This window comes from Streptomyces sp. NRRL F-5123 (genome assembly GCF_000721495.1).
Taxonomy (GTDB): domain Bacteria; phylum Actinomycetota; class Actinomycetes; order Streptomycetales; family Streptomycetaceae; genus Actinacidiphila.
The window spans coordinates 1-55,805 of sequence record NZ_JOHY01000044.1 but is presented as its reverse complement, the minus strand read 5'-3'; the positions used below and the strand labels follow the sequence as shown (position 1 = coordinate 55,805).

At 72.6% G+C, this 55,805-nt stretch carries 54 protein-coding genes and 2 pseudogenes (1 of these 56 running past the window's edge); 33 read left to right on the top strand and 23 right to left on the bottom strand.

The genetic code is table 11. The features are described 5' to 3' along the window. Positions 1–1,024, bottom strand: partial view of an ATP-binding SpoIIE family protein phosphatase gene (locus tag IH54_RS0128065; RefSeq protein ID WP_031522059.1) — the 5' portion only. The gene continues 1,034 nt to the left of window position 1, outside the view; only the first 1,024 of its 2,058 coding nucleotides appear in the window; the start codon lies at positions 1,022–1,024; the stop codon falls past the left edge of the window. Between the two features lie 182 nt (positions 1,025–1,206). On the opposite strand from IH54_RS0128065, the gene aspS reads away from it, so the two are divergent. The 3 genes from aspS to IH54_RS0128050 all read left to right on the top strand — a co-directional run bounded on the left by aspS (position 1,207) and on the right by IH54_RS0128050 (position 4,668). Then, entirely contained in the window at positions 1,207–2,961 is a 1,755-nt protein-coding gene (aspS, locus tag IH54_RS0128060) for an aspartate--tRNA ligase (RefSeq protein ID WP_031522056.1), read from the top strand. 442 nt (positions 2,962–3,403) lie between these two features. After that, complete coding sequence (locus IH54_RS0128055; RefSeq protein ID WP_234343949.1) at positions 3,404–3,910, top strand: SigE family RNA polymerase sigma factor; 507 nt, start codon at positions 3,404–3,406, stop codon at positions 3,908–3,910. Beyond that, the gene (locus IH54_RS0128050) at positions 3,907–4,668 is read left to right on the top strand and encodes a hypothetical protein (RefSeq protein WP_031522050.1); all 762 of its coding nucleotides are present in this window, start codon (positions 3,907–3,909) and stop codon (positions 4,666–4,668) included. Before IH54_RS0128055 ends, IH54_RS0128050 begins: the two co-directional genes overlap by 4 nt. A 3-nt stretch (positions 4,669–4,671) precedes the next feature. Here the strand turns inward: IH54_RS0128050 and metG are convergent, their stop codons facing one another. Continuing rightward, entirely contained in the window at positions 4,672–6,393 is a 1,722-nt protein-coding gene (gene metG, locus IH54_RS0128045; protein ID WP_031522048.1) for a methionine--tRNA ligase, read from the bottom strand. A 234-nt stretch (positions 6,394–6,627) separates the two neighbouring features. Between metG and IH54_RS0128040 the strand changes: the two genes are divergently transcribed. Next, positions 6,628–6,870 (top strand): DUF397 domain-containing protein, encoded by a 243-nt coding sequence (locus IH54_RS0128040; protein WP_031522044.1) that lies wholly within the window; start codon positions 6,628–6,630, stop codon positions 6,868–6,870. Between the two features lie 11 nt (positions 6,871–6,881). On the opposite strand, the gene IH54_RS0128035 is transcribed toward IH54_RS0128040, so the two are convergent. After that, a complete protein-coding gene (locus IH54_RS0128035; protein ID WP_031522042.1) occupies positions 6,882–7,370 on the bottom strand; it encodes an ATP-binding protein in 489 nt (162 codons plus the stop codon). Between the two features lie 181 nt (positions 7,371–7,551). On the opposite strand from IH54_RS0128035, the gene IH54_RS0128030 reads away from it, so the two are divergent. The 3 genes from IH54_RS0128030 to IH54_RS0128020 all read left to right on the top strand — a co-directional run bounded on the left by IH54_RS0128030 (position 7,552) and on the right by IH54_RS0128020 (position 10,746). Next, on the top strand, positions 7,552–8,418 hold the full coding sequence (locus IH54_RS0128030) for a helix-turn-helix domain-containing protein (RefSeq protein ID WP_031522040.1): 867 nt from the start codon (positions 7,552–7,554) through the stop codon (positions 8,416–8,418). A 259-nt stretch (positions 8,419–8,677) separates the two neighbouring features. Next, positions 8,678–9,040, top strand: coding sequence for an anti-sigma factor antagonist (locus IH54_RS0128025; protein WP_234343946.1), 363 nt, complete (start codon positions 8,678–8,680; stop codon positions 9,038–9,040). A 218-nt stretch (positions 9,041–9,258) separates the two neighbouring features. After that, positions 9,259–10,746, top strand: coding sequence for an LCP family protein (locus tag IH54_RS0128020; protein WP_031522036.1), 1,488 nt, complete (start codon positions 9,259–9,261; stop codon positions 10,744–10,746). 58 nt (positions 10,747–10,804) lie between these two features. Here IH54_RS0128020 and IH54_RS0128015 read toward each other — a convergent pair whose 3' ends face one another. Then, the gene (locus IH54_RS0128015; RefSeq protein WP_031522033.1) at positions 10,805–12,073 is read right to left on the bottom strand and encodes a helix-turn-helix domain-containing protein; all 1,269 of its coding nucleotides are present in this window, start codon (positions 12,071–12,073) and stop codon (positions 10,805–10,807) included. Between the two features lie 187 nt (positions 12,074–12,260). Here IH54_RS0128015 and IH54_RS0128010 point away from each other — a divergent pair, with 187 nt between their 5' ends. Together IH54_RS0128010 and IH54_RS0128005 are read left to right on the top strand one after the other, a co-directional pair. Continuing rightward, the gene (locus IH54_RS0128010; protein WP_031522031.1) at positions 12,261–12,725 is read left to right on the top strand and encodes a hypothetical protein; all 465 of its coding nucleotides are present in this window, start codon (positions 12,261–12,263) and stop codon (positions 12,723–12,725) included. A gap of 102 nt (positions 12,726–12,827) precedes the next feature. Continuing rightward, a complete protein-coding gene (locus IH54_RS0128005; RefSeq protein ID WP_063762392.1) occupies positions 12,828–13,556 on the top strand; it encodes a class I SAM-dependent methyltransferase in 729 nt (242 codons plus the stop codon). A 79-nt stretch (positions 13,557–13,635) separates the two neighbouring features. Here IH54_RS0128005 and IH54_RS40320 read toward each other — a convergent pair whose 3' ends face one another. After that, positions 13,636–14,244: a hypothetical protein gene (locus IH54_RS40320; RefSeq protein WP_052397950.1), complete on the bottom strand. Its 609-nt coding sequence runs from the start codon at positions 14,242–14,244 to the stop codon at positions 13,636–13,638. A 285-nt stretch (positions 14,245–14,529) separates the two neighbouring features. Here IH54_RS40320 and IH54_RS0127995 point away from each other — a divergent pair, with 285 nt between their 5' ends. The 6 genes from IH54_RS0127995 to IH54_RS0127970 all read left to right on the top strand — a co-directional run bounded on the left by IH54_RS0127995 (position 14,530) and on the right by IH54_RS0127970 (position 21,458). Continuing rightward, positions 14,530–15,870: an efflux RND transporter periplasmic adaptor subunit gene (locus tag IH54_RS0127995; RefSeq protein ID WP_031522024.1), complete on the top strand. Its 1,341-nt coding sequence runs from the start codon at positions 14,530–14,532 to the stop codon at positions 15,868–15,870. Continuing rightward, positions 15,870–16,778, top strand: coding sequence for an ABC transporter ATP-binding protein (locus IH54_RS0127990; RefSeq protein ID WP_078862588.1), 909 nt, complete (start codon positions 15,870–15,872; stop codon positions 16,776–16,778). The genes IH54_RS0127995 and IH54_RS0127990 overlap by 1 nt, the downstream gene beginning before the upstream one ends. Next, positions 16,775–17,995: an ABC transporter permease gene (locus IH54_RS0127985; protein WP_031522020.1), complete on the top strand. Its 1,221-nt coding sequence runs from the start codon at positions 16,775–16,777 to the stop codon at positions 17,993–17,995. The genes IH54_RS0127990 and IH54_RS0127985 overlap by 4 nt, the downstream gene beginning before the upstream one ends. Positions 17,996–18,050: 55 nt before the next feature. After that, the gene (locus tag IH54_RS0127980) at positions 18,051–18,836 is read left to right on the top strand and encodes a hypothetical protein (protein ID WP_052397948.1); all 786 of its coding nucleotides are present in this window, start codon (positions 18,051–18,053) and stop codon (positions 18,834–18,836) included. 377 nt (positions 18,837–19,213) lie between these two features. Next, positions 19,214–19,951, top strand: a complete 738-nt coding sequence (locus tag IH54_RS0127975) for a response regulator transcription factor (RefSeq protein ID WP_031522016.1) — start codon at positions 19,214–19,216, stop codon at positions 19,949–19,951. Position 19,952: 1 nt separating this feature from the next. Next, positions 19,953–21,458, top strand: coding sequence for a sensor histidine kinase (locus IH54_RS0127970; protein ID WP_031522014.1), 1,506 nt, complete (start codon positions 19,953–19,955; stop codon positions 21,456–21,458). On the opposite strand, the gene IH54_RS0127965 is transcribed toward IH54_RS0127970, so the two are convergent. Beyond that, complete coding sequence (locus IH54_RS0127965) at positions 21,433–21,855, bottom strand: RbsD/FucU family protein (RefSeq protein ID WP_031522011.1); 423 nt, start codon at positions 21,853–21,855, stop codon at positions 21,433–21,435. The genes IH54_RS0127970 and IH54_RS0127965 overlap by 26 nt on opposite strands. A 559-nt stretch (positions 21,856–22,414) precedes the next feature. On the opposite strand from IH54_RS0127965, the gene IH54_RS0127960 reads away from it, so the two are divergent. The 3 genes and pseudogenes from IH54_RS0127960 (at position 22,415) to IH54_RS0127955 (ending at position 26,464) form a co-directional block, all read left to right on the top strand. Beyond that, entirely contained in the window at positions 22,415–25,558 is a 3,144-nt protein-coding gene (locus tag IH54_RS0127960; protein WP_031522009.1) for an amidohydrolase family protein, read from the top strand. Positions 25,559–25,646: 88 nt separating this feature from the next. After that, a pseudogene (locus tag IH54_RS47135) lies at positions 25,647–25,763 on the top strand (VOC family protein); the annotation flags it as partial. 161 nt (positions 25,764–25,924) lie between these two features. Beyond that, positions 25,925–26,464, top strand: coding sequence for a GNAT family N-acetyltransferase (locus IH54_RS0127955; RefSeq protein ID WP_031522006.1), 540 nt, complete (start codon positions 25,925–25,927; stop codon positions 26,462–26,464). A gap of 93 nt (positions 26,465–26,557) precedes the next feature. Here the strand turns inward: IH54_RS0127955 and IH54_RS0127950 are convergent, their stop codons facing one another. Beyond that, complete coding sequence (locus tag IH54_RS0127950) at positions 26,558–26,938, bottom strand: DUF4259 domain-containing protein (RefSeq protein ID WP_031522004.1); 381 nt, start codon at positions 26,936–26,938, stop codon at positions 26,558–26,560. Between the two features lie 296 nt (positions 26,939–27,234). Here IH54_RS0127950 and IH54_RS0127945 point away from each other — a divergent pair, with 296 nt between their 5' ends. From IH54_RS0127945 to IH54_RS0127940, 3 genes and pseudogenes are all read left to right on the top strand, one after another. After that, entirely contained in the window at positions 27,235–27,477 is a 243-nt protein-coding gene (locus IH54_RS0127945) for a hypothetical protein (RefSeq protein ID WP_031522001.1), read from the top strand. Between the two features lie 2 nt (positions 27,478–27,479). Then, a pseudogene (locus IH54_RS47130) lies at positions 27,480–27,668 on the top strand (Clp protease N-terminal domain-containing protein); the annotation flags it as partial. After that, positions 27,645–28,025 carry a Clp protease N-terminal domain-containing protein gene (locus IH54_RS0127940; protein ID WP_267965233.1) on the top strand — a complete coding sequence of 127 codons (381 nt, stop codon included), beginning with the start codon at positions 27,645–27,647 and terminating at the stop codon, positions 28,023–28,025. The pseudogene IH54_RS47130 and the gene IH54_RS0127940, both read left to right, overlap by 24 nt. Before the next feature lie 269 nt (positions 28,026–28,294). Here the strand turns inward: IH54_RS0127940 and IH54_RS0127935 are convergent, their stop codons facing one another. Continuing rightward, positions 28,295–29,161 carry a chitosanase gene (locus IH54_RS0127935; RefSeq protein ID WP_031521996.1) on the bottom strand — a complete coding sequence of 289 codons (867 nt, stop codon included), beginning with the start codon at positions 29,159–29,161 and terminating at the stop codon, positions 28,295–28,297. 251 nt (positions 29,162–29,412) lie between these two features. On the opposite strand from IH54_RS0127935, the gene IH54_RS0127930 reads away from it, so the two are divergent. Next, positions 29,413–29,640 (top strand): DUF2277 domain-containing protein, encoded by a 228-nt coding sequence (locus tag IH54_RS0127930; protein ID WP_031521994.1) that lies wholly within the window; start codon positions 29,413–29,415, stop codon positions 29,638–29,640. A gap of 51 nt (positions 29,641–29,691) precedes the next feature. Here the strand turns inward: IH54_RS0127930 and IH54_RS0127925 are convergent, their stop codons facing one another. The 4 genes from IH54_RS0127925 to IH54_RS45730 all read right to left on the bottom strand — a co-directional run bounded on the left by IH54_RS0127925 (position 29,692) and on the right by IH54_RS45730 (position 33,411). Further along, complete coding sequence (locus IH54_RS0127925; RefSeq protein WP_031521993.1) at positions 29,692–30,339, bottom strand: LysE family translocator; 648 nt, start codon at positions 30,337–30,339, stop codon at positions 29,692–29,694. Positions 30,340–30,452: 113 nt separating this feature from the next. After that, on the bottom strand, positions 30,453–31,463 hold the full coding sequence (locus IH54_RS0127920) for an aldo/keto reductase (protein WP_031521990.1): 1,011 nt from the start codon (positions 31,461–31,463) through the stop codon (positions 30,453–30,455). Positions 31,464–31,511: 48 nt separating this feature from the next. Next, complete coding sequence (ribD, locus tag IH54_RS41960) at positions 31,512–32,372, bottom strand: bifunctional diaminohydroxyphosphoribosylaminopyrimidine deaminase/5-amino-6-(5-phosphoribosylamino)uracil reductase RibD (protein ID WP_234343944.1); 861 nt, start codon at positions 32,370–32,372, stop codon at positions 31,512–31,514. 28 nt (positions 32,373–32,400) lie between these two features. After that, positions 32,401–33,411, bottom strand: a complete 1,011-nt coding sequence (locus tag IH54_RS45730; protein ID WP_031521985.1) for a hypothetical protein — start codon at positions 33,409–33,411, stop codon at positions 32,401–32,403. 269 nt (positions 33,412–33,680) lie between these two features. On the opposite strand from IH54_RS45730, the gene IH54_RS45725 reads away from it, so the two are divergent. Further along, positions 33,681–33,854 carry a hypothetical protein gene (locus tag IH54_RS45725; RefSeq protein WP_159012097.1) on the top strand — a complete coding sequence of 58 codons (174 nt, stop codon included), beginning with the start codon at positions 33,681–33,683 and terminating at the stop codon, positions 33,852–33,854. A gap of 385 nt (positions 33,855–34,239) precedes the next feature. After that, positions 34,240–35,037 (top strand): ATP-binding protein, encoded by a 798-nt coding sequence (locus IH54_RS0127900; RefSeq protein ID WP_234343941.1) that lies wholly within the window; start codon positions 34,240–34,242, stop codon positions 35,035–35,037. 60 nt (positions 35,038–35,097) lie between these two features. Here IH54_RS0127900 and IH54_RS0127895 read toward each other — a convergent pair whose 3' ends face one another. The 3 genes from IH54_RS0127895 to IH54_RS0127885 form a co-directional block, all read right to left on the bottom strand. Continuing rightward, positions 35,098–35,499 carry a cytidine deaminase gene (locus IH54_RS0127895; RefSeq protein WP_031521980.1) on the bottom strand — a complete coding sequence of 134 codons (402 nt, stop codon included), beginning with the start codon at positions 35,497–35,499 and terminating at the stop codon, positions 35,098–35,100. A gap of 34 nt (positions 35,500–35,533) precedes the next feature. Further along, positions 35,534–36,049, bottom strand: coding sequence for a deaminase (locus IH54_RS0127890; protein WP_234343939.1), 516 nt, complete (start codon positions 36,047–36,049; stop codon positions 35,534–35,536). Between the two features lie 86 nt (positions 36,050–36,135). After that, positions 36,136–36,954 (bottom strand): hypothetical protein, encoded by an 819-nt coding sequence (locus tag IH54_RS0127885; RefSeq protein ID WP_234343936.1) that lies wholly within the window; start codon positions 36,952–36,954, stop codon positions 36,136–36,138. 279 nt (positions 36,955–37,233) lie between these two features. On the opposite strand from IH54_RS0127885, the gene IH54_RS0127880 reads away from it, so the two are divergent. Continuing rightward, entirely contained in the window at positions 37,234–37,776 is a 543-nt protein-coding gene (locus tag IH54_RS0127880; RefSeq protein ID WP_031521972.1) for a GNAT family N-acetyltransferase, read from the top strand. Here the strand turns inward: IH54_RS0127880 and IH54_RS44780 are convergent. The 3 genes from IH54_RS44780 to IH54_RS45720 form a co-directional block, all read right to left on the bottom strand. Then, positions 37,756–39,345 carry a hypothetical protein gene (locus IH54_RS44780; protein WP_052397945.1) on the bottom strand — a complete coding sequence of 530 codons (1,590 nt, stop codon included), beginning with the start codon at positions 39,343–39,345 and terminating at the stop codon, positions 37,756–37,758. The genes IH54_RS0127880 and IH54_RS44780 overlap by 21 nt on opposite strands. A 63-nt stretch (positions 39,346–39,408) precedes the next feature. Next, positions 39,409–39,534, bottom strand: a complete 126-nt coding sequence (locus tag IH54_RS47780; protein ID WP_267965232.1) for a hypothetical protein — start codon at positions 39,532–39,534, stop codon at positions 39,409–39,411. Positions 39,535–39,661: 127 nt separating this feature from the next. Then, entirely contained in the window at positions 39,662–39,814 is a 153-nt protein-coding gene (locus IH54_RS45720) for a hypothetical protein (RefSeq protein WP_159012095.1), read from the bottom strand. Positions 39,815–39,993: 179 nt separating this feature from the next. Between IH54_RS45720 and IH54_RS45715 the strand changes: the two genes are divergently transcribed. After that, entirely contained in the window at positions 39,994–41,391 is a 1,398-nt protein-coding gene (locus IH54_RS45715; RefSeq protein ID WP_159012093.1) for a helix-turn-helix transcriptional regulator, read from the top strand. A 213-nt stretch (positions 41,392–41,604) separates the two neighbouring features. Here the strand turns inward: IH54_RS45715 and IH54_RS0127855 are convergent, their stop codons facing one another. Further along, positions 41,605–41,961: a hypothetical protein gene (locus tag IH54_RS0127855; RefSeq protein WP_031521966.1), complete on the bottom strand. Its 357-nt coding sequence runs from the start codon at positions 41,959–41,961 to the stop codon at positions 41,605–41,607. A gap of 352 nt (positions 41,962–42,313) precedes the next feature. Here IH54_RS0127855 and IH54_RS0127845 point away from each other — a divergent pair, with 352 nt between their 5' ends. Continuing rightward, a complete protein-coding gene (locus IH54_RS0127845) occupies positions 42,314–43,237 on the top strand; it encodes a GNAT family N-acetyltransferase (protein ID WP_078862591.1) in 924 nt (307 codons plus the stop codon). Positions 43,238–43,276: 39 nt separating this feature from the next. Here the strand turns inward: IH54_RS0127845 and IH54_RS0127840 are convergent, their stop codons facing one another. Further along, entirely contained in the window at positions 43,277–43,687 is a 411-nt protein-coding gene (locus IH54_RS0127840; protein WP_159012091.1) for a hypothetical protein, read from the bottom strand. Between the two features lie 360 nt (positions 43,688–44,047). On the opposite strand from IH54_RS0127840, the gene IH54_RS44770 reads away from it, so the two are divergent. From IH54_RS44770 to IH54_RS0127805, 6 genes are all read left to right on the top strand, one after another. Further along, positions 44,048–44,137, top strand: a complete 90-nt coding sequence (locus IH54_RS44770; RefSeq protein ID WP_043182496.1) for a potassium-transporting ATPase subunit F — start codon at positions 44,048–44,050, stop codon at positions 44,135–44,137. Next, complete coding sequence (gene kdpA / locus IH54_RS0127825; protein WP_031521960.1) at positions 44,138–45,802, top strand: potassium-transporting ATPase subunit KdpA; 1,665 nt, start codon at positions 44,138–44,140, stop codon at positions 45,800–45,802. Then, a complete protein-coding gene (gene kdpB / locus IH54_RS0127820) occupies positions 45,802–47,949 on the top strand; it encodes a potassium-transporting ATPase subunit KdpB (RefSeq protein ID WP_031521956.1) in 2,148 nt (715 codons plus the stop codon). Before kdpA ends, kdpB begins: the two co-directional genes overlap by 1 nt. A 34-nt stretch (positions 47,950–47,983) precedes the next feature. Beyond that, on the top strand, positions 47,984–48,616 hold the full coding sequence (gene kdpC / locus IH54_RS0127815) for a potassium-transporting ATPase subunit KdpC (RefSeq protein WP_031521953.1): 633 nt from the start codon (positions 47,984–47,986) through the stop codon (positions 48,614–48,616). 82 nt (positions 48,617–48,698) lie between these two features. After that, positions 48,699–49,682, top strand: coding sequence for an aldo/keto reductase (locus IH54_RS0127810; protein ID WP_031521951.1), 984 nt, complete (start codon positions 48,699–48,701; stop codon positions 49,680–49,682). Between the two features lie 81 nt (positions 49,683–49,763). Beyond that, the gene (locus IH54_RS0127805; RefSeq protein WP_052397943.1) at positions 49,764–50,228 is read left to right on the top strand and encodes a type II toxin-antitoxin system PemK/MazF family toxin; all 465 of its coding nucleotides are present in this window, start codon (positions 49,764–49,766) and stop codon (positions 50,226–50,228) included. 819 nt (positions 50,229–51,047) lie between these two features. Here IH54_RS0127805 and IH54_RS0127795 read toward each other — a convergent pair. The 3 genes from IH54_RS0127795 to IH54_RS0127785 all read right to left on the bottom strand — a co-directional run bounded on the left by IH54_RS0127795 (position 51,048) and on the right by IH54_RS0127785 (position 55,300). Then, a complete protein-coding gene (locus tag IH54_RS0127795) occupies positions 51,048–53,066 on the bottom strand; it encodes an APC family permease (RefSeq protein WP_031521944.1) in 2,019 nt (672 codons plus the stop codon). 280 nt (positions 53,067–53,346) lie between these two features. Beyond that, on the bottom strand, positions 53,347–54,111 hold the full coding sequence (locus tag IH54_RS47125) for a hypothetical protein (protein ID WP_234343934.1): 765 nt from the start codon (positions 54,109–54,111) through the stop codon (positions 53,347–53,349). 256 nt (positions 54,112–54,367) lie between these two features. After that, positions 54,368–55,300: a lysylphosphatidylglycerol synthase transmembrane domain-containing protein gene (locus IH54_RS0127785; protein WP_031521940.1), complete on the bottom strand. Its 933-nt coding sequence runs from the start codon at positions 55,298–55,300 to the stop codon at positions 54,368–54,370. Positions 55,301–55,805: the final 505 nt, after the last annotated feature.

Genomic DNA, 55,805 nt, shown 5'->3' with positions numbered 1-55,805 from the left:
GCCCCGAGGGCAGGTCGATGACGTCGTACCAGTCGCCGCCGACCTGGAGTCCGCCGCCGGTGGGGACGTAGCGGGCGGCCACCGCCATCCCGGTGACGTCGGGTTTGCGGGCGGGCAGCATCGTGCGCTGCAGGCCGTCGGTGAGGGCCCGCTCCGACTCGTGCTGGCCGGCGCGGGCGAGCGCCTGGCCCAGCATCCGGGCGACCGTGGTGAGCACCGCGCGCTCGTCGGGCGTGAATTCCACCGGGTCGCGGAAGGCCGCCATCCACGCCCCGATCGTCGTCCCGGCCACGGTCAGCGGCAGGTACGACCACGACACGCGCCCGTACGGCCGCACCAGCGGCCAGGTGGCGGGGAAGCGCTCGGCGTACGACCGGGGTGTGGGCAGGTAGACCGCCTGGCCGGTGCGGGCGACGACCGCGGCCGGGTAGTCCGCGGACAGCGGCATGTCCAGGATGCTCGGGTCGATGACCTCCTGCCCGTGGTGGCCGATGGCCGACAGCCGGTCGTTGTCGACGCCGAAGACCGCCAGGCCGTCCGGCGAGAAGCCGGGCATGGACAGCGTCGCGGCCACCCGCAGCACCTCCTCCGTGGAGTCCGCCTCGGCGAGCGCCCGCCCGGCGTCCAGCAGAAAGGCCTCCCGGGCCCGCCGCCAGTCCCGCGGCGGGCGCCCCGACCGGCTCCCGCCGACCGGCACCTCGTGCAGCGTGCCGCGGATCCGCCCCGGCGGGCGCGGCGCGATCCGGGCCCGCAGCGTCCGCCGCACCGACCCGTCCGGCCCGACGACCCGCACCAGCTGCTCGGCGACCGTGCCCTCGGCCGCGGCCAGCTCCACCTCGGCGGACACCGACACGTAGTCCGCGGCGTGCAGGCAGGCGCGGACCGCGGCCGTACGGTACGTCCCCGCGCCGTCCGGCAGCCCGAGCAGGTGCGCGGCCTGGGCGTCCACCGCGATCTCCTCGGTCGCTTGCTCCCACTGCCACACCCCCGACCCCACGGCCGCGAGCACGTCCTCGGTGTGCATTGGGCCAGTTTAGGAGGAGTGCGATGATATGGGCGAATGTGCCCCTCTTCGGGCCCCGCCCGCGGGGGTCCCCGGGCGGCCCCCCGAGGGGGGATGCGGGGATGAGGAGCGCGGCCCGCCGCCGGTAGGCTGTGGGGGTTCCCCCACCATCGCGACGACCTGACGACTTGGACGAACCCACGATGCACCGGTACCGGTCACACACCTGCGGAGAGCTGCGCGCCACCGACGTCGACACCGACGTCCGCCTGTCCGGCTGGCTGCACAATCGCCGTGACCTGGGCGGCATCCTCTTCGTGGACCTGCGCGACCACTACGGCTTCACGCAGCTGGTCGCCCGCCCCGGCTCGCCCGCGTACGAGGCGCTGAGCAGCCAGTCCAAGGAGTCCGTGCTGCGCGTGGACGGCCGGGTCGTCGCCCGTTCGGCGGAGAACGTCAACCCGGAGCTGCCCACCGGCGAGGTCGAGGTCGAGGTGGCCTCCCTGGAGGTGCTCGGCGCCGCCGACCAGCTGCCCTTCCCGGTCTTCCCGGAGGACAGCGCCAATGAGGAGATGCGGCTCACCAACCGCTTCCTCGACCTGCGCCGCCAGCGCATGCACCGCAACATCATGCTGCGCACCCAGGTCATCTCCTTCCTGCGCCGCGAGATGACCGCCCTCGGCTTCAACGAGATGGCCACCCCGATCCTGTCCGCCACCTCCCCCGAGGGCGCGCGCGACTTCCTGGTGCCCTCGCGCGTGCACGCCGGCAAGTTCTACGCCCTGCCGCAGGCGCCGCAGCAGTTCAAGCAGCTGCTGATGATCTCCGGCTTCGACCGCTACTTCCAGATCGCGCCGTGCTTCCGCGACGAGGACTCGCGCGCCGACCGCTCGCCCGGCGAGTTCTACCAGCTCGACGTCGAGATGAGCTTCGTCGAGCAGGAGGACGTCTTCGGCGTCATCGAGAAGGTCATGACCGACCTCTTCACCGAGTTCGGCAACGGCCGCCGCGTCACCTCGCCCTTCCCGCGCATCCCCTTCCGCGAGTCCATGCTCAAGTACGGCAACGACAAGCCGGACCTGCGCACCCCGCTCGAACTCGTCGACGTCTCCCACGTGTTCGCCGGCTCCGGCTTCAAGGCGTTCGCGGGCAAGCACGTCCGCGCCCTGGCCGTCCCGGACACCGCCGACCAGCCCCGCAAGTTCTTCGACCAGCTCGGCGAGTACGCCGTCTCGCTCGGCGCGCAGGGCCTCGCCTGGGTGCGGGTCGGCGAGGGCAACGCCCTCACCGGCCCCATCGCGAAGTTCCTCACCGAGGACGACGTCACCGCGCTCGTCGAGGCGGTCGGCGCCAAGGCCGGCACCGCGGTCTTCTTCGGCGCGGGCGAGTTCGACGAGGTCTCCAAGATCATGGGCCCGGTCCGGGTCGAGGCCGCCAAGCGCACCGGCCAGTTCGAGGAGGACGTCTTCCGCTTCTGCTGGATCGTCGACTTCCCGATGTTCGAGCGCAACGAGGACACCGGCGCGGTCGAGTTCTCCCACAACCCGTTCTCCATGCCGCAGGGCGGCCTGGAGGCCCTGGAGACCAAGGACCCGCTCGACATCCTCGCGTGGCAGTACGACATCGTCTGCAACGGCATCGAGCTCTCCTCCGGCGCGATCCGCAACCACGAGCCCGCGGTCATGTACAAGGCCTTCGAGATCGCCGGGTACGACCGCGAGACGGTCGAGGCGGAGTTCGGCGGCATGCTCCGCGCCTTCCACTTCGGCGCCCCGCCCCACGGCGGCATCGCCCCGGGCGTCGACCGCATGGTCATGCTCCTCGCGGACGAGCCGAACATCCGGGAGACGATCGCCTTCCCGCTCAACCAGCAGGCGCAGGATCTTCTGATGGGGGCGCCGTCGGAGGTCTCGGAGACCCGCCTCCGCGAACTCCACATCCAGCTCCGCCGGAAGTAGGCGCCCCGCCGCGCGGGGTACGCGCCTCTGCCCCGCGCGGGCTGAGCGTTCTGCGCTGCCGCGCGGGGCGAACGTCTTGCGCTGCCGCGCGGGGCACCCGTTCCGGGCTGCGCGTGCCGCGCGGGGCACCCACCAGGGGCGCGTGGGGGTCCCTCCCAGGCGAAGCTCTGGGGGAGAACTGCGCGAGCAACCCACCACCGGCCGGTGGTCCTGGGGGCACCTCCCAGGCGGAGCTCTGGGGGAGGACCGAACTGACCCTTCGGGTCGGTGACGACCCGCGCCCCGGTGGGGGCTGGCCGCGCAGTTCCCCGCGCCCCTGAAAACGTTCGCCCGGCGCGGTAGCGCGGAACGTTCGCCCCGCGCGGTAGCGCGAAATGCTCGTCCCGCAGGGGCAACCCGGGTGGCGGGGCGGGGCGTTAGGAGGGTGTGGGGAGGAAGCGGCGTGGGCGAGGGCGGGTTCGAGCAGTTCGTCGCGGCACGCGGCCAACGACTGCTGCGTGTCGCCTGGCTGCTCACCGGCGACGCCCACCTCGCGGAGGACCTGCTGCAGACCGTCCTGGCGAAGGTATGGCCGAAGTGGCCGCGGATAGCCGACGAGAACCCCGAGGCGTACGTCCGCCAGGCCCTGGTGCACACGCACGCCTCGTGGTGGCGGCGCCGGTGGCGCGGGGAGGTGCCGCACGGCGACGTGCCGGACGGGGCGCCCGCCCCGGACGCGTACGCCGGGGTGGATCTGGAGCAGACGCTCGCCGCGGCCGTACGGGCGCTGCCGGTGCGGCAGCGGGCGGTCGTGGTGCTGCGGTATTTCGAGGACCTGAGCGTGACCGAGACCGCGGAGGCGCTGGGGTGTTCGGAGGGCACGGTCAAGAGCCAGGCCGCCAAGGCGCTGCGGACGCTGCGCGGCCTGCTGCCCGAGGCGGTCGGGGCGGACGGCGGTGAGCGCGGATGAGTGAGCGTACGGAGCCGGAGCGTACGGAGCCGGGTGCGGAGCCGGAGCGTGCGGAGCGGGAGCTGCGCGCGCTGCTGGAGAGGGCGGTGCCGCAACCGCCCGCGCCCGCGCAGCGGCTGGAGCGGGTACGGGAGCGGGTCCGGCGGCGGCGCCGCAGGCGTACGGCCGCGGTGACCGGCGGCGCGGTGCTCGCCGTCGCGGCGGGCCTGGTGGCCGTGCCCGGGCTGGTACGGCCGGACGGCGGGGGCCGCGCGGCCCCCGCGGTGGTGGGCAGCGCGTCCCCGCGGACCGGTGCGGCGGCGCCGACCACGCCGCCGTCCGGCTACCGGCCCGACGGCATGGGCGGCCTGGTGCTCCGGCTGCCCGCGGGCAAGGGCTGGCAGAAGTTCGCGGACCCCGCGACGACGAGCCTCTTCCTCGGCACGCAGCGCATGGTGCTGCCCGCGGGGGGCTGCGCGCACGCCCTCGACGGCTTCTGCACCCCGCTGGCGCTGGCGCTGAAGAAGGACGGGGCGCTGGTGATGTTCCGCCGCCAGCCCTCCAAGATGTCCCTCGGCAAGGCCGCCGCCTACGAGCTCCCCCTCGCGGAGGCGGCCCCGTACCAGGCCTGCCGCACGGTGGGCGGCACCCGCCAGCTGACCCGCACGGCGGTCGCCCCCGACGGCACGGTCGTCTGGGCGGTGGCCTGCCTCGCCACCCCCACCCCGGCCCGCTTCCAGGAGGCCTGGGACCTCCTGTCCTCCGCGGCCTTCGGGTAGGGGCTACGCGGTCGGGTCGCCCCCGAAGCGGGTCACGTACGACGCGAGGTCGTCCTCCGTGATCTTCGCGAAGAGCACCGGCGGGACCGTGAAGGGCGTGCCGGGCGGGACCGCGTCGAGGGCGCGGGCTTCGGACGGGGTGATCCAGCGGGCGTCGTCCGCGGGGAGGGCGAAGGCCGCGCGCATCGCCGCCGCCGAGGCGGGGACGAAGGGCTCGGAGACCACCGCGTAGAGGTGGATGAGGTTCATCGCCGTGCGCAGGGTGAGGGCGGCGCCGTCGGGGTCGGTCTTGACCGCCGTCCAGGGGGCCTTCTCCTCCAGGTAGGAGTTGCCCGCGCTCCACAGCGCGCGCAGCGACTGCGCCGCCTTGCGGAACTGGAGGGTGTCGAGGTGGCCCTCGTACTCGGCGAGCAGGGCCGCGATCTGCTCGCCCAGCTTCGCCTCGGCCTCGCCCGCGGCGGCGCCCGCCGGGACCTCGTCGCCGAAACGCTTGCGGGAGAAGGAGAGCACGCGGTTGACGAAGTTGCCGAGTGTGTCGGCCAGGTCCTTGTTGACGCCCGCCGTGAACAGCTCCCACGTGAAGGAGGAGTCGTCGGACTCGGGCGCGTTCGCCATCAGGAAGTAGCGCCAGTAGTCCGCCGGGAGTACGTCAAGTGCGGTGTCGGTGAAGACGCCGCGGCGCTGGGAGGTGGAGAACTTTCCGCCGTAGTACGTCAGCCAGTTGAACGACTTGACATAGTCCACCGTCTTCCAGGGTTCCCTGGTTCCGATCTGGGTTGCGGGGAACATGACCGTGTGGAAGGGGACGTTGTCCTTGGCCATGAACTGCGTGTAGCGGACATCCGCGGCTTCGTACCACCAGGACTGCCAGTCACGCGTCTCCCCCTGGGGGGCCGCGTCGGACCATTCCTTGGTGGAACCGATGTACTCGATCGGCGCGTCGAACCAGACATAGAAGACTTTGCCCTCTGCGGCCAGCTCCGGCCAGGTGTCGGCGGGGACGGGCACGCCCCAGTCGAGGTCGCGGGTGATGGCGCGGTCGTGCAGGCCCTCGGTGAGCCACTTGCGGGCGATCGAGGACGACAGGGTCGGCCAGTCGGCGCTGTTCGCGTCGAGCCAGGACTCGACCTCGGGGGCGAGCTCGGACTGGAGGAGGAAGAGATGCTTGGTCTCCCTGACCTCCAGCGCGGTGCTCCCGCTGATCGCCGAGCGCGGCTCGATCAGGTCGGTGGGGTCGAGGACGCGGGTGCAGTTCTCGCACTGGTCGCCGCGGGCCTTGTCGTAGCCGCAGTGCGGGCACGTGCCGACGATGTAGCGGTCGGGCAGGAAGCGCCCGTCGGCCAGCGAGTAGACCTGGCGGACGGCGCGCTCCTCGATGAAGCCGTTCTCGTGCAGGCGGCGCGCGAAGCGCTGGGTGATCTCGACGTTCTGCCGCGAGGAGCTGCGGCCGAAGTGGTCGAAGGAGAGCGCGAAGCCGTCGTAGACGGCCTTCTGGGCGTCGTGGGCCTGCGCGCAGAAGACGTCGACCGGGAGCCCGGCCTCCTTCGCGGCCAGTTCCGCCGGGGTGCCGTGCTCGTCGGTGGCGCAGATGTAGAGGACGTCGTGGCCGCGCTGGCGCAGATACCGGGCGTAGACGTCCGCGGGGAGCATGGACCCCACCATGTTGCCCAGGTGCTTGATCCCGTTGATATAGGGGAGGGCTGAGGTGATGAGGTGACGAGCCATTGCAGGCTGCTCCCAATTCGTAGCGTGGAGTGAGAAATTCATCTACGGACCGTCAATCGTATCGGACCGTAGTGGGGGGACTGCCACCGCGTTTCTCATACCGGGCAGGTTCGGGTCAGAGCGGGCGCGTACCTTACACGGCGTGACTGCACGTGCACTTGCACGTGCAGATGCACGTGCGCTCGCTCCGAGTTATCATCTCCTGTACCACACGGCACTATTGGAGAGTGGCTGATGCGCCGGACGCACAATGGAATGCCCGCTGATGACCTCGCGGGTGTGGTCTGGCAGAAGAGCAGGCACAGCAATGCCAATGGCACGTGTGTGGAGTTCGCCGCACTGCCCGACGGCGACGTGGCCGTTCGCAATTCGCGCTTTCCGGACGGGCCGGCGCTGATTTACACCCGCGCCGAGATCGAGTCGATGATCATCGGCGTCAAGGCGGGTGAGTTCGATCACCTCATGCCGGGCCCCTGAGTCCGCGCCCCTCAGGACTGCAGAATCGGGACGGCCGGGGCGGCGAGGAACAGCGCCCAGACCACCTTTCCCGTACCGCCCAGCGGATGCCATCCCCATTTCTCGCTGAACGAGTCCACCAGGTGCAGCCCGCGGCCCGTCTCGGCGACGAAATCCGCCTCCTTGGGCGTGGGCGCCACCTCGCTGGGATCGCGCACCGCGCAGACCACCCGGCTCGTCCAGCGGGCCAGGCTCAGCCGCACCGGGGTGCCCGGGGCGTCCGGCGGCACCGCGTAGCGCAGCGCGTTGGTGACCAGCTCGGAGGCGACCAGTTCCATGGAGTCGCGCAGCGCGGCGAGATCCCAGCGCTGCAGTGTCGTACGCGTGAAGCGGCGCGCCTCGCGCACCGATTCCGGGGTGGCGGGAAGTTCGCACGTGGCGCCGTCACCCGCGGCAAGCCGCTCGGGCGCGAGCACGCCTTGCCATAACGGATACAGCGCCGGTGCGGTCTCCGCGTTCATACCTGCCCCCGGGGTATCTGCACGGTCACCATGCTCATGGATCGGCACCCGAGGATGCAAGGGCGTCTGCACGTGCATCTGCAAGGAATTGATGCACGTGTCGTTGGAGAGTGACGAGACGGGTACTGCCCGCAAGTCATTAGTGGCACACTGCTGATGAACCAAGGGCGGAGCGTGACCTATGAGCGCAGGGCAGCCGGGAGGCGGGTCCATCGTGCGACGAATGCTGCTCGGAGCGCAGCTGCGGAGGCTGCGTGAGTCGCGGGGGATCACCAGGGAGGACGCCGGGTATTCGATCCGGGCCTCGGAGTCGAAGATCAGCCGCATGGAGCTGGGAAGAGTCAGCTTCAAGGAGCGGGATGTCGCCGATCTGCTGACGCTCTACGGCGTCACCGAGGAGGGTGAGCGGCTCGCCATGCTGGGACTCGTGAGGGAGGCGAACGCGGCCGGCTGGTGGCACGGCTACGGCGAGGTGATGCCGACGTGGTTCCAGACGTACGTGGGCCTGGAGGAGTCCGCCGCGCTGATCCGCACCTTCGAGGTGCAGTTCGTGCACGGTCTTCTGCAGACGGAGGACTACATAAGGCAGGTGATCCGGCTTGGTCACCCTGACGCAGCCGACGCCTGGGTGGAAAGACGAGTCGGGCTGCGCCTGGAGCGGCAGAAGCTGCTCGTCTCCGAGCGGGCCCCGCATTTCGTCGCGGTGATGGACGAGGGCGCGCTGCGCCGCCCGTTCGGCACCCGGCAGGGCATGCGCGACCAGATCGCGCACATCCTGGAGGCCGCGGACGCGCCCAACGTCGAGGTGCGCGTGCTGCCGTTCGCCATCGGCGGGCACGCCGCCGGCGGTGGCGCCTTCACGCTGCTGAGCTTCCCGGAGTCCGACCTTCCGGACCTGGTGTACCTGGAGCAGCTCACGGGCGCGCTCTACATCGACAAGCACGACGAGGTCGTGGAGTACGACAAGGCCATGACCACACTGGGCCGCATCGCGCTCAGCCCCGCCGACTCGCTGGACTGGCTCGCCGAACTCCAGCGGGAGCTGTGATCCCGCGAGCGGTGCCGCCGGGGGCCGTGCCGCCGGGGCCGTCCCGCCGGGAGCCGCGGCCCCGGGGGCTGTGACGCCGCGGGGCCTGTGACGCCGGGGCCGCCGCGGAGGCCGTGACCCCGGGGTGGGAATCGGTCGTTTTGCCTGTTGCTCATTCTTCCGGGTGAACAACGGGCGCGCGCGCCCCGTGCGCCCTCCCCGGCCGTGCCGCGGCGCCGTTACGGTGGCGCGAGTCACGCCCAGGGGACGGGGGACTCCGGTGAACGAAGAAGGGCTGCCGCCGCCCACCGTGCACGCGCGCTCGTACCGGCTCGCGCGGGCCACCGTCGTGGAGCTGGCCGGGGAGATCGACCTCGGCAGCGCCCACGGGGTGCACCCGCACCTGGACGCCGCCGCCCTCGCGGGCACCCCGCCGCTCGTCGTCTTCGACCTCGGGCCGCTCGAGTTCATCGACTGCTACGGGCTCACGCTGCTCGTCCGCGCCCGCCGACGGGTGCTCGACCGCGGCGGCCGCACCGCCATGGTGTGCGCCCACCCGCAGACCCTGCGGCTGCTCGCGCTCACCGGCCTCGACGCCGTCTTCCACCCCGTCCGCACCCTCGACGAGGCACTGCCGCACTGAGGCCGGCCGGCGCCGCCCGAGCTTCGCCGCAAGTCCGCCCGGTTACTCCACGCTTTTCACACGTCACCCAAATGTTGACGCCGTACAGTGTCTCGCTGGGCAAACGCCCTCCCGGCGGCCTGTGACCCGGGTCATACGGCCAAGCCGGATCAACTGGTAGAAGTTGGGGCTTCGTCGTGATGTGTGCGGGTGCCACCGGACCGAAGGTGTAAAGGCAGATGGGCGTTCGTGGGCGGAAGCGGGAACGGAAGAACAACCGCAAACGCTGGATCATCGCGATAGTCGTGTCGTTCGTGGTGCTGGTCGTCGGTGGCGCGGGTGCGATCTATCTCAAACTCAACGCGAACATCGACACCTTCGACTCCGCGGGCATCAGCAAGGACCGCCCGGCGGAGACGAAAGCGGACGCCAACGGCGACAAGGCCGTCAACGTCCTCCTCATAGGCTCCGACACCCGCTCCGGTGAGAACGGCGCGCTCGGCGGCTCCGGTTCCGGCGACATAGGCCGCTCCGACACCACGATCCTGCTGCACGTCTACCCCGACCACAAACACGCGGTCGGCATATCCATACCCCGCGACTCGCTCGTCGAGATACCGCCCTGCCTGCTCCCGGACGGCAAGTGGTCCAAGGACCAGAAGGCCGCGATGTTCAACTCGGCCTTCTCCATGGGCAGCACGGCCAAGGGCAACCCCGCGTGCACCCAGAACACCATAGAGAAGCTGTCCGGGATGCGGGTCGACCACACCATGGTCGTCGACTTCGCCGGCTTCGCGTCCATGACCTCCGCCGTCCACGGCGTCGAGGTCTGCGTCCCGAACAACATCTACCAGGGGGACCTCAACCCCAACCTCGGCCACAAGGGCAAGGTCGTCCTCAAGGCCGGCATGCAGAACCTCTCCGGCCAGGACGCCCTGGACTACGTCCGCGTCCGGCACGGTGTCGGTGACAACTCCGACGTCGGCCGCATGCTGCGGCAGCAGGCCTTCCTCTCCGCCCTGATCAAGAAGGTCAAGGGCCAGGGCATGAACCCCACGACGCTGCTGCCGCTCGCCAACGCCGCGACCAAGTCCCTCACCGTCGACCCCGGCCTCGGCAGCGCCGCCAAGCTGATGTCCTTCGGGATGTCGCTCAAGGGCATCGACCTGAACAACATCCAGTTCATCACCGCCCCGTGGAAGTACGCCGGCGCGCGGATCGACCTGGTCCACCCGGACGTCGACGACCTCTTCGCCGCCCTGCGCGCCGACCAGACCCTCGACGGCGTCAACGCCTCCGGCAAGACGACGCCCAGCGCGTCCGCCACACCGAGCCCCGGCGCCACGGTCGACGGCAGCGGCATCGACGTCTCCGTCTACAACGGCACCCTCACCACCGGCCTCGCCGGCAAGGGCGGCGACCTGCTGAAGTCCCACGGCTTCACGGTGCTCGACACCACCAACGCGAAGTCCCGCGACCACGCCGTCACCCGCATCGAGTACGGCACGGCGGACGAGGCCCAGGCGAAGACCGTCGCCAAGCTCTTCCCCGGCGCCCAGCTCGTCCCCCTGAACACGACCGGCATCAACGTCGTCCTCGGCTCGGACTACGCCGCCGTCGCCGCCAAGACCCCCGCCTCCTCGACCCCGACACCCCTCCCGACGAACATCAGCAAGGGGGCCCGCTCCGCGGACGCGGACCCCTGCAGCAAGCTCTCGTACGGCTGACGGGGCCGGGCCATGGCCCGGCGGAGCAGGGTCCGCCGCGGCTGGAGGCCGGCGGACGTCAGGTGGTGGTCAGCCGCGTCAGCTCCCGTACGCCGATGGCATGCGGGTGTCTGTGCCGGAGTTCGGTGATGATCCGCCGGATGGCAGGCCGGTCGCGGATCTCGGCCGGAGAGATGCGCGCCGCGTCCAGTAGCGCGGCTGCGGTTTGCTCGGGTCGGCCCCACTGCCACCAGGCGCGGGCCATGTCGGTGTGGAAGCGCCCCCGCCGCTCAACCGTGGTGAACTGCTGCGCGAACAGCCGGCTGCCGATGTCGACTGCGGTACCGGCGTCGCCGAGTGCCCAGTGGACGCCTATGGCGTACGCGTCGACCGATGCGGGCGTCACCGGGAAGAGCTGGCCCTGTGGTGCCACGGCCGGGAGAACGCGGGCAGCCCCTGCTGCTTCCCGGATCATCGTCAGCGCTTCCACCCGGTCCCCGGACTGCGCCGCGGTGTACGCGGTGGTGCACAGCATCTGGGCGTAGGCCGCTCGCTGGGTGTCGGTGGTCAGCCCGGTGGCTTCCACGGACACCGCTGCGTCCGTGACGAGTTTCTGTGCCGCGTGTGCTTTGCCCTCGTGCCGCAGGACGATCGCTGTCTGGCGGGCGGCCTCGGCTGCGGCGACAACCGAGCCGGACAGGTCCGCGTAGACCGTGGCGCGGTCGGCGGCGACCCTGGCCCGGCCGTAGCTCTCGATCTTCGTCAGGACATCCACGGCGAAGGCGTAGCACGTGGACAGCTGGCCGAAGCCCGCCTCGGTGCGGGTTCGGGCGGCCTGGTGGGCGTCGGCGAGGAGGCCGGGGAGCCCCTTGAGGACCTGTGTGTACTGGCCGGAGTCGAACGTACTCCGGGCCCGGGCCATCTGGGCTCGGAGCACGACGGGTGCCGCGGTAGGTGCGGGCACGGCGGCCAGGGCGTCATCGACGCCCGCAAGGAGCTGCGGGGCGACCAGGCCGGCGGCGAGCACGGATCGGCGGCGCATCAGGTCCTCCTCGTCACGGCTGCCTGCCACAGTATCGGCGGCCGCACGGGACAGGCCCAGTGCCGCGCTGAGAACGCTGTTCGGTACGCCCACCTCACGGGCTGCCCGTTGGAGGAGACGTAGGTCCCCTGCAGGGCCGCGTTCCAGCCGGGAAACCGTCGAAGCCGAGCAGCCGATCCGATGTCCTAACTCGGCCTGCCGCCAGCCCCGCTGGTGACGCCCCAGGCGAATCAGGCCACCGGGCCGACGGCGTTCCACATGCTGGCGCGCTACTTGGCTGCTCCACAGCGGATCGACGTCGAGCATCGCGTCTCCACGGGCCGATGGGGCCAGGCTACTGACGGTAGCAGCGGCTGCACATTGTGTCCACGTCGTGTGCAGGATCTGCAAACGCCGTGCACAGTCCGGCAATCGACCACCGCCAGGTCCGCAACGGCGGCGTACTGGCACCAGAGCCTCCGAACCCCCGGGGACCTCGCGAAGGGAGCACCTGGTGACCACCACTCTGGAAAGCCCCACCCCGACCGGCGCACTCGCGCCGGTCCGTGACCCGCGCACCTTCATCGCGCCGGACCACTGGGCGAAGTTGGTCGGCCTGCTCATGCGGGACCACCCCTTCGACAGCGTGATGGCCGAACGCGTCCTCGGCCAGGCCGTCGCCTACCTCATCACCGCCATGGAGACCCGCGGCCAGGGCCTCGGCCTGGCGCCGGGCAAGATCGTGGACATCGGCGTCCACACGATGATCCTCGACACCGTCGCCTACGCCGAGTTCTGCCAGAAGTACAACGACGGCCACTTCCTGCACCATGTTCCCCTCGTCGACGTGAAGCTCGACGGCAGCGTCCCGCGGACCGCGGAGCAGATCACCCTTCACGGTTTCCCCGTCGACGAGCCCCTGTGGGCCGCCGACGCCAACGACTGCGGGCCCTGCCACCCCGGCAACGACAGCCACTGACACACCGCTCCTCGGCCCCCGACTCCCATTGGGAGGCGGGGGCCGACACCGTTGGAGTGGATCGGGGAGGACCGGCCACGCGCGGCCCGCTGAGCCGCCAGGATGTGGCGGGTGACTTTCCCCCGGACGCATGCCGCCGATCCCTGGAACGCCTACGGCCGCAGCCGCATCTCCGACGACCGGACGCGTGGAACCGCCGGCCGCCTGTACTGGGACTGGTACCAGCGCATCGGGCCCGGCGCCGACATCCTCGGCGACGTCGCCGGTCGTACGGTCGCCGACCTCGGCTCCGGGAGCGGACGACAGGCCGCGCACATCGCCGACGTCCTCGGTGCGGCCCGCGTGCTGGCCATCGACACCTCCTGGACGCAGATCGCCCGCGGCCGCGACCTCTACGGCCACCTGCCCACCCTGGAATTCATCCACGGCGACGCCGCCACGGCTCTCCGGGATGCCCCCGGCTCCCTCGACGTCGCCTACTCCTACTTCGGCGCGGTCGATTTCACCGATCCCCGCAACCTGCTGCCCGCCGTCTCGGCAGCTCTGCGGCCGGGCGGGACCGTCGTCATCGCGACCCTCGCCCACTACAGGAGCGGCCGCGCCGCCGAGACCGACGTCCGGCCGGGCACGATCCGGATGCGCCACGACGACGGCACCAGCAGCACCATGGACCGTTGGGTCCTGGACACGCCTGTGTGGGAGAAGCTCCTCACCGAGGCCGGCTTCACGGACCTCACCGCCGACGTCCTGCCCGACCCCGGGGATGACGGACAGCCGCCGATGGCCACCACCCTGATCCGGGCGACCCGGTCAGGCCGGCCGGGCGCGTAGGGCGGTCTCCGGGCCCTGGCGGCAGCTCCCGCAGTCGGGCCGCGACGCGCAGGCGTCTGAGGGGCCCGGAGTGCCGAACTCAGGTCGCCGAAGGCGTCGGGCGGGAGGGGAGGAGGGCCTTGCAGGTGGTGTAGGCCTTGGCGGTCTTCGGGTCGGACGTGTTGAGGCCGCCCAACATGCCGCCGCGGCGGCCGTTCGCGCCGGGGGAGGCGGAGGACGTCGGGAGGGTCACGCCGTGGTCCTTCAGGCAGCTCGTGAAGGCGGCGAAGGCGCTGGAGTCGGCGCCGCCCGCGCCGCGGTTGAACTGGGGACGCAGGGACTCGCAGGCCTGCATCGCCTTCTGGGTCTTGGGGTCGGCGGACGCGCCGCCGAAGCCGGGGAAGCCGCCGCGGAAGCCCTTGCCGTCGGTGGGGCGGCCGGAGGGCATGCCGCTCGGGCGGCCGGAGGGGCGGCCCGCCCCCGGGGAGAAGCTGGGGAGCTGGACGCCGTTCTTCGCGAGGCAGTCGCGGTACGCGGCCATGTCCGCGGCCCCCGAGGCTGTCGAGGACGCCGACGCGGACGTCGTGCCCTTCGCGTCGGACGAGCCCGAGCCGCCCGAGGAGGAGCACGCGGCGAGCAGCAGCGCTCCCGAGGCGAGGACGGCGACCGAGGCGCCGGCCCGCAGTGCGGTGGTGGGGGTCCAGGTCATGGCCGGGGTCTCCTCAAAGGGCGGGAACGGATGCTGCCGCCCCGCACGTGCGCGCGGGGAAAGGAGCGTGCGCAGGGCGGCAGCCCATGACTGAACCGCACGCACGTAGGCGCTACCCGACCGCCGCCTGTGAGTTTCCGGGGAGCAGAACGGCCCGGAGGGGACGAGGCGGACACGTCTGCCGGAGGGATGCGGCGTAACGGCGTACAAGCGGCTTATGTCCTCCCAGGGAACTCCCAGGCTCCTCCCAGGGCATCAAAGGAGTGGCCCGCCAGGATGCGGGCCATGAAGGTGCTTCCACGGCGGCGCAGGGCCGCCCTGATCAACTCGGTGCTCGGCGTGGTCGTCCTCGCGGGCGCCGGCGGCGCCTACGCGGCCGTCCACGACGACGGCGCCCAGTCCACCGGCAGCGGCACCGCGAGGGTGGCGACCGTCGCCAAGGGCTCGGTCTCCGCCACGGTGTCCGGCTCCGGCTCCCTGGTCTCGCCCAGCGACGCGGGCCTGAACTTCACCACCGGCGGCACGCTCACCGAGGTCAAGGTCAAGCCGGGCGACAAGGTCAAGAAGGGCCAGGTGCTGGCCAAGGTCGACGCGACGGACGCGAAGGCGACGCTCAAGCAGGACCAGGCGTCCCTCGACGCCGCCGAGGCCAACCTCACGAAGGTCGAGGCCGGCGAGCTGCCCGCCTCCTCCTCCAACGGCAGCTCCAGCTCCGGCAGCAGCCGCGGCGGCGCGCAGGCCTCGCCCTCCCCGTCGCCCACCCCGACCGTCGACGCCGCGCAGCTCGCGCAGGCGCAGGCCCAGGTCACGCAGGCGCAGAACCAGGTCGACGCCGACGAGCGCGCGGTCGACGGCACCACGCTCAAGGCGCCGGTGGCCGGTACGGTCGCCTCGGTCGACGGCGAGAAGGGCGACACCGTCTCCGGCACGTCCGGCAGTGGCTCCGGCAGCGGAGGCAGCGGGGGCAGCGGCGGCGGCTCCAGCACGTCGAGCAGCTCGTCCTCCGGCTCGCTCAGCGGCTTCATCGTGCTGACGAACCCCGCGGGAATGCAGGTCACCGCGAACTTCTCGGAGGCCGACTCGCTCAAGATCAAGGCGGGCCAGACCGCGACCGTCACCCTCAACGCGGAGTCCGGCACCGTGCTGGACGCCAAGGTGCTGTCCATCAGCTCGCTCCCGGCGAGCAGCAGCTCGGGCTCCGGCGCGGGCTCGTCCGGCAGCGCCGTGCAATATCCGGCGGTGCTCCAGATCACCAGCGACACGTCCAACCTGCGGACCGGCCTGAGCGCCAGCATCCAGGTCACGACGGCCACCGCGGCCGACACCCTGACCGTGCCGACCGCGGCGGTGTCCGGCACGGGCGCCAACCGCTCGGTGCTGGTCGTCAACAAGGACGGCTCCACCACCCGCACACCCGTGACCGTCGGCGTCGAGGGCGACTCGACCGACCAGATCACCTCCGGCCTGACGGAGGGCCAGCAGGTGCAGATCCCGAAGGTCGCCTCGTCCGGCAGCAACGGCTTCCCGAGCGGCGCCTTCCCCGGCGGCCTCGGCAACCTGGGGGGCGGCAACCGCTTCGGTGCCGCGGGCGGCGGCGGCTTCCGGCAGGGCGCGGGTGGCCGCTGATGAGGTTCGGCCTGGGCGGCGGCGCCCACCGCGGAGGGGGCGCCGCGCCACCCGCGGAGACGGAGACGGAGACGGAGGCGGAGAGCCCGTGGGGCCCGCCGCCGGTCATCGAGGTGCGGTCGCTGCGCAAGACGTACGGCAGCGGTGACGCGACCGTCCGCGCGCTGGGCGGCCCGCCCGACGAGCTGACCGGCGAGGAGTCCGGTGTCGACCTGGTCGTCGAGCAGGGCGACATGGTCGCGGTCATGGGCAGCTCCGGCTCCGGCAAGTCCACGCTCATGAACATCCTGGGCTGCCTGGACGTGCCGACCTCCGGCCGCTACCTGCTGGACGGCATCGACGTCGGCGGCCTCGACGAACACCAGCTGTCGCTGGTCCGCAACCGCAAGATCGGCTTCGTCTTCCAGTCGTTCAACCTGGTCCCGCGCACCCCCGCGCTCGCCCAGGTCGAACTCCCGCTCGCCTACGCCGGGGTGAAGACCTCCGAGCGGCGCCGCCGGGCGATGGCGGCACTGGAGCTGGTCGGCCTGGCAGACCGGATGGACCACCGCCCCAACGAGCTGTCCGGCGGCCAGCAGCAGCGCGTGGCCGTGGCCCGCGCGCTGGTCACCGCACCGGCGATGCTGCTGGCCGACGAGCCGACCGGCAACCTGGACAGCCACAGCACGGAGGAAGTGCTCTCGATCGTGGACCGGCTCAACGCGTCGGGGCGCACCGTCGTCCTGATCACCCACGAGGACGAGGTCGCCCGGCACGCCAAGCGCGTCGTGCGGCTGGTGGACGGGCAGATCGTCGCCGACGTCCGGCAGGCCCCGGCCGAGGGCCCGCCGCCCGCGCTGCGCGACGCGGCGCTCTTCGCGAGCAGCGCGCCCCAGGCGATCGCCGGACCGGCGGGGGGTTCGCGGTGAACCCCCTGGAGACGCTGCGCTTCGCGGTCGGCGGCCTGGCCGCCAACAAGGTCCGCTCGGCGCTGACGATGCTGGGCGTGCTGATCGGTGTGGCCGCCGTGATCATCCTGCTGGCGGTCGGCAACGGCTCGTCGCAGTCGGTCAAGGACTCCATCGAGAAGCTCGGCACCAACTCGCTGACCGTCAGCTCCGGCGGCGGCTTCGGTGGCGGCCGCGGATCGTCCTCCTCGGCCGGCACCAAGCCGCTGACCGTGGACGACGCACGGGCGATCGCCGACACCACGGCCGCGCCGCACGTCAAGGCGGTCGCGCCCGAGGTCACGACGTCCCAGACCGCGGTGTACGACGGCACGTCGCACACCGTCGGCCAGGTCGTCGGCACCTACCCGGCGTACTTCGAGGCGTCCAACAGCAAGGTGGACAAGGGCGACTACTTCTCCGCCGACGACGTCCTCAACACCCGCAAGGTCGCGGTCATCGGCTCGACGACCGCCACCGACCTGTTCGGGACGGCGAACCCGGTGGGCAGGAAGGTCGTCATCGGCGGCACCCCCTTCACCGTGGTCGGCGTGCTGGCCACCAAGGGCGGCACCGGCTTCCAGGACCCGGACGACGTGGTCGTCGCACCGCTGCCGACCGTGCAGAACGCCTTCACCGGCTTCGGCTCGGTCAACCAGATCCTGGTCGAGGCGACCTCGTCGGGCGCCACCACGGACGCGCAGAGCGAGATCACGACCGTGCTGATGTCCCAGCACGGGCTGAAGGACCCCAACGCGCTCGACTTCTCCGTCAGCAGCCAGCAGTCGCTGCTGGACACCCAGTCCGACACCAACAAGACCTTCACGGTGCTGCTCGGCGCGGTGGCCGCGATCTCGCTGCTGGTCGGCGGGATCGGGATCACCAACATCATGCTGGTGACGGTGACCGAGCGGACCCGGGAGATCGGCATCCGCAAGGCGATCGGCGCGCCCCGCGGGGTGATCCTCGGGCAGTTCCTGGCCGAGTCCACGCTGCTGTCGCTGATCGGCGGCGGGCTCGGCGTCGTGGGCGGGCTGATCGGCTCGCACTTCACGATCGTCGGGATCAAACCGGTGATCATCCCGGAGTCGGTGTGGGGTGCCTTCGCCATCGCCGTGGCCATCGGGCTGTTCTTCGGCGGCTACCCCGCCAACCGGGCCGCGGGCCTGCGGCCCATCGAAGCACTGCGGCACGAGTGACCGGGCGACACGACTCATGACGATCAGACACGAGGAACGAGAGGAAGGGGCCGCCATGGCGCGACGCCGCTCCGAGCTGGTCAAGGCGGACGACCCCGGCACGGACCTGCTGCCGCTCGTCCCGGAGGAGCACACCGGTGCCGTGGTGGTCCAGCGCGGCGCCGAGGTGATCGAGGGCGGCGGGCTGCCCGCCGTACGGCCCGAGGACATCCTGGCCGAGCCGCCGGACGCCCGCGACATCTCGGCGGAGCTGGCCGCCCCGCCGCGCCGCGCGCTGCCGTGGCTGACGCTCACCCTGTCGGCGTGCATCGTCGCGGCGGGCGCCTTCATCGGCGGGGTGTACGTCGAGAAGCACCACGGGAACAACGCCGCCTCCAACCCCTTCGCGGCCCTCGCCAACGCCCGCGGCAACGGCCAGGGCGCGGCCGGCGGCACTGGTACGGGCAGCGGCCGCGGCTTCGGCGGCACTGGTACGGGCACCGGCCGCGGCTTCGGCGGCACGGGCGCGGGCACAGGTACGGCTGCGGGCGGCGGGCTGACCGTCGGCACGGTCAAGCTCGTCGACGGCGACACGATCTACGTCACCGACGCCCAGGGCAACACCGTCAAGGTCACCACCAGCACGTCGACGAAGGTCACCGAGTCCAAGGACGGCAAGGTCTCCGACCTCAAGGCCGGCCAGACGGTGACCATCCGCGGCACCACCGGCTCCTCCGGCGACGTCACCGCGACCACCGTGACCCAGGGCGAGACCGCGCCGACCGGCTTCGGCGGCGGCTTCGACTTCGGGGCCGGGGCCGGGGGGTCGGGCGGTCCCGGCGGCACGGGCGGCGGCAACTGACCCTCGACGGGCGCGGCGCAGGCGCGAAGGCCACCCGGCAGCGGCCGGGCGGCCTCGCGCGCTTGGCTCACAGGTCCGCGACGTACGGTGGCCCGCCGGGCCTGCGGCAGTGGGACCAGCGGCGGCGCCGCTTCCGGCGGTGGCGGTCCGGCGCTCCGGCAGCGGCTCGTCCGCCGTCCGGCGGCACGCCGTGCGGTACGCGTCCGGCTCCGGCGGTGGCGCGCCCAGCGCCGGGACGCACCGCGGCGGGTCCGGCGCCCGGCGCATCCGGCCCGCGGCGGTCGCGGGCCCGGCGGCAGCCGCCCGTCACCGCGGCGGGCGCGGCAACGCAACCGCACCCTCGCACGACCGGACCGGCAGGTCCAGGAGGCAGCACCATGGAGACGCCCGAAGCCAGGCTCCTCGTCGTCGACGACGAGCCGAACATCCGGGAGCTGCTGTCCGCGTCGCTGCGCTTCGTCGGCTTCCACGTCGACTCGGCGGCGACCGGCGCGGAGGCGCTCGCGGCCGTCGCGCGGCAGCGGCCCGACCTCGTCGTCCTCGACGTGATGCTGCCCGACATGGACGGCTTCGCCGTGGTCGGGCGGCTGCGCGAGGAGGCCGGGCGGCACGGCAGGGCGGCCGCCGACGACCACATACCCGTGCTCTTCCTGACCGCGCGGGACGGCGTCTCGGACAAGATCAGCGGCCTGACCGCGGGCGGCGACGACTACGTCACCAAGCCCTTCAGCCTGGAGGAGCTGATCGCCCGCATCCGCGCCGTCCTGCGCCGCACCGGCGGCCCCACCGACGACGGCCGGCTCGTCGCGGGCGACCTGGAGCTGGACACCGTCGGTCACCAGGTCACCCGCGCGGGCCGCCCGGTGTCGCTGTCGCCGACGGAGTTCAAGCTGCTGGCGTATCTGATGGCGAACGCCGACCGGGTCGTCTCCAAGATCCAGATCCTCGACCACGTGTGGGCGTACGACTTCGGCGGCGACCTCAGCATCGTCGAGTCGTACATCTCCTACGTGCGGCGCAAGGTCGACTCGGGCGCGGGCGGCGCGGCCAAGCTCATCCACACCGTGCGCGGTGTCGGCTACGTGCTGCGCCGCCCGCCGCAGGCGCGGCACTGACATGGGCGGCCCCTTGCGCAGATGGCGCCCCTCGGCGCTGTCGCTGCGCTCCCGGCTGGTGCTGCTGTCGCTCGTGCTCGTGCTGCTCGGCCTCGCGGTGAGCGACACCGTGGTGCTCGGCTCGGTGCGCGGCCGGCTGGTGCAGCGCGTCGACCAGCAGCTGGAGCGGTACGGCGGGCCGCTCGCGCAGCGGCTCGGCACCGAGGGCGTCCCGGAGCCGAGCCGTGTCCGGCCCGGCAACCGGCCCTGGCTGCCGAGCCAGTTCGTGGTCGCCTTCGCGTCCGCGGACGGGCGGATCTCCGACCAGTTCCGGCTGCCCGTCGCCGCGGGCGACCCGCGCCCGCTGTGGCCGCGGCTGGACGCCGACGCGCTGGCCGGGCGGCTCGGCAAGCCCTTCGACGTGGCGAGCGACCACGGCGGCGGGCGCTGGCGCGTGCTCATCGTGCCGGTGACCGCCACGGCGTCCCCGGCGGGCGGCACCTCGCCCGCCGGGGTGGTCGTGGCGGCCTCACTGGACGACGTGTCGTCCACGACCTCCCGGCTGAGCACGGCCTTCTGGCTCATCGGCGCGGTGGTCGCGGCGCTGCTCGGGGCGGCGGCCTGGTTCGCGGTAGGGGCCGGACTGCGGCCGCTGCGGCGGATCGAGGCGACCGCGGTGGAGATCGCCGAGGGCCGCCCGCTGTCGCACCGGATGCCCGCGGCCTCCCCGCACACCGAGGCGGGCCGACTCGCGTCCGCCCTCAACGGCATGCTCGCGCAGATCGAGTCGGCCTTCGCCGCGCGCGCGGAGTCCGAGGAGCAGATGCGCCGCTTCGTCGCCGACGCCGGCCATGAGCTGCGCACCCCGCTCGCGGGCATCCGCGGCTTCGCCGAGCTCCACCGGATGGGCGCGCTGCCCGGTGAGGCGGACGTCCGGCGGACCATGGCCCGTATCGAGAGCGAGGCCGTACGCCTCGGCGGGCTCGTCGAGGACCTGCTCACCCTGGTGCGCACCGAGGAACTGCGCCCCGTGCAGCTCGCCCCGATGGACCTGCGCACCCTCGCGGTGGACGCGCTGCACGACACCACCGCGCTGGACCCGACCCGCGAGGTCGCCCTGACCGGCCCCGGCGGCGACGGCCCGCCCGCGGCCGCGCCCGTACTCGGCGACGAGGCCCGGCTGCGCCAGGTCGTCGCCAACCTCGTCGGCAACGCCGTGGCCCACACCCCGCCGGGCACGCCCGTCCGGATCGGCGTCGGCGCGCAGGGCGGCCACGGCGTGCTGGAGGTCGCCGACGAGGGGCCCGGTCTGACGCAGGCGCAGGCCGCGCGGGTCTTCGAGCGCTTCTACCGCACGGACGCCTCCCGCACCCGGGCGGGCGGCGGCGGCGCGGGCCTCGGCCTGTCCATCGTGGCCGCGCTGGTCGCCGCGCACTCCGGCCACGTCGAGCTGGACACCGCGCCGGGCCGCGGCGCGACCTTCCGCGTCCGGCTGCCGCTCGTCACCCCTCCCGGACGCCCAGGGTGAGCAGCAGGTTCGCGTACGTGCGGCGGTCGCCGGTGGCGATGACGAGGGCCGTGTCGGGGCCGCGGGCGGCGTCGTAGAAGGCGAAGCGGTCGAGCGTGCCGAGCGCCGGGAGGCGGGGGAGCGCGGCGCGGAACTCCGCGAAGACCTCGGGCTCGGGGGTGCCTTCGGGCGGCGTCATGACGGTCGCCGCCTCGATGGGGGCGGCGTCGGCGAGGGCGGCCAGCACCTCGGTGACCAGCAGCCGGTCGGGCGCGAGGTTGAGGTAGACCCGCTCGGCGGCGGGGTGGGCGCCGGTGGTGTGCGGGTAGTGGCCGTCGCTGACCAGGATCCGTGAGCCGTGGCCCGCGGACGCCAGGGCGGCCAGAATCGTCGGGTGGGTGAGCTGGTAGCGCAGCATGCGGGGCCTTTCCGGGTGGGCGGACGGGGCCGTTCGCGGTTGCGAGCGGTGGACGCGGGGCGGGGTGCGGGTCCGGGACCGGCGGGGGAGCCGGGAGCCTGGGACGGGGAGACATCGGACCTCTCCCGTCGCCCCCGCGACCTTAGCCGCGCCGGAAAACGATCAGCAAGACCCGCTCAAGAGGTGTGTGCCACCCTCCAGCGGCGTGCGGTGCCCTCGCCGGGCGGTTCGCCGGCGGGTGCGGCCGGGCGCGCGTCGTGCCCGGCCGACGGACGCGGCGGTCGGCGCCCGTACGCGGCGGTCGGCGCCGGGCGTACGCGTGCGGCGGCCGGACGAACGGACGCGGCGGCCGGACGAACGGACCCGGCGGGTGGATGCGCCGGGTGGCGCCGGGGCGTACGCGTGCGGCGGCCGGACGAACGGACGCGGCGGGTGGCGGGCACGTACGGCGAGCGGCACGGCAACGAGCGGCATCCAGATCGGCGCCGTCCGAGGAACGCGCGGCCACCGGGCCGGCGGTGTCCGGACGGGCGCCCTCCGACGAACAGGGGGCACATCCGTGGAGATCTCCCGGAGATCACTCATCCGGCAGGGCGGCACCGCCGCGGCCGGCGCCGGCGCGGTCTGGCTGGGCGGCCCGCTCGCCGGGCTCGCCCCCGAAGCGGCGGCGGACGCCCCGGGGGACCTGCCCGGCGTCCCCCGCCCGGTCACCGTCACCTCCGCCACCAACGCCTCCGCGGTGCTCACCCCCGACGGCCGTACCGTCGTCCTCGACCTGCTCAACATGCTGTGGACGCTCCCCGCGGCCGGCGGCGAGGCCACCCGCCTCACCGGCATCGACACCGAGGCGAGCGAGCCCGACGTCTCCCCGGACGGCCGCCACCTGGTCTACCAGTCCTACGCCGGGGCCAACTTCCAGCTCTGGCTCGCCCGCATCGACGGCACCGGCGCCCGCCGCCTCACCGAGGGTGCCCTCGACCACCGCGAGCCGCGCTTCTCCCCGGACGGCACCCGCGTCGCGTACACCGCCGAGACGGACGGCCACTACGTCGTCCACGTCCTCGACCTGCACACCGGCGAGGCCCGCCGCTGGACCTCCGGCACCGACGTCACCGTGCAGGAGGCGCAGCCCTCCTGGCGCCCGGACGGCCAGGCCCTCGTCTTCACCGCGGGCACCGCCGACACCCCGCGGTCCGTCGTCCAGGTCGACGCGGCCGGCACCCGTACCACGCTCGTGACCGTCACGGAGGGCCAGGTCGCGGGCCCGTCGTTCTCCCCGGACGGCACGAAGCTCGCGTACGTCCACCTCACCTCCTCCGCCGCCCGGCTCGTCGTGGACGGCGCGGCGGTCTCCGGCGAGGGGGAGGAGGTCTTCCCCTTCGCCGCGCGCTGGACCGGCGCGGACGAGGTCCTCTACACCGCGGACGGCCGGATCCGCCGCCGCACACTCGGCGCCGCCGCCTTCCGCGAGGTGCCCTTCGCCGCCCACCTCACCGTGCCGCGCGTCCCCGAGCGGCCCTCGCCGCGGGACTTCGACTCGACGGCCGCGCGCCCGGTCAAGGGCGTCATCGGCCCGTGCCTGTCGCCGGACGGCGGCCGTATCGCCTTCGCCGCGCTCGGCGACATCTGGGTCGGCCGGATCGGCTCGGCGCCCAGGGCCGTCGTCTCGGACGGCGCGGTCAACACCGACCCCGCCTGGCACCCGGACGGCACCCGCCTCGTCCACGTCAGCGACCGCGGCGGCAACGCGGCCGACCTGTGGCTGCACGACCTGACCACCGGCGAGGACCGCCGGCTCACCGACCTCCAGGGGTATCTGTCCGCCCCCGTCTTCAGCCCGGACGGCACCGCGGTCGCCTTCCTCTACTGGTCGAGCATCCTGATGACGGTGGACGTCGCGACCGGCGCCGTCCGCGGCGTCACCGGCCCGCTCAGCGGATTCGGCAAGCCCACGTACACCGCGGACGGCCGCAGGCTGTCGGTCGTCTCGCTCGTGCCCGCGACCGCGCGCTACCGCGAGGGCGCCAACCGTGTCCTGACCGTCGACCTCGCGAGCGGCGAGGTCGTCTACGACGACCCGGTGCCCGGCAAGTGCCTGTCCAACCGGATCGACGCCGGGCCCGTCCACTCCCCGGACGGCACCCGTACGGCGTACGTCGTCGGCGGCACCCTGCACGTCAGCGCCCTCGACGCCGCCGGGCGCCCGACCGGCCCCGCGCGCGAGCTGAACGGCGAGACCGCGGACGCGCCCGGCTGGAGCGCCGACTCCCGCTCCCTCGTCTACCTCCGCGACGGCGCGATCCGCCTCGCCGACGCGCGGACCGGCCGGGCCACGACCGTCCCGACGAAGCTGACGTGGCGCCGGGCCCGCCCGTCCGGCCGCACGGTCGTGCAGGTCGGGGCGCTGTGGGACGGCACGTCGGAGTCGCTGCGGCACGACGTGGACGTCGTCGTCGACGGCAACCGCGTCGCCGAGGTCGTCCGGCGCGGCGCCGTCACCGGCCACCGCACGGTCGACGCGCGCGAGCTGACCGCGATGCCCGGCCTCGTCGCGCTGCACGAGCACGCACCCTGGCAGCGCGCCGAGACCCTGAAGCTGTGGCTGGCCTTCGGCGTCACGACGCTGCGCTCCCCCGGCGGCGCGCACTACGTCTCCGTCGAGACCAAGGAGGCCGTCGACTCCGGCCGGCGTGTCGGGCCGCGCCTGTTCGCCGCGGGCGACGCCCTCGAAGGCAACCGCCTCTACTACGGCGTCGGCCGCCCGACGACCAGCGAGGCCGAGGTCGAGCGCGAGGTCGCCAAGGCCGAGGCCCTCGGCCACGACCTGCTCAAGGCCTACGTCCGGCTGCCGTACGCGCTGCACCGCGCCGCCGTGCGCTCCGTCCACCGCATCGGCCTGACCGCCACCTCCCACTACCTCTTCGGCCCGCTCACCTTCGGCGCGGACGGCGCCGAGCACCTCGGCGGCACCAGCCGCTACGGCCGCCGCCAGAAGGAGACCTTCCTCGGCCACACCCACGAGGACGTCACCGAGCCGCTGGTCGCCTCCGGCATGTCCTTCACCCCGACGATGGGCCTGTCCGGCGCGGGCATGGCCACCACCCGCGCGGCCCTCTTCCGCCACGCCGAATGGGCCGTCGGCGACCCGCGTCTGACGTCCCTGATGAACACCCTCGAATACGCCGACTTCAGCGGCGCCGTGGCCGCGGCGCAGGCGACCGAGCCCGTCGACGAGACCGCCTTCACGTCCCGCCACGCCGCCACCGTCGCCGCCCTGCTGGCCCGCGGCGCCCAGGTCGGCGTCGGCACGGACAGCCCCCTCGTCCCCGCGGCCGTCTACTACCACCTCAACCTCCAGACGATGGTCCGCTACGGCGCCACCCCCTACCAGTCGCTGCGCGCCGCCACCGTCACCGCCGCCCGCACCCTCGGCATGACCCCCCACCTCGGCACGGTCGAGCCCGGCAAACTCGCCGACCTCTCCCTGGTCGCCGGCGACCCCCTGGCCGACATCCACGCCGCGGCCGCCGTCCACCACGTCATGACGGCGGGCGTCCTCCACTCCGTCGACTCCCTCGTGATGTCGGCCCCACCCCGCCCCGCGCCTTCCTCCCCGCTCCGTGCCGAGGACGTCCCCCAGGGCCCGGCGCGCGACGCGTACTGGTGGCACCGGCCGGAGCACCGGGGCGAGGGGTGCTGCTGAGATTCGCGGCCCCGGAGCCCTGGCCCGGCGGCAGGTCCGCCGACCCCCGCCGGGCCACGGAACCCGGCGGGGGCGTGCCCGGCGGCGGCTGGTCGCGGACCGCCGCGCGGCGGACGGGACGGGGTGGGCCGTGCTGGCGGACCCGGAGGGCAACGAGTTCTGCGTGCTGCGCAGCGCGTCGGACCGGGCGGCCGCCGGGTCGTGACGCGCGGCGCCGGCCACTGTCCGAGCGGGTTCCGGCTGCGACCGTAGAGGTTCGCCGGGTTGGCGAGGTTGCGTTCACCCTCGGCGCGAACCGTGCTTCCGGGGTGCCGCCCGGAGAAAATGAGATTGCCTCGGGACCGCCGCCGTTGTTGGCCAGGCACCATGGCTGAACTGCGTACCGATCGCCTCGTCCTGCGCCGGTGGCGAGAATCCGACCTGGAACCGTGGGCGGCGATGAACGCCGACCCCGAAGTCCGGGAGCATCTGGGCGATCTGCTCACCCGCGAGCAGAGCGCTGCCTCCGTGGCGCGGTTCCAGGCCGAGTTCGACCAGCGGGGGTACGGGTGGTGGGCGGTCGAGGTGGAGGCCGCCGGCGAGTTCATCGGCTTCGCGGGCCTGGACGAAGTGGACGACTACATGCCGTTCACCGGAGTGGAGATCGGCTGGCGGCTCGCCCGCTCGGCCTGGGGCCTGGGCTACGCCACCGAGGCAGCGCTGGCGGTCCTCGCCCACGGCTTCGACACCCTCGAACTTCCTGAGATCCTCGCTGTCACCACAGCCACCAACCTTCGTTCGCAGGCGGTGATGCGTCGGATCGGCATGACCCGGGACCCGGCCGAGGACTTCGACGACCCCACCGAGCCCGAAGGGCCGCTGCGTCGGAACGTGCTGTACCGCATCGCCCGGAACGCGAAGGTCTGACGTCCTTCGCCGAGGCCGTTCGACCAAGCTGCGGGGACGGGGGCGTCCGCCCTCAGCGGACGCCTTTCCCGCCCCGCGTCCGGGCTGTGGCCTCTAGCCCACAGCCGACTCCGACTCCGCCGCCTGCGCCAGCCGCTCGAACGTCCCGGTGAGCACGGCCCGGCGCTCGTCCTTGTACGCGGGCTTCGGCCCCAGCCCGTCGATCGACCCCTCCCACACCGCCAGGAACGTGTCCCGCCAGGCCCGTATCGTCTCGGCGGGCGGAAGCGTCACGCCCACCCAGTCCTGCCGCTTCAGCAGGAGCAGCAACTCCAGGTTGCACGGCACGGCGACCCCCCAGTACTCGTCCGGCTCCAGCTCCACCGGATCGCCGTCCATCGCCTCCGCGACCTCGGCCACCAGCCGCCCGACCAGCTCCCCGAGATGATCCGCCGCGGTGTCACTGTCGAAATTCCCCGCGCCCCACGTGCCCACGTCCCCCGCCTCCGCTCGGTGCTTTGCCGCCTCTGGGGGCCATCACAGCAGAGAGGGCTGACATTGAGCCTTTTCCCTCGTTGGTCTGAGCCGCCGGCGCTTCTGTAGCCCTTGTCGGCCCAGCACGTGACGGGCCTGTCGGGCGGCGTTCAGCCGTCGCCGGCGGGAGCTGATCGCACGGCGATGCCGCCGCTGCACAGCCCCAAGAGCAGGTTGGAAAAGGCTCAGTGAGTGGTCCAGCCAGCCCTTGTCAGGTTTTCTTGACATCCCCCTTCTGTCAGGGAATCCTGACACTCATGGGAGCTGAGGACACACCGGCCCTGCTGGCCGGACAGGTCACCAACAAGGACCCCGCTGTGGGACTGCAGGCCGTCGTCGCACTGCGCCGTCTCCTGGAAGAACTCGAGCGGGTTCACGTCGACAACGCCCGCGACCAGGGCTGGTCATGGCAGAGCATCGCCACGTCGCTGAACGTCAGCAGACAGACGGTGCACGAGAAGCATGCAAGCAGGCGCAAGGCCACAGGCAAGGAGGAGTAGAGGTGTTCGAGTTCTTCACCGACCGCGCCAAGAGCGCTGTGGTGCTGTCCCAGGACGAGGCGATCGCCCTCGGACATGACTTCATCGGTACCGAGCACATCCTGCTCGGCCTGATCGGCACCGACCAGAGCACGGCCGGGGACGTGTTGCGCGAGCAGGGTGTCGAGCTGGCGCGGGCCAGGACAGAGACCGTACGGATCCTGAAGGCCGCCGGAATCGTCGCCGCCGGCGGACAGCCCGCCAAGGACGCCCTGTCGTCCATCGGCATCGACGTCGAGGAGATCCAGCGCCGGGCAGACGACACCTTCGGCCCCGGCGCCTTCCAGTACCCAAGGCCCGCCTACACCCAGGACGCGAAGAAGGCCCTCGAACACACCCTGCACGAGGCCCGCGCACTGGGCCACGAGAAGTTCGGCACCGAACACATCCTGCTCGGCTTGCTGGCAACGGGACAAGGTCGCGGCCTCGAAGTACTGGCAGCTCTGGAGGTGGACCCCGCCAGCCTGCGCCAAGCGGTCCTTACCCGGGTGACGAGGGAGACCTCATAGCGACGACCGGGATATGCGGGCGCCGCCCAGCCGGAAAGGCCGGGTGGCGCCCACGCCGCTCATCCTCTGACAAAACTCCGTGCCGACGACCAGTGCTCACGCACTGAGCCCTTTCCAACCTGCCGAGGTGGGTGTGCAGTTGGGGTGCCAACATGGCGAAGCCCCTGGCAGATGGGTTTTCGACCAAGAAATCCGTCTCCACCAGAGCGCGGCCCGGGCGCTGGATGGCGGGAGCGTCCGGGCCGCGGGCTCGCGGGGGTGCTACGGGGTCACGGGAGGGTCAGGATCTGGTAGGAGTCGCCGTAGGTCTTCCAGTGCAGGGGCGGGTCCAGGGTGAGGTTGCCGGCTTGGAGGAAGGGGCGCTGCTCGGTGTCGACGCGGCTGGTGTCGTCGTGGGCGTCCTCCGTCTTCATCGCCGCCTTGCGGGCGTCGAGGAAGGCGTTGAGGTAGGTGGTCTCGTCGCCGCCCTGCGCCGGGGTCTTGGCTTTCTTCATCGCGGTCTTGCGGATGCCGCCGAAGCTGACGGGGTCGTCGCCGGGGCCGTGCATCACGATCGCGTCGTAGTAGATGAACTGGCCGAGCGTGCCGATGCCGTCCGCCTTGCCCTGGCTGACGGCCGGGTTGAAGTAGACGTCGTCGCGCTCGTCGTTCTGGGCCTGCTGGAAGACGGTGTCCTTGGCCGCGGTCTTCCACGCGCTCACGAAGGCCGAGCCGAGGCCCGCGTGGGAGTCCGAGCCGTTGACGTCCTCCAGGGCGGGCAGGTACTTGGCCAGGACGTTGTTCGGCTTCATGTCCGTGTAGTGCTGGACGAGTTCGAGCATGTCGCCGGTGCCGGAGCAGAAGCCGATGATGCCGGCGGTGTAGCCGCGGCCGTCGCCGATGTCCTCGATGTACTTGTACTGGGACTTCCAGTCCAGGGTGGAGTTCTCGGCGGAGGAGACCAGCTCCATCGCCATCTCCTTCTTGTGCGGGTCGGCGAGCCCGGCGCCGGTCGCCGCGGGCCGGACCTGCTGGTGGGCGGCGGGGGTGGCGGCGGCGCCGGTGCCGGCCAGCGCGAGGGAGGCGCCGCCGGCCGTGAGGAGGGCGGTCGCGGCGAGCAGGGCGACCCGGCGGGTCGCGTGGGGGGACTTGTGCACGTGCGTCTCCGTTTCCGGCCGCGGCGGCACCGCGAGGGTGCGGTGGGGGCGGCCTCGGGCGGGGGTGGTGCGTGCGTGGGTGCGCGCGGGTGCGCGCGGGTAGATGGTTAGGAAAGCTTCCTAACCACTGCATGGCATTGAAGCACCGGGGCGCCTGCGCGCCAAGGGGGCCGGAGCGAAACCGTTTGCGGTACGCGGGGCGGGGCGCCGTACGCGGCCCCGTTGTCGTACCCCCGCGGCACACTGGAGACATGTGCCGAAGCATCAAGACCCTGCGTCCCCCGATGACGCCCGAGGTCCACGACGAGGACGTCCGGGCCGCCGCGCTCCAGTACGTCCGCAAGATCTCCGGCTTCCGCGCGCCCGCGAAGCACAACCGCGAGGCGTTCGACGCGGCGGTCGAGGCGGTCGCGGCGGCCACCGCGACGCTGCTGGACGAGCTGGAGATACGGGGGTCCGCCGCGAAGGCGGCGAGCTGACGGTTCCGCGGCCCGTACGGGGCTGCCCCGCGCCCGCGCCCCGCGGAGGGCTCAGCTCTCGACGGCCATGCGCACCCCGAGCAGCAGCAGGACGCCGCCCGAGACCTGTTCGAGGCGGCGGCGGACGGCCGCGCGGGAGATCACGTGCTGGAGCCGGCCGACGAACCACACGTACATGCCGTAGTAGCCGACCTCGAAGACGGCCCAGAGCGCGGCGAGCCCGATCATCGTGGGCAGTTGCGGTGCGCCCGAGGGCACGAACTGCGGCAGGAAGGACATCGCGAAGACCGCGGCCTTCGGGTTGGCCAGGTTGAGCAGCAGGCCCGAGCGGTACGAGGCGAAGCCCGAGCGGGCGAGGGGCTGCGCCGCCTTGCCCTCGTCCGTGCCGTCCGTGCTGTTCGTGCCCCCGGGCGCGCCCCGCCGCGCCTCCAGCAGCGTGCGCACCCCGAAGCCGATGAGGGTCACCGCGCCCACCACCCGCATGACGTCGTACGCCACCTGCGACGCGGCGAGCAGCGCGGTCAGCCCGAAGGCGGCGACCGTGCCCCAGACGAAGACGCCCGTCTCGTTGCCCAGTACGGTGAGGAAACCGGCGCGGCGGCTGCGCAGTGACTGCCGGATGATCAGCAGCGTGCTCGGCCCGGGGGAGGCGGCTATCAGCGTGCAGGCGCCGAGGAAGGGCAGCAGGGTGTGCAGCATGCGGCGAGCGTACGGCGCGGCGCGGGCGCGGGGCCGCCGGTTTTCCGCCGGGCGGCCCCTGCCACCCGGCGGCCGATTCCGCCCGGCGGCCCCGGCCCTCCGTCCCCGGGCGCCTACCAGGCGAAGGCCTCCGGCGACGGCCCCGGACCGGGGAAGATCGCGTCCAGCTCGGCGAGGAATTCGGCGCCGAGGTCGAGGTCCAGCGCGCGCAGGGCCGAGTCGAGCTGCCCGGCGGTGCGCGGGCCGACGATCGGGCCGGTCACGCCCGGCCGGGTGAGCAGCCACGCGAGGGCGACCTCGCCGGGCTCCAGCCCGTCCCGCGCGCACAGCTCCTCGTAGCGGCGGACCTGCTCCCGTACGGCCGGATCGGCGAGGCCCGCCGCGGACCGGCCCATCGACGTCCGCGAACCGCCGCCCTCCTGCTCCTTGCGCAGCGCGCCGCCCAGCAGCCCCTGGTTGAGGGGCGACCACGGGATGACCCCGAGCCCGTACGCCTGCGCCGCCGGGATGACGTCCATCTCGGCGGTGCGCTGCGCGAGGTTGTAGAAGCACTGCTCGCTGACCAGCCCGTACGACCCGCGGGCCCGTGCGGTCTCGTTGGCCTGCGCGATGTGCCAGCCCGCGACGTTGCTGGACCCGACGTAGAGGATCTTCCCCTGCGCCACCAGCACGTCCATGGCCTGCCAGATCTCCTCCCACGGCGTGGCCCGGTCGACGTGGTGGATCTGGTAGACGTCGATGTGGTCCGTACCGAGCCGCGCGAGGCTGGCGTCCACCGCGCGGCGGATGTTGAGCGCGGAGAGCCGGTCGTGGTTGGGCCACGACTGCACGCTCCACGGCGTGCCGTCGTTGGTCATGTTCCCGTACAGCTTGGTGGCCAGCACGACCTTGTCCCGCCGCCCGCCGCCCTGCGCGAACCACCGCCCGAGGATCTCCTCGGTGAGCCCCTTGCGCTCCTCGACCCCGTAGATGTTGGCGGTGTCGAAGAAGTTCACGCCCGCGTCGAGAGCGGCGTCCATGAGCGCGTGCGAGGCCGCCTCGTCCGTCTGCCCCCCGAAGTTCATGGTCCCCAGCACGAGCCGCCCGACCCGTAGCCCCGTCCGCCCCAGCTGCGTGTATCTCATGCGCCTCAGCCAACACCTTGGAGTGCGCTTGAGGGCAAGCCCGTTCTTTCACCCCCGGGTGCCGGTCACCCGGACGCCGTTGCCTGCGGGCGCGACACTCGTGACGCGATAGCCGTCGGGCAGGACCCCGACGGGCCCGGCCTCCGGGGACGGAGCCCAGGATTCAGCCGTGCCGGGCACGTGGACGATCACCTCGTCCGGCAGGCAGGCGGCCAGCAGCGCGGCTGCCCCCGGGGAGTGCCCAGCGACCAGCACCGACCGCGCGCCCGCCGCGAAGAGAGCCTCCGGCGAGCCGGGGACGGCATCGCCGCGGAGTACGGCGAAGACGTCCCGCCCGTGGCTCCCCGGGCGCCCTTCGTCGAACGCCCCGCCAGCCGTCACCACGAGGTCATAGGCACCGCGAAGGGCGGCCACCTCATTGCGCACGGCTTCGCCCTCGCCGACCGGCGAGCCGTCCAGAGCCGCCTGGTACACCCATGTGACGTGCGGACGGCCCGTCTTCGTCGCAGACAGCCACGGCCCGAGCACCACCAGCGCCTCGTCCGCGAGGACGTCCTGTTCGACCTCCACCCCGGCCTGCCGCAGCACCGCAGCACCGCCCGCGCCGCGGGAAGTCGGGTCCATCACCGCGATCAGCACCCGCGCCACCCGCGCCGCGAGCAGTGCCTCCCGGCAGGGCGGGGTCCGCCCGTAGTGGTTGCACGGCTCCAGCGTGACGACCGCGGTCCCACCCTCCGCCGATCTCCCCGCGGCGGCAAGTGCGTTCACCTCGGCATGGGGCTCGCCCTTCCGCAGGTGGTACCCCTCGCCGACGGTCCGGCCTCGCACGTCGAGGACGACGCACCCGACAGGAGGATTCGGGCTGGTGGAGCCCAGCCCCTGGGCGGAAATGGCAATGGCCCTGCGCATGGCCCGGACTTCGTGCGCACTCGGCATCTCAGAACTCCGGCTCATCGCTGATGCTGTCGAACAGCATGGTCACCGCGGGGGAGGTGTGGGCGGCACCGAGCACGTTCACGGCGGCCACCGTCTCGTGCATGGTGCGCAACGATCCCGAACTGCGGGCTGTCGCAAGGGCGGACGCCGCACTCTCGGCAGATTCCTCGTAACGCCCGGTTTCCGCGTACGCCTTAGACAGCCGGGCCTGCGCGAATCCCTTGTCGCGCTGGTATGCGTCCGGGATGTGGTCCAGCGTCCGCTCGAAGACCGGAACCGCGAGATCCGGTCGGCGCAGCGCGAGCCAGCAGTTCGCACGCTGGATCTCGATGTATCCCGGCGTGCAGAAGTCGCCGTGCCCGGAACGCGCGTCACCCTTCGTCTCCGTTGACGCGGCAAAGCTGTGCGCCTCGTCCAGCAGACTGTGGCAAGCGCGCTCGTCCCCGTCCAACGCGTGGCCGTGAGCCGCCTGTTGCAGGGCCGAAGCTCTCATGGAGGGAGTGAGCACCGGTTCGTTCCGCAGCACCGCCTGCGCGAGGCTGACGCTCTGGGCGGCGTTTCCCCGTGTCGTCGCCTGCTGGCTCTTGCGGAAGAGCGTCCAGGCCACCATGGCCTGGTCACCCGACTCGGTCGCCCACTCCATCGCTCGCCCCGTCCATGCCGAGGCGTTCGGCAGATCGGCAGAGTCCTCGTGGAGCCAAGCCGCAGACTCGGCGTACCGGGCGGCGAGACGCAGGAGTTCGACTCGCTGCTCGCCCCCCGCCTGTCCGAGGAGGTGGTCGAGAAGGTGAAGTTGCTGCCGCACCGCCGCCAAGGCGTGCCGTGGACCGAAGAGGTTGTCGGCCCGCACGAGCGAGTGCCACATCTCGCGAAGATGCTCCGTCGCCGCTTCCACGTGCGCGCCGTCGGACGGCGCGGCCGGGCGCGGAGGGGCTGGTGGAGGGGGCACCGCCTGCGCCAGGACTCCCCTCGCGTCGCCCGTCGACAGCGCGGCCCCGGCGAGGGCAGCCATCAGTTCCCGTGTCCACGGATACCACCTGCCTTCTGCCGTCGAGCAGCACGGGAACGAAGAGTGATTCCGACGAACCGGACGCGACATGCGAATCCGTGTTTTGGGCCTCCGGCCCGGAAGCAACGTACTGAGCCAATTCCTGGACCGGTTGCCGCTCCGGGGAGCCCTCCCAGGGGCGCGGGGCAACGCCCAGCAATTCACCGGGGATTCCGAATCCGTCGGCGACACGCTCGATCACTTCGCGCCCTCGAATGCCGCGGACGCCCCGGATGATGTCGCTGACGCGGGTGCTGGTCATCTTCCCCACCGCAGCCGCGATCACCGTGTGGCTGGAGCCCGTTCGCCTGTTGACCAGCCGGAAGATCTCCTGGAAGTTCCGCGCGGCACAGGCCTGTTGCATGGCCTCGCTCTGCAACAGCGCCTCGGGGATTGTGAGCGGATAGCCGGTGCGCCGGGTTTCGCGTTCGTCCATGGGTCACCTTGCGGGAAGGCCAGTGATCCATTCCAGCGTAGCTCCCGGACAGGGATCGGGGTTCCCCAAAAAGACATCAACGGGGTACCCCGCTGGGGCTTGCGGGGTTGCCCGCTCGCTGTTCCTTCGGCGGCCCTGCCGCTCGAAGCTCGTGGACACGGCGTCCGTGCCGTGCAGACCGGACCCCGGCGCCGCTTGCGACGGCCCGGGGCGCGGACCACTCGAACGGAGCGAGCAGTCATGAGCAGTATCCATGAGGAGCCCGGAGGCACCACTCCGGCAGTACCGCGTCCATGCGACCCACCGCGGATCGGACGCGTCCGCTCTGCCGGGGCCGGGGCGGAGGTGACGCGGTGATGCGCTTGCTGCCCTGGCCCGGCGACGGCGGACGTCCCTCCTATCTGCGCACCGACCGGGCCGACTCGTTCATGTCGGGCCTGGCGGACGGCTTGGAGTCGACGCAGCTCGCCATGGCCGAGAGGACGTTGCGCGACGCGGACTCGGCGTGGACGGGCAGGACCCCGGACGCGGACCTGGCCGGGATGGTCCCGCTCCTGCTCCACGCGCTGCGCGACGCGGTAAGGGTGGCGGGTGGCTTGCGCGAGCGTCTTCTTGCGTCCAGCGCCGCAAGCCCCGGGCCCTCGGCCGAGGCGGGCACCGCACTGGCCCGGGAGATCACCTTTGACGGTGCCGGGGGCACACCGCTCTTCCGGGGCCTCCCCGTGACCGTCTCCGAGAGCCCGCGCGAGGTGGTGTACCGGTGGCCCGGTGAGCCCGTGTACGTCGGTACGGCCAGGCGGTTGCTGCGGCGCCATCTGGCGCGGCGGGGGATGACCGGGCTGGCCGACACCGCCGAACTGATTCTTTCCGAGCTGCTGACGAACGCGCTGCGGCACGCCTCCACCGGCGAAGACAGCCTCGTCGAGACCCGGTTCATCTGCCTCCTGGACGGCTCGCTCCGTATCGAGGTCCACGACGCCGACCCCACCAGGCCCGAACTCCGCGTGTCAGGAGCCGAGGCCGACTCCGGCCGCGGGCTGGCCCTCGTCGACGCGCTCACCGGCGGTCGGTGGGGCGCCGGGGACCGGGCGGGGATCGGCAAAATCGTCTGGGCCGAGTGCGCCCCCGAAAGCCCCTCGCAGCTGCCCGGATGACCGCCGTTCCGCCCGCGCGCCCCTGTCGGGGCGTACGGGCGGAACGCTCCGTGGTGCGTGCTACTCCGCGTCGAGCTGGTGGTCCGCCCAGACGTACGTCTCCGGCAGCAGCTCGGCGATCGGGACCGCCCTCAGCGCGTCGCCGCTGCCGACGATGACGCGGACGCCCGGGAAGTAGTCCAGCATCACCTGGCGGCACCGCCCGCACGGCGGGATGACGCCGCGCTCGCGATCCCCCACGGCGACGACCGTCTCCAGCTCGAATACCCCCTGCGCGGCCGCCGCCCCGATCAACACCAACTCGGCGCAGGGGCCGCCGGTGAAGTGGTAGGCGTTCACGGCCGTGACGATCCGCCCGTCCGTTCCGCGTCCGGCGGCGGCGACGGTGTGGTTGTCGCCCCGGCACCGCTCGCGGGCGACGCGCGTAGCGGCCTCGATCAGCTCCCGGTCGATGTCGCCCATGTGCCGCGCCTCCGTCCGTGGGTGGGTCACCACGCTAGAGGTCCAGATGCGCATTGACCGCGCGGGCCGCCGCCGCCAGGTCGGGGAGTTCGACGACCTCGATGCCCGCGGCCGCCATCTGCTCGACGCCCTGGCAGTCGGCGACCAGGAGCGAAGGTTCGCGCCAGGCGATGACGACGCGGGGGATGCGCGCGTTGACGATCAGGCGCGCGCACGGGACGGGGTGGGAAGCGCGCTCGGAGCAGGGTTCGAGGGTGCTGTAGATCGTCGCGGACAGCAGGCGGGAGTCGTCCGGGGCGAGCTTGGCGAGGGCGGACTCCTCGGCGTGGACGTGCGGGTCACCGCCCTCGCGGCTGTAGCCGGTGCTGATCTCGTGGCCCTCGGCGTCGACGACGACCGCGCCGACGTTGAAGCGGTTCGCCACCGGCGGGCACGACCGGGAGAGCTCGATGGCGCGGGCCATCCAGCGGTGGTCGGCGTCGGGGGTGTGGGCCAGTTCGGATCTTCTCAGAGCCGGTACGAGCACAGGTCGTTCGGGTCTGCTGGGCACCCGTGCCCATCAGTGGCGTGGTGCGGGTGCCCAGCGGGGGCGGTCGGTCCGCCGCCAGGAAGGGCACGACGCCGTACTGGGCCTTGTCAGAGCCCGCGGTGTGCGGCCCATTTCCGTGCGCTGGCCGCCATCGCCTTGAGCCAGTCGGCCTCGGGTCTGCGGACCGCGAAGGCCTCATGCATGCGGACGTTGGCCCGTGCGAAGGCGTCGATCGCGCAGGGGTCCGCCCGCGTCCAGGCCGGACAGTGTGCCGCCCACGCCTCCGCTTCGGCGGGCTCGTGCCCGGCTGCGACGAGCTGGATGACCAGGCAGGCAGGGTCGATGAAGGCCGCGCCCCGGGTGGGCCAGGCCCAGTCGACGGCCCATGTCGTGCCGTCCCCGATCATCAGGTTGCTCGGGTTGATGTCCGTGTAGAGGAGCGCGTCGCCGCGAAACAGCGCGGCTTCCTGGCTGTCGACGGCGAACCGGTCCCACCGGGTCTCCGTCCACTCCCGGGCGACCTCGGGCAACCCGATCTCCCCGATCCGCGCCACGGCTGCGACGACCGCCGGGAGATCGGGCGATCCCGGCAGGAAGCCCGACGACCGACCCTCGACCGCCTCGAACCCCAGCACGAGCCACTCCTCGCTCTCCGCCTCCCACACCAGCGCGGGCGCCACCGCGCGCACGAACGGATTGACCAGCCCCTCACGGACGAGGGAGTCCCGCCTGCCGCCGGGACGGTTCCACATGGCCTTGACGAAGAACGCCCCCTTCTCGCCGTCGACCAGCACCGTGACGTCGGAACTGAACCCGCGCGCCGTAGGCCGTACGCCCGTCCAGGGGCCCGTGAACGGACGGACCAGCGCCTCGATCTCACGCGCGGCGGTCGCGGGTTCAGAAGAGGTGCTGATGACGAACTCCAAGGGTGGGAGCGGACGTCGAGGCGAGCGTCGGGACCGGCTCGGTGGCCGTCTGCCGCCGAAAGTCTGAACCTGGGTGGGAAGGCGGACGGGGTCCGCGGCGATGCCGCAGCCAATTGCGCAGAAGATGTCCCCACTGCCGTTGCACGTACCGCAGATCCTGCCCGTCCTCGGGTCGGCGCCCGTCCCACCACATGCAGGGCAGGCACCCTCGGCGTCCGGCGGAATCCGCGGATCGCGGGCTACGCTGGCGGCCGTCGGGCTGATCGAAGGGACGCTGCGATGTTCGTGATCCGTCGGGCGACGGCTGCTGACCGGGAGGCGGTTGAGCGGCTCACGCTGGCGCGCGCCGACTGGATGGCCGAGCGGGGGGTGCGGGGAGCCCGCGGCTGGGAGGGGTTCGCGCAGGAGTCCGGGCGCCAGGCGGCCGATCCCGACCTGCCCGTGTGGGTGATCGCCACTGACGCGGGCCGGGTCGTCGGCCGGACCACGCTCGGAGAACAGACACCGCTGTGGGGTTGGACGGAGGAGGAGCAGGCAGAGCCCGCGTACTTCCTCAACACCACCGTTACGGATCCCGAGTTCGCCGGCCGCCGGATCGGGTCGCTGCTCGCCTGGTGGGCGGTGGACCGGGCCGCCAGAACTGGCCGGCGATGGGTCCGCCGGGCAGTCGGCCCGGACCCGGGCCTGCTGCGGTACTACTGCGACGTCCAGGGCTGGCGGATCATCCACCGGACCGAGCGCCACGGGGAGGACGCGTACATGCTGGGCCGTGCGGCCGAACCGCTTCCCGATCTCGCGCATTCACTCATTACCTCGGCTTGAGGGGCCGCGCAGCCCGATCTCCGTCGAGGCGATCTGGAAGAGGGTGCGGTCCATTTCGTCGTCCGGGCCTTTCCGCGATTCCGTGACGACCGTTTGCGCGAGCCCGGCCCCGTCCACGAACCCCGAGTCGATCAGCACACCGCCGTCCCGCACCATGGTGTGCAGAAACGGAACGACATGGCGGCGCATGGCCGCGTTCATCGCGTGCACGAAGTTTTCCGGAATCGGAGCGTGGACGGTCTCCGGAGAGAATCCCATTCGTGCCAGCCGCAGCCTGTGAAGAGCCTTGTGCTCTCTCCAGGGGCGCGGCAGCCACTCTGCGAAGCGGATGAGATCCGGGTCGGCAAGTGGCGAGACAGGCCACAGCCCGTTCCGCATGAACTGCGGGCTGCGGCACGCGAACGCCAGGAGGGTGCTGTCGTGGAGGACGGGGGACGGTGCGATCCCCTCGTTGATCCCGTCGACCGCGGCCAGCGTGCGAGGACCCGTCCACGGGCCCGGTTCGTGTACCGCACCGCCCGGCGGCCGTTCGTCGTCCCGCAACGAGGTGAGCTCGTCACCTCCGGTGCCGCCGAACGACCACTGGACGCCCGCGGCCGCCACGGAGTCCATCATGACCTCTTCGGCCTCGGTCCAGGGGTCGTCGTAGGGGCTGACCACGTCGCCGCGCGCCCTCCTACCTGCCGGGTTGAGCGGCAGGTGGGCCATCACGTCGGTGCTCAGGTCCTGGGCGAACCCCAGGGACCGGATCAGCTCCCGCCGCCGTCGGATCTGCTGTACCCGCGCCTGTCCGCCGAGGAGCATGGCGCAAGCCGCGACTCCCTCGCCGCCGTCCAGGGTTGCCAGTCCGGCGGCGACGTTGGCCGAATCCATTCCGCCCGACAGTTCCACGGCTGAGGCCTCCAGTCGGAGGCGGCGTCTGGTGAGGGCGCGTCCGAGAAGCTCCTCGTAGGCGTCGAGCACGTCCGCACCGGGCCGCAGGGCGCGCGGCCGGGTGTGCGCGGCGTCCGGCGGGTAGCGCAGGGCCAAGCTGCCCGCCTCCCACGATGCCGTGGAGCGCTCGGTGAGCCGGTGGACGCCTTGCCAGGGCGTGTCGTGGCCGTAGCGGTGCTGCAGGCGCAGCAACCGGGCGATCTCCCGGTCCACCAGCGCGTCGGTGATGCACGAGCGGCGCAGATCGGCCAGGTCCCACGAAGCGTGCAGCCACTCACCGTCGGCGGCGAGGTACAAGGGCGCCACGGCCCAGTGTCCGGCGCTGATGGCGGCCGATGCGTTCCGCAGTTCGATGACGACCCAGTCCAGCGGACTGCGACGGACCTCCGCCAACCGTTCCCGGTAGGTCCTGCCGTCCAACCGCGCGGGGGCCGAGCTGCGCTGCCGGTGGTCATCGGCGCCCCGCTCGGCGGAGACCACGGCGACGACGGCGCCGTCGGTGATCATCTCGTGGACCAGCGCCGGATGGTCGTACGGCTCTATGGACGATTCCCCGCAACGCCATTCGCGGCCCGACCACGTCCAGCATTGGCTGTCGCCGAGGTCCGGGGTTTCTCGAACGCTGAATTTCAGCAACGCTGTGCTCCTTCGGAAGAGACGGCCCGCCGTCCCGAGGGGGGCGGGCCGTCAAGGTGCGGGTTATTCGTGCTCGTCCCGCTCCGTGTTGGTGTCGCTGTTGCCGGAGAACTTCTTCGTTTCCAGTCGTTCACGCAGGGTTGGCACGGTGAACACCGGCGTTCCCGAGAACACGTCGTCGAGATTCATGCAAGGTCCCTCCCTTCTTGCTGTCGCAGGCCTACGGGGCAACCCATCAGCCCTTTCGACGGCCGCCCACGGATCGGTGGCCCGTTCGCGCCTCGACGGCACCCCTGGGCAGGAGGCGCGGACGGGCTCACGCGCGGGCCCCGTAAGAGGAGCAGCGGGCCCGCCACGCATCCGCGAGCTGCCGGCCCTGCGCCCCTGGCTGGTCGGCGAACTCCGTGCAGGGCTCCTCGGCGCCACGTCCGGCCTGCGGCGCCCGGCAGACGGTGTCTTCGGTCGGCATCAGGGGATCTCCTGCGGGAAACCATGACGGTCACCCGGTCGTTGCAGCGTGTACTGGGTACGGAACGTCGTGCAACCATTCAGCCCCGCGCCGATGCGCCGCCGGAAGGCCGCCAAGCGGACAGCGGCGCCCGTCCGCGTCGTCCGCTTCGTCCGCATCCACGCACGGAGGGAGGGCATGTGCCGCAGCGACCCAAGCGGCTGGAGCCGGAGAGGTCCGACCGCCATTGGTTTGGGGCGGAGTTGCGCCACTGGCGGCTGGAGCGTCGGCTCTCGCAGCCGCAGTTGGGCGCGAAGGTGCACGTCAGCGGTGACCTGATCGGCAAGATCGAGAAGGCGGAGCGGACGTGTGCACCGGAGCTGGCGCGGACCCTGGACAAGGTGCTGGACACCGGCGGTGTCCTGACCCGCGCTCTGCCCCGTAAGGCCGACGATACGGACAACTCCCGGCCTGATGCGGACAGCTCGGCGCCGGGCACCGGTTCCGGCCCCGCGTCCGCCGCGCCGCCCGCCACCCTTGCGGCAGAGGGAACGGCCTCCGCGGAGGGCCCGCGGGTGCCGTGCCGTACCGCCGAGGGAAGGATCATCTTCGTGACGATTCCCGGGCCCCGCTCCTGTGCGCCGCTGGTCGCCGTGCCCACGCCTGCCGTGCCGTCGGCGCCGTCGGTACGGGACTTCCTCGCCATGGACGGCCACCCGGCTGATCGGCTGCGGGAACTGCGCCGGATGCTGGTCCGGTGCGACAACGTCCTCGGTGCGGGACACGTCTACGACACGGCCAGGGAGCACCTGCGGCTGATCGACCGGCTGGTACGGCAGGCCGCGGGTGCGGACCGCCGGGCGCTGCTCCACGTACAGGCGGAATACGCCGAGTTGTGCGGGTGGCTCTGCCAGGACGGCGGCGACGAGCGGACCGCGCGGCTCTGGACCGACCGGGCCTTGGAGTGGTCCCACACTGCGGGACAACGTGAAGCCGTCGCGTATGTGATGGTCCGCAAGGCGCAGTTGGCCGCCGACCGCGGCGATCCGGTGGACACTGCCGACCTCGCCGAGGCAGCGTTCGAACTCGCCCCAGCGTGCAGCCGGTTCGCCGTCATGGGTGCGCTGTCCACTGCTTACGCTCACGCGCTGGGCCATGAAGCCACTGCGTGCCATCGCGCGTTCGACAAGGTGCTCGGCATGCTCGGCCGGGTGGCCGACGAGCCGCCCGCGCGGCGCGGCAACTGGCTGGACTCTCCGCACGTCCAGGCCGAGCGGGCCCATGCGCTGTCCCTGCTGGGCGAACACCGGTCGGCCGCGGACGGGTTCACCCGCGCCCTGCGCACGCTGCCGTCCGTGTACCGCCGCGACCGCGGCTACATCCTCGCCCGGTCCGCGCTCGCCCACCTGCGTGCCGACGAGCCCGAACTGGCCGCCCTCGCCGGACTGCAGGCGCTACCGATCGCCGCGGCCACCAACTCGGCCCGCACTTTCCGCAGCCTGTCGGCCCTCGACGGTCTCCTCCCGGCCGCTACGGCCGAGCCCCACGTTCGCGACTACCGTGAGGCGTTCGACGCGGCTGTCCTCCACGAGGCGTGACGCCTACGAGGTTCCGCACGGACGACCTCGTAAGCGACCGCGGCCGGCCCGATCCCCGGGCATGCAACCGGGCGGCAGCGGGAACGCCCACGCTCCTCCGCTACGCCCGCGGGCCGCACACCGATCCCGAGGATTCCCGCGCTTGACGTGCGTCCCTACGGCACGCCCGATGGGACGCGCGTGATCGCCGCGCGTGGGGTCCGGGCGGGCGGTTCACGGGGCGCCGGCGGGGTGCTCGCACGCCGCATCCTGGGCCGCCGCGAAACCGCGGTCCTCGGCCACCGGGAAAGCGCGCTCCGTGGTGTCGATCCAGGCGTCGATCTCGGCGTGGGAGGACCGGACGGCGCGTATCAGCGCCTCGACCACGGCCAACTTCGGGCTGCTGAGGTTGCGCCTGAGCTCGTCCGTCGAGACCTCCTGGTAGGGCATGCCCAGCTGCCACCAGAAGCGCATCAGGAAGCGGCAGTCCTGCTGCTCGCGGTCGTCCGCGAGACGGTCGTGGATGACCCGGCGGACGCGCCGCTGCTGTTCCGCGTCGCGGAAGCCGGTGTGGAGATCGGTCAGGGACACGTTCGGACCCTCCTGGTCGTCACCACGCGGGGGCGCGGGTCCTGGCGCTCGGTCGAGGGACCGGTCGGCGCCGTCGAGTATGGGCGCGCAGGGTGGGGCGGTGGCAATCGAATTCCCTGGGGCCAACCCCGCCCGGGGCGAGGGGGAGGCGGCTCCGGACGGGCGGAGCGCGTTGCAGCGGGAGGTGTCGGCTACCACACGTGGGGCGGTGTCACCCGGGACGGGGCGCGCAGCGCGGTGGTGTACACGAGCAGCGACGGCGGCCCCGGCACCCAGGCGGCCATGAGTGCGCTGGTGGACCGGGAACTCTGCGAGGGTCGCTGATCGTCAACCGGGGGTGAACGATCTCACCTTGCGCGCCATCAGCGGGGCCGACGAACTCGGCCTCTTCTCCCGGCTGCCCTACGTCCTCAACCGCGAGCTGGCCGACGACCTCGCCGCCGGGCGGCGGCGGCCGGAGTGGATGTGGGTCGTCCTGCGGGACGGGGAGCTGGTCGCCCGGCTGGCCTGGTGGGCGCGGGCGGCGGGGGACGCGCCGATGTTCCTGGACATCCTGGACCTCGCCGAGGGGGAGGACGCCGGGACCGGGGTGCGGCTGCTGGAGACGGCCGGGGCGGCCGTGCTGCCGGAGGGGACGCGGCGCCCCGGGTACACGCGCTTCGTGCCGCCGGACTGGCGGGAGGACGCGGCGGTCCGGCCGGGCGTCGAGGACCGGATGGGCATCGTCGAGCGTACCGGCGGGCGGCTCTTCGTCGAACGGCTGCGGCTGGAGTGGCGGCGCGGGACGCCCGTCCCGGAGCCGAGCGGGCGGCTCGCCTTCCGCGAGGTGCGGGACCGGGCCGAACTCGTCGGCCTCATGACGCAGGTGCTCGACGGGACGCTGGACGCGCACAGCCGCGACGACCTGACGCGGATGACGGCGGCGCAGGCCGCGGAGCAGCAGTACGACGACGAGCTGGAGCGGTACGCGTCACCGCGCGCGTGGTGGCGGGTGGCGACGCTGCCGGACAGCGGCGAGCCGGTCGGGTTCGTCATCCCGGCCCGCAACGCGTACAACCCGATCATCGCGTACATCGCCGTGCTGCCCGCCCACCGCGGCAAGGGCTACATCGACGAGGTCCTCGCCGAGGGCACCCGCGTCCTGGCCGATCAGGACGAGCAGGACGTCCCGCGGATCCGCGCGTCCACGGACCTCGGCAACGTCCCCATGGCGAAGGCCTTCGAGCGCGCCGGATACGTCAATTTCGAACGCCAGATCGACATGACCTGGGCCTGAGGCCCTGAGCCCCACGGGCCTGAGCCCCGCGGACGGGGGCTACGCGGTCTGCGGCGCCACGTGTGTCCCGTCCACCACGTAGACCAGGGCCACCCGCTGCCCCGCCGTGAGCGTGCCCGCGAGTGCGGGCGGCGGGATGTGGGCGCGCAGCAGGAAGTCGTGCGAGTCGAGCAGCGTCATCCCGGGGATCGCCCGCAGCAGCGCCGACACGGGCACGGACGCGGCGTCCTCGTCGCCGGAGGCGGCCCGGCGTAGTACGCGGAACAGCCCCACCGCCCCCTCGGCGGAGACCTCGCTGAGCACCAGCGCCTGCCGGTGAGCGGCCTCCGGGTCGGCGGCGGGATCCACGGGGACGGGGCCCGCGGCAGCGGCATCCTCCGCGCCGGGCCCCCCGTACCCCTCGTCCAGCGGGTCCCGTACCGGTCCGCGCCGACCTCCGAATGGCGTCATCGCCGCACCTCCGCCCGTGCGCATATGCCCGGTTAGCGACACTTTGGTCGCACTACGAGGGTACGCCGGGCCCGAGGACCCGCAAACCCCCTCCCGCGCCCCCACCCGGCGCGCGAAGCGTCAAGAGCACGTCAATGGCGCCGCCGCCCGCGCAAGGGAAGCGTCAACGAACGGCTTCGCGCCCGGCGGCGGGGCGACCGTATGGGCGGGGCCCCGGCCGGGGCCCCTGTGCCGTCCTCGGCCGTCATCACGACTGCCACCACCTGGGGTGCCGCGGAAAATGTCCGATCTCGTATTCATCGCCGTGACGATCGCGGTCTTCGCCGTGCTCGCGCTTGTCGCCAAGGGGGTCGGGCGGCTGTGAGCGCAGACAACGTCATCGGGCTCGTCGTCGCCTGCGCCGTGCTCGGCTACCTCGTGCTGGCCCTGGTCTTTCCGGAGAAGTTCTAGATGAACGACACCCTTGCGGGCTGGCTCCAGATCACCGTCCTGATCGCGGCCCTCGCCCTCACCTACCGTCCGCTGGGCGACTACATGGCCCGCCTCCTCACCACGGGCAAGCACCTCGCGGTCGAGAAGGGCCTGTACCGCCTCGGCGGCGTGGACCCCGAGGCGGACCAGCAGTGGGGCGCGTACCTGCGCAGCGTGCTCGCCTTCTCGGCGGTCTCGCTGCTCCTCCTCTACGGGATGCAGCGGCTGCAGAACCACCTGCTGCTGTCGCTGGGCTTCCCGCCGGTCAAGGCCGACCAGGCGTTCAACACCGCGGCCTCCTTCGTCACCAACACCAACTGGCAGTCGTACAGCGGCGAGGTCACGATGGGCCACCTGGTCCAGATGGCCGGGCTCGCGGTGCAGAACTTCGTGTCCGCGGCCGTCGGCATCGCCGTGGTGGCCGCGCTCATCCGCGGCTTCACCCGCAAGCGCACCGACCGGATCGGGAACTTCTGGGTGGACCTCACCCGGATCGTCGTACGGCTGCTGGTGCCGATGGCGTTCGTCTTCGCGATCGTGCTGGTCGCGCTGGGCGCGGTGCAGAACTTCCACGGCATCCACGAGATCGGCACGCTGGTCGGCGACAAGCAGTCGCTCACCGGCGGGCCGGTGGCCTCGCAGGAGGTCATCAAGGAGCTGGGCACCAACGGCGGCGGCTTCTACAACGCCAACGCCGCCCACCCCTTCGAGAACCCCGACGGGACCAGCAACATCCTGGAGATCTACCTCCTGCTGGTGATCTCCTTCTCGCTGCCGCGCACCTTCGGCAGGATGGTCGGCGACAACCGGCAGGGCTACGCCGTCCTCGCCGTCATGGGCCTGATCTGGGCCACCTCCGTCGCCCTCATCACCGTCAACGAGCTGCACAGCGTCAGCAGCACCGCGGGCCACACCGCGGGCGGGATGCTGGAGGGCAAGGAGCAGCGGTTCGGGATCTGGGCCTCGGCCCTCTTCGCCGCCTCCACCACGCTGACCTCGACCGGCGCGGTGAACTCCTTCCACGACTCCTTCTCGCCCGGCGGCGGCGGGATGACGATCTTCAACATGATGCTGGGCGAGATCGCGCCCGGCGGCACCGGCTCGGGCCTGTACGGCATCCTCGTCCTCGCGATCGTCGCGGTCTTCGTGGCCGGGCTGATGGTCGGCCGGACCCCGGAGTACCTGGGCAAGAAGCTCGGGGCCCGCGAGATGAAGTTCGCCTCCCTCTACATCCTGGCGACCCCGGCGATCGTCCTGATCGGCACCGGCGCGGCGATGTCGCTCAAGGGCGAGCGGGCCTCGATGCTCAACACGGGCCCGCACGGCTTCTCCGAGGTGCTGTACGCGTTCACGTCCGCGGCCAACAACAACGGCTCGGCCTTCGCGGGCATCGGCGTGAACACGCACTGGTACAACACCGCGCTGGGCCTGGCGATGCTCTTCGGCCGCTTCCTGCCGATGATCTTCGTCCTCGCGCTGGCCGGCTCGCTGGCGAAACAGCAGCCGGTCCCCGTCACCGCGGGCACGCTGCCCACCCACCGGCCGCAGTTCGTCGGCCTGCTCACCGGCGTCATCGTGATCGTCGTGGGCCTCACCTACTTCCCGGCGCTCGCGCTGGGTCCGCTCGCGGAAGGTCTGCACTGATGTCCCTGTCCACCGACCGGCAGCAGCCGGTCCCGTCCGGCGGCTCGCCGAAGCCGTCAGCCCCGCCGGAGTCCCACCGCATATCGGGCGGGCTGCTGGACCCCGGGCAGCTGCTGGTGTCGCTGCCCGACGCGGCCCGCAAGCTCGACCCGCGGGTCATGGTGAAGAACCCCGTCATGTTCGTCGTCGAGGTCGGCGCGGTGCTGACCACCTACTCGGCGATCAAGGACCCGGGCGTCTTCGCGTGGGTGATCACCGTGTGGCTGTGGCTGACGGTGATCTTCGCCAACCTCGCCGAGGCCGTCGCAGAGGGCCGCGGCAAGGCGCAGGCCGAGACGCTGCGCAAGACCAGGACCGAGACGGTCGCCCGCCGGCTGACCGGCTGGCGGCACGGCGCCACCTCCCTGGAGGAGGAGGGCGTCCCGGCGGCGAACCTGCGCCTGGGCGACCACGTGGTCGTCGAGGCGGGGCAGATCGTCCCCGGTGACGGCGACGTCGTCGAGGGCATCGCCTCGGTCGACGAGTCGGCGATCACCGGCGAGTCCGCGCCCGTCATCCGCGAGTCCGGCGGCGACCGGTCCGCGGTCACCGGCGGGACGAAGGTGCTCTCGGACCGGATCGTCGTGAAGATCACCTCCAAGCCCGGCGAGACGTTCATCGACCGGATGATCGCCCTGGTGGAGGGCGCCGCCCGGCAGAAGACGCCGAACGAGATCGCGCTGAACATCCTGCTCGCCTCGCTCACCGTGGTCTTCCTGCTGGCCGTCGTCACCCTCCAGCCGATGGCGATCTACGCCGGGGCGGAGCAGTCGCTCGTGGTGCTGGTCGCGCTGGTCGTGGCGCTCATCCCGACGACGATCGGCGCGCTGCTGTCCGCGATCGGCATCGCCGGCATGGACCGGCTGGTGCAGCGCAACGTCCTCGCGATGTCGGGGCGCGCGGTCGAGGCGGCCGGCGACGTCAACACGCTGCTGCTCGACAAGACCGGCACCATCACGCTCGGCAACCGCCAGGCGGCGGAATTCCTGCCGGTCGGCGGGGTCTCTGCCGAGGAGCTCGCGGACGCCGCGCAGCTCGCCTCGCTGTCCGACGAGACGCCCGAGGGCCGCTCCATCGTCGTGCTGGCCAAGGACAAGCACGGGCTGCGCGGCCGCGAGCTGGGCAGCCGGGCCGAGTTCGTGCCCTTCACCGCGCAGAGCCGGATGAGCGGCGTCAACCTCGTCGAGGACGGCGACCGGCGCGAGCTGCGCAAGGGCGCGGCCGGCGCCGTCATGCACTGGATCCGGGAGAACGGCGGCCACCCGACCGACCAGGTCGGCCCGATGACCGACGCGATCTCGGCGAGCGGCGGCACCCCGCTGGTCGTCGGCGAGGTCGTCCACCACACCGGTGGCGGCACCAGCGCGGTCGTGCTGGGCGTCGTCCACCTCAAGGACGTCGTCAAGGCGGGCATGCGCGAGCGCTTCGACGAGCTGCGGGCGATGGGCATCCGCACGGTGATGATCACGGGCGACAACCCGCTGACGGCCAAGGCCATCGCCGAGGAGGCGGGCGTCGACGACTTCCTCGCCGAGGCCACGCCCGAGGACAAGATGGCCCTCATCCGCCGCGAGCAGGCGGGCGGCAAGCTCGTCGCGATGACCGGCGACGGTACGAACGACGCGCCCGCGCTCGCCCAGGCCGACGTCGGCGTGGCCATGAACACCGGCACCTCGGCCGCCAAGGAGGCCGGGAACATGGTGGACCTGGACTCCAACCCCACCAAGCTCATCGAGATCGTGGAGATCGGCAAGCAGCTGCTCATCACCCGCGGCGCGCTCACGACCTTCTCGATCGCCAACGACGTGGCCAAATACTTCGCGATCATCCCCGCGATGTTCGCGATCGCCTACCCGGGCCTGGACACGCTCAACATCATGCGGCTGCACAGCCCGACGTCGGCGATCGCCTCCGCGATCATCTTCAACGCGCTGATCATCATCGCGCTGATCCCGCTCGCGCTGCGCGGCGTGCGCTACCGCCCGTCGTCGGCAGGGGCGCTGCTGGGCCGCAACATCCGGATCTACGGGCTCGGCGGACTCGTCCTGCCCTTCGTCGGCATCAAGGTCATCGACCTGGTCGTCCAGTTCGTCCCCGGACTGCGCTGACCGGCGGACCCCGCACGGAAAGGAGACACACACCATGGCCAACCACCTCCCCGCCCCCGTCCGCCGGCACCTCGCCGCGCTGCGGATGCTGCTGGTGCTCACCGTGATCACCGGCGTGATCTACCCGCTCGCCGTCACCGGCGTCGCACAGGCCGCCTTCCACCACCAGGCCAACGGCTCGGTCGTGCGGCAGGACGGGAAGACCGTCGGGTCCAGCCTGCTGGGCCAGACCTTCGACCTGCCCAAGAAGAACCCGGACGACCCGAACGAGGCCCCGCGCCCCGACCCGGAGTTCTTCCAGCCGCGCCCCTCGGCCGGCTCGTACGACCCGCTGGCGTCGGGCGCGTCGAACCTCGGGCCCAACGACCCCGGCCTGGTCAAGGCGATCGAGCAGCGCCGCAAGGACGTCGCGGCCTTCGACGGGGTCGACCCGAAGGACGTTCCCGCGGACGCCCTGACCGCCTCCGGCTCCGGCCTCGACCCGGACATCTCGCCCGCGTACGCGTACGAGCAGGCCGACCGGGTCGCGAAGGCCCGCGGCCTGGCCCCGGCAGTGGTGCACGACCTGGTCGCCGACCATGTGCACGGCCGCGACCTCGGCTTCCTCGGTGTGCCGCGCGTCAACGTCCTGGACCTGAACAGGGCGCTGGCCTCGCTCCCGCGCTGAGGACCCGCCCCCCGGCGCCGCCTGCCGCACGGGCGGGCGGGGCCGGGGGGCGCGGCGCGGGCGGCGACGTAGCATCGCTGGCATGGAACAGCGTGTACTGGGCAGGACCGGCCGACCCGTCTCCGTCGTCGGCCTCGGGACGTGGCAGCTCGGCGCCGACTGGGGCGACGTCAAGGAGGCCGACGCCCTCGCGGTGCTGGACGCCGCCGTCGAGTCGGGCGTCACCTTCTTCGACACCGCCGACGTCTACGGCGACGGCCGCAGCGAGCAGCTCATCGGCCGCTACCTCAAGGAGCGCCCGGACGCCGGGATCTTCGTCGCGACGAAGATGGGCCGCCGCCTCGACCAGCTCCCGGAGAACTACAGCCTCGCCAACTTCCGCGCCTGGAACGACCGCTCGCGCGCCAACCTCGGCGTCGACACCCTCGACCTGGTGCAGCTGCACTGCCCGCCCACCGCCGTCTACACCTCCGACGCCCTCTACGACGCGCTCGACACGCTCGTCGAGGAGCAGCGCATCGCCGCGTACGCGGTCAGCGTCGAGACGTGCGACGAGGCGCTCGCCGCGATCGCCCGGCCGGGCGTGGCCAGCGTGCAGATCATCTTCAACCCCTTCCGGCTCAAGCCGCTGGAGAAGGTGCTGCCCGCGGCGGCCGCCGCGGGCGTCGGCATCATCGCGCGCGTCCCGCTCGCCTCCGGCCTGCTCAGTGGCAAGTACACCCGCGAGACGGTCTTCGCCGCGGACGACCACCGCGCCTACAACCGGCACGGCGAGGCCTTCGACCAGGGCGAGACCTTCTCCGGCGTCGACTACGAGACGGGCCTGGAGGCCGCGGTGGAGTTCGCCGCGCTCGCCCCCGAGGGCGCGACCCCCGCGCAGACGGCGCTGCGCTGGATCGTCCAGCAGCCCGGCGTCACATCCGTCATCCCCGGCGCCCGCAACGTCGAGCAGGCCCGCGCGAACGCCGCCGCGGCCGAGCTGCCCGCGCTGCCGCAGCCGGTGCTGGACGGGGTGCGCGAGCTGTACGACCGGCGGATCCGGGCGCAGGTGCACGGGCGCTGGTGAGCGTGTGCGGATGAGCGTGTGCGGATGAGGTGCGGCTCCCGCCGGGGGCCGTGACGGGGCCGCGGCGCGGCGGATACGGTCATGCGGGTGACGACCTTTACCCACAGCGACAGCCACGCCGAATTCCCCGGAGCCAGTGGCCCCTACCGCACCACGCAGGCGGATCCGAAGGACGTGGGCCGGGTGCGTACCGAATACGCCCCGGTCCACGACGGCGACCCCGACCCGGGCGAGATCGTCTGGACCTGGGTGCCCTACGAGGAGAACGACGGCCGCGGCAAGGACCGGCCCGTCCTCGTCGTGGCCCGCGAGGCGGCCGGCACGCTGCTCGCCGTCCGGCTCTCCAGCAAGCGCCACGACCACGACCGCGAGTGGATCGGGATAGGCGCCGGCCCCTGGGACCGCGAGGGCCGCGACTCCTGGATCGACGTCGACCGCGTCCTGCGCCTCCACGAGCAGGGCATGCGCCGCGAGGCCTGCGCGCTGGACCGCGGCCGCTTCAACATCGTCGTGAACCGGCTCAAGGAGCTGTACGGCTGGAGCTGAGCGCCTCCGGCGGGGGTGGGGCCATCGCGGCTCGGCCCCGCCGGGAGCCGGGTCGCGCGGCGGGCGCGAGCCCCTGGCGGGGGGCCGGTCGCGCAGTTCTTCCCCGGGCTTCGCCGGGAGGTGCCCCCACGCGCCCCTGGTTCGCCGGCCAGCGCGGCATACGCGAGCCCTTGGCGGGGGGCGTATGGAAAACGTCAGGACGGGCGCGGGCGCCGTCAGGGGGGTGTCAACGGGCGCCCGGACCGGCCACGCAGTGCCTAGCGTCGTAGGTGTGCAGCGCGGATACCTTCCCCCGACGGTCCGCCGCCCCTCCTCCCCCGGGCGCGGCGCGGGACCGGTGCGCGGCCTCGACCGCGACCGGCCCGCCCGGCTGCGGCTCGCAGCGGCCGTCTCCGGCGGCATGCTCGCCGCGGCCCTCGCCCTCGGCGCCGTCACCGGTGCGCTCACGCCGCCGGCCGCGCTGCTGTGGGCGGTGGCCGCCGCCGTGCTCTTCGCCGTACTGGCCCCGCCGCGGATCACCGCGGGCGGCGGCGTGCTGACCGTACGCACCCCGCTGCGGACCCGCCGGGTGCGGCTGGACCGGCTGGCCGCCGCCCGCGTCGAAGGGCACACCGCACGCCGGGTGCTGCTGCGCGACACCGCCGGGCGGCGCGCCGAGCTGGATGCCTGCCTGCTCGCCGAGTGCCCGCTGCTGCGCCACGAGCTGGACGCGGGGCTGCGCCGCTCGCACACCGCGGGCCTGCTGCCCGCCGCCGACGCGGGCGCCGTACGGGACCTGCTGGCGGCCGCGGACGCGCGGGACGTGGCGGGCCTGGCGGATCAGCCCACGTGGACGCGGGGGCGGCGGGAGCGGTCAGGCTCGGCCTCGCGCAGCACCTCGCGGGTGACGGGCGCGACCTCGCCGTGGCCGAAGAGGAAGAAGCGCAGGAAGTTCGCGAACGGGCTGCCCTCGGTCCACTCGAAGTAGATGTGCGGCTTGCAGCCGGTGACGTCCCGTACGTGCAGCAGCAGCGCGGCCAGCGCGTTCGCCACCGACGCGCTCTCCAGCGACAGCACCCGGTAGCGGCCGTGCATCACCTGCCCGTGCACGCTCAGCGCCGACTCGAACTCCGACGCGTCCTTCACCGTCACCTCCACCACCACGAAGTCGTCCTCGGCGGGGATGTCGTTGTCCAGCCGGATCTGCTGCAGCTTCTCGCGGTATTCGGTGGCGTCCCGCAGCCCCGGCTCGTTCGCGACGAAGCGCACCTTGCGGGTCGCGATGTCGCGGACGAAGCGCTCGGCGAGCGGGTCCAGCTCCACGCTCGTGACACGCAGCTCGAAGGCGCGCGCGAGCCGGGACAGGAACGACACCAGCATGATCCCGGCGATGAAGCACGCACCGATCTTCACACCGTCGGGCCGCTCGGTGACGTTGACGACCGTCGTGTAGAGGAAGACCAGCGCGATGATCCCGAAGATCCACGTCCAGCCCCGCTGCCCCGCCCGCCGGGCCGCGATCGTCACCGCGATGGCCGCGGAGCTGATGAGCACCAGCACGCCCGTCGCGTACGCGCCGCCCTGCTTGTCGACGTTCGCGTCGAAGATCCACGTGACCAGGAACGCCACGAGCGTGAAGACCAGCACCATCGGCCGCACCGCGCGCGCCCAGTGCGGCGCCATGCCGTAGCGGGGCAGGAAGCGCGGCATGAGGTTGAGCAGGCCCGCCATCGCGGAGGCGCCCGCGAACCACAGGATCGCGATCGTCGAGAAGTCGTAGACCGTGCCGAAGCCGGAGCCCAGGTTCTCGTGCGCGAGATACGCCAGCGCGCGGCCGTTCGCCGGGCCGCCCGTCTTGAAGTCGTCCTTCGGGATCAGGACGGTGGTGATGAAGCTCGTGGTGATCAGGAACGCGCTCATGATCAGCGCGGCCGTCGTCAGCAGCTTCTTGGTGTCCCGGATCCGCCCGGCCGGGCGGTCCTCGGTGTCGTCCGGGTCGCCCTGCACGTGCGGCATGACCGCGACACCGGTCTCGAAGCCGGACAGGCCGAGCGCGAGCTTGGGGAAGATCAGCAGCGAGACGCCGATCATGACGAAGACGTTGCCGCGCTCGGCCGTCAGCCCGCTCGTCCAGTCCGTGACCAGGTGCCCGGCGGTGATCACGTGCCACAGGCCGTTCACGACCACCACGACGTTCAGCGCCAGGTAGACGCCGACCAGGACGACCGCGACGCTGACCGCCTCCAGGAAGCCCTTGAGGAAGACCGCGCCCAGCAGGGCCACCAGGACGAGCGTGATGAGCATCTGGTGGCTGTGCAGGGCCGAGGAGAAGTGCGGGTTCTCCACCAGGTGGGTGGAGGCGTCCGCCGCCGAGAGGGTGATGGTGATCAGGAAGTCCGTCGCCGCGAAGCCCAGCAGGGCGAGCACGAAGAGCTTGCCCTTCCAGAACGACAGCAGGCGCTCCAGCATCGCGATCGAGCCCGCGCCGTGCGGGCTCTCCTCCGCCACCCGGCGGTAGACGGGCAGCGCGCCCGCGAGCGTCACGATGACGAGGACGACGGTCGCAATGGGGGAGAGCAGGCCGGCCGCGAGGGCGGCGATGCCCGGCTGGTAGCCGAGGGTGGAGAAGTAGTCCACGCCGGTGAGGCACATGACGCGCCACCAGCGCTGGCCGTGGGCCTCGGGCGCCTTCTCCGCGGCGGGGCGGGGCTTGCGGTCCCGGCCGTCCTGGCCGCCGTTCCTCCTGGCCGCGGGCTGCTCGTCCCTGGCCATGTCGGACAGGCCTTCGAGCATCCAGGCGCGCAGGCGGGTCCGGTGCGGGTGCGCGTCCTGGTCCTTCGCCCCGACGGTGGTGGACATGGTGACCGGGCTCCTAGAGGTGCAGCGCCGTCGTGGGGCGACAGGGCGTGGTGAGGCGGGCCATCGAGCCGATGACCTGGTCATTTACGCAGTCTGGTCGCCGTCGACCGTGCGCGCCACCGTACGCGCCGCGGGCCGTTGGGCCGCGGCGCGTAGGGAAGCCTCGGTCAGAGTGCGGTGCCCGCGCGCCTCATGGGGAGCCGCACGGGCTTTCCATACGCCTTCTTAACGCGTACGGGAGGGGTCTTGACGCCGTCCGGGCTTGCCGGACGGCGGTGGTTCATGCGTTGCGCTTGCCGCTGGGCTTGGCGGCGGGCTTGGTGCCGGTCTTGCCCGCGGGTTTGCCTGCCGCCTTGCCTGCCGCCTTGCCGGCGGGCTTGCCCGGCTTGAGGGGCTTGTCGGCCTTGAGGGCGGAGAGGGCTTCGGGGGCGGGGGCTTCGTCGGCCGCGGGCTCGGCGTCGGTCTCGGCCTCGGCCTCGGTGGTGTCCTCGGACTTGTCGGCCGCCTCGGTCTCGGCGTCGGTCTTGGCGTCGGCGTCGGCGTCGGCTTCGGCTTCCGTGGTCCCGGGGGACTCCGCGGAATCCGCCACCGTCTCCGGGGCCTCGGTCGCCTCGGCCTCTTCGGCCTCGGCCTCCGCGGCCTCGTCCTTGGTGTCCGGGTCCTCGAAGTGCTCGTCGAGGACGGCGTCCAGCTCGGCCGTCCAGGTCTTGAGCAGGCTCCGGGACTTCGCGTCGACGTGCGCCTCGAACCACCGGCGGGGGCCGGTGTAGACGGTCACCTTGAACCGCTTGCCGAAGCGTGGCGTGTCGATCTCGACGGCGCCGATCTCGTCCCAGGTGAAGTCCGCCTCCTCCTCGTCGAGGCGGAAGATGATGCCGACCTTGTCGGCGAGGATCGTGGCGCGGCGGTCCGAGACCTCGAACAGCGGCTCGCCGCGCTCCGGCTCCTCGTCCTCCTCGTCGCCTTCGGCGGCGTCCTCGGCCTCGGCCTCGGGCGCCTTCTCTGGCGCCTCCGCCGCTGCCTCGGGCGCGGCTTCGGCGCTCACGGAGGCGTCCTCCGCCGCCGGCGCCGCGCTGTCCTCCGCCGCGTCCGTGTCGGCCGCTTCCGGGGCCGATTCCTCGGCCGCGTCGGAACGCGGGGGCAGGAGACCTGGCACGAATGCCGGATCGGTCCCTGCGGGGTGTATCGCCGGTGTGATCGAACCTGTGCGCTGCTCCACGGCGGGCAGTATTGCCGATAAACCTGTGCTGTCAACAGTCGGGCACGCTTTCGGGGGACGCGCGCGCGGGCGCCATACGCTTTTATACGACCTTCCGCCGCACCAGCGCGCCCAGCACGAACGCGGCGGGCAGCGCCGGGAGCCACGCGGTGATGATCCGGTAGCCCAGCACGGCCGAGGTCGCCGTCGCGGCCGGCGCCCCCGCGCCGACCAGCGCCACGCCGAGCGCCGCGTCCACCGAGCCCATGCCGCCGGGCGTCGGCACGCCCGCCGCGAGGCACGTCGCGGCCAGGTACGCGATGGCCACGTGCGCGGCCGGTACGGGCAGCGCGAGGGCGTGCGCCACGGCGACCAGCGCGGCCGCCTGGAGCGCCGGGAAGGCCAGTGACCCGCCCCACAGCGCCAGCGCCCGCGCGGGCCGTGTGTGCAGCGAGCGCGCGTCGGCCAGCGCGGTGGCCAGGAAGCCGCGCAGCAGCCGCCGCAGCGGGCGTACGGCCACGGCCGTGGCCGCGGCGAGCACGGCGGCGGTGGCCGTCGCCGCGACGACCACCACGACGGTGCCGCCCGTCGGCACCAGCCCGTGCACGCGCAGCGCGTGCGGGAAGGCCAGCAGCAGCGTCGCGAGCAGTGTCACCCGGGCGACGGACTCCGCGAGCGAGTACAGCGCGAGCGCCGCGGAGGTACGGCCCAGCGGAAGGCCGCAGCCGCGCAGGAACCGGAGGTTCACCGCCCCCGCGCCGATCCCCGCGGGGGTGAGCTGGTTCGCGGCCTGTGCGGCGAACTGCGTCGCGAGCAACCGCCCTGCGGGCAGCGGCTCCATCACCGTCCCCTGCCGTGCGACGGCGACGGCGACCCACCCGAGCGCGGTCGCCGCGAGCGCCCCGAACAGCCACGTCCGGTCCGCCGCGACGAGGTCCCGCCACCCGGTGGCGAGCAGCGCGCGGTGCGCGAGCGCCCATCCGCAGAGGGCTGCCGCCGGTACGAGCGCGGCGGCGGCCCGCCAACCCTTTCCCACGGGCTCACCCTCCCGGGCCCACCTGACGCGGGGGCGTCCGCGGGGCGGCCCGGAGGTGACTTTCCCCTGCGGGGTGCGGTGAGCGTTTTCCGGCTGCGTTGCGGCTGCGCCGCGGGGCGAGCGTTTTCAGGGGCGCGGGGAACTCCGCGGCCGGCCCACCACCGGCCGGTGGTCCGGATCGGACGGAATTGCCCCTTCGGGTCGGTGACGGAGTGCGGCGCCGTCTCGGCTGGTCGCGCAGTTCTCCCCCATAGCTTCGCCTGGGGGCACCCCCACGCAGCCCCTGGTGTCACCCGGCGGGGCATCGCGCGCCCCGTGCGGGGGTGGGGTCGGGGGCCACTCCGGGGGTACCTCCTCGGAATGCGCGTTCGCCCTCATCCGGTGTTGGTGAGGGACTGGCAAGCGCATTCCTGCGGGGGCACCCCCGGATCGTCCCCCTCCCGACGTCTCGTCGGCGGCTGCCTGCCGGTGGGGGTGGGTGGGGCGGATCGATCCCCTCCCGGCG

Bases quoted from the DNA above. Each gene is read 5' to 3' on its own strand.
- IH54_RS0127880 (WP_031521972.1), top strand. From the start codon at position 37,234: ATGTTCGTGATCCGTCGGGCGACGGCTGCTGACCGGGAGGCGGTTGAG.
- ribD (WP_234343944.1), bottom strand. From the start codon at position 32,372: ATGCGCAGGGCCATTGCCATTTCCGCCCAGGGGCTGGGCTCCACCAGC.
- IH54_RS0128040 (WP_031522044.1), top strand. From the start codon at position 6,628: ATGCGCCGGACGCACAATGGAATGCCCGCTGATGACCTCGCGGGTGTG.
- IH54_RS0128015 (WP_031522033.1), bottom strand. From the start codon at position 12,073: ATGCTCGACGTCGATCCGCTGTGGAGCAGCCAAGTAGCGCGCCAGCAT.
- IH54_RS40320 (WP_052397950.1), bottom strand. From the start codon at position 14,244: ATGACCTGGACCCCCACCACCGCACTGCGGGCCGGCGCCTCGGTCGCC.
- IH54_RS45730 (WP_031521985.1), bottom strand. From the start codon at position 33,411: ATGGCTGCCCTCGCCGGGGCCGCGCTGTCGACGGGCGACGCGAGGGGA.
- IH54_RS45720 (WP_159012095.1), bottom strand. From the start codon at position 39,814: ATGCCGACCGAAGACACCGTCTGCCGGGCGCCGCAGGCCGGACGTGGC.
- IH54_RS0127975 (WP_031522016.1), top strand. From the start codon at position 19,214: ATGGAGACGCCCGAAGCCAGGCTCCTCGTCGTCGACGACGAGCCGAAC.
- IH54_RS0127990 (WP_078862588.1), top strand. From the start codon at position 15,870: ATGAGGTTCGGCCTGGGCGGCGGCGCCCACCGCGGAGGGGGCGCCGCG.
- IH54_RS0128005 (WP_063762392.1), top strand. From the start codon at position 12,828: ATGTGGCGGGTGACTTTCCCCCGGACGCATGCCGCCGATCCCTGGAAC.
- kdpC (WP_031521953.1), top strand. From the start codon at position 47,984: ATGGCCAACCACCTCCCCGCCCCCGTCCGCCGGCACCTCGCCGCGCTG.
- IH54_RS0127925 (WP_031521993.1), bottom strand. From the start codon at position 30,339: ATGCTGCACACCCTGCTGCCCTTCCTCGGCGCCTGCACGCTGATAGCC.
- IH54_RS0127900 (WP_234343941.1), top strand. From the start codon at position 34,240: ATGCGCTTGCTGCCCTGGCCCGGCGACGGCGGACGTCCCTCCTATCTG.
- kdpA (WP_031521960.1), top strand. From the start codon at position 44,138: ATGAACGACACCCTTGCGGGCTGGCTCCAGATCACCGTCCTGATCGCG.
- IH54_RS0127895 (WP_031521980.1), bottom strand. From the start codon at position 35,499: ATGGGCGACATCGACCGGGAGCTGATCGAGGCCGCTACGCGCGTCGCC.
- IH54_RS0127995 (WP_031522024.1), top strand. From the start codon at position 14,530: ATGAAGGTGCTTCCACGGCGGCGCAGGGCCGCCCTGATCAACTCGGTG.
- IH54_RS0127805 (WP_052397943.1), top strand. From the start codon at position 49,764: ATGCGGGTGACGACCTTTACCCACAGCGACAGCCACGCCGAATTCCCC.
- IH54_RS0127810 (WP_031521951.1), top strand. From the start codon at position 48,699: ATGGAACAGCGTGTACTGGGCAGGACCGGCCGACCCGTCTCCGTCGTC.
- IH54_RS0127965 (WP_031522011.1), bottom strand. From the start codon at position 21,855: ATGCTGCGCTACCAGCTCACCCACCCGACGATTCTGGCCGCCCTGGCG.
- IH54_RS0128020 (WP_031522036.1), top strand. From the start codon at position 9,259: ATGGGCGTTCGTGGGCGGAAGCGGGAACGGAAGAACAACCGCAAACGC.
- IH54_RS0127970 (WP_031522014.1), top strand. From the start codon at position 19,953: ATGGGCGGCCCCTTGCGCAGATGGCGCCCCTCGGCGCTGTCGCTGCGC.
- IH54_RS0128050 (WP_031522050.1), top strand. From the start codon at position 3,907: ATGAGTGAGCGTACGGAGCCGGAGCGTACGGAGCCGGGTGCGGAGCCG.
- IH54_RS0127980 (WP_052397948.1), top strand. From the start codon at position 18,051: ATGGCGCGACGCCGCTCCGAGCTGGTCAAGGCGGACGACCCCGGCACG.
- metG (WP_031522048.1), bottom strand. From the start codon at position 6,393: ATGGCTCGTCACCTCATCACCTCAGCCCTCCCCTATATCAACGGGATC.
- IH54_RS0127840 (WP_159012091.1), bottom strand. From the start codon at position 43,687: ATGACGCCATTCGGAGGTCGGCGCGGACCGGTACGGGACCCGCTGGAC.
- IH54_RS0127945 (WP_031522001.1), top strand. From the start codon at position 27,235: ATGGGAGCTGAGGACACACCGGCCCTGCTGGCCGGACAGGTCACCAAC.
- kdpB (WP_031521956.1), top strand. From the start codon at position 45,802: ATGTCCCTGTCCACCGACCGGCAGCAGCCGGTCCCGTCCGGCGGCTCG.
- IH54_RS0127795 (WP_031521944.1), bottom strand. From the start codon at position 53,066: ATGTCCACCACCGTCGGGGCGAAGGACCAGGACGCGCACCCGCACCGG.
- IH54_RS0127955 (WP_031522006.1), top strand. From the start codon at position 25,925: ATGGCTGAACTGCGTACCGATCGCCTCGTCCTGCGCCGGTGGCGAGAA.
- IH54_RS0128030 (WP_031522040.1), top strand. From the start codon at position 7,552: ATGAGCGCAGGGCAGCCGGGAGGCGGGTCCATCGTGCGACGAATGCTG.
- IH54_RS0127930 (WP_031521994.1), top strand. From the start codon at position 29,413: ATGTGCCGAAGCATCAAGACCCTGCGTCCCCCGATGACGCCCGAGGTC.
- IH54_RS45725 (WP_159012097.1), top strand. From the start codon at position 33,681: ATGATGTCGCTGACGCGGGTGCTGGTCATCTTCCCCACCGCAGCCGCG.
- IH54_RS47780 (WP_267965232.1), bottom strand. From the start codon at position 39,534: ATGAATCTCGACGACGTGTTCTCGGGAACGCCGGTGTTCACCGTGCCA.
- IH54_RS0128035 (WP_031522042.1), bottom strand. From the start codon at position 7,370: ATGAACGCGGAGACCGCACCGGCGCTGTATCCGTTATGGCAAGGCGTG.
- aspS (WP_031522056.1), top strand. From the start codon at position 1,207: ATGCACCGGTACCGGTCACACACCTGCGGAGAGCTGCGCGCCACCGAC.
- IH54_RS0127920 (WP_031521990.1), bottom strand. From the start codon at position 31,463: ATGAGATACACGCAGCTGGGGCGGACGGGGCTACGGGTCGGGCGGCTC.